A 56,363-nucleotide genomic window follows, 5' to 3' on the forward strand; every position below is an offset into this window, starting at 1 on the left:
GCGTGCAAAAACACCAAATACTGCCCGGCATCGGCCGGCGGGCGGCTGAGAAAGCGTGCGGCGATGGCGTAATCGCCGTAGCTGCCTGGCTTGTCGTAGCCAAGGCTTTTGGCGAACAGTTCGCGCGTGCGCTCCACCGCGTGCTGCTGCTTGTCTATCTCATGGCGCACATTGTAGAACCAGCTGGCGAACGGTTCGCGCGCGCTCTTGCAGTCCGGGCCATGTTTGTCGCCTTTGGCGATGCGCGTGATTAGCGCGGCGCTTTTGATCAGGCCCTGCGCGTCGATCACCACGTCGTAACGGCGTTCTTGCAGCGCGCGTTTGAAGTCGCAGCGCTGTTGCCGAGTGTCGTTGCCGAACCAATTTTTTCGCCAGCGGCGAATGGCCACCGGGATCACGCGATCTACCGCCGGGTGCCAGGTGGGGATTTGGCTGAAGCCTTCTTCCACCACCCAGTCGAAGCGGATATCGGGAATGGCCTGCAGCGCGTCGGTCAGGGCGGGCAGTGTATGCAGCACGTCCCCCATCGAGGAGGTTTTTACAATTAACACCTGCATGATTATTCCTCGCTGGCGACAAGTAACGGCGTCAGCGCGTCCAACACTTGCTGCGGCTGAATATCGATCAAACTTTGGTGGTATCCCTGCTCGGCATCGCCCTTACGCACCTTGTGGTAGCCGCTGATCAGACGAATGACCCGCGCCTTGTCGGAAAGCGGCGGCGTGAAGTCAGGGCTGCTTGGGCCGTACAAGGCTATCAGCGGTTTGTTCAACGCTGCGGCAACGTGCATTAAACCGGAGTCGTTGCTGACCACCGCCCGGCAGGCTGCGATCAGGATAACTGCTTGCTCCAGCTGGGTTTTTCCGGCTAGGTTAAGGCAGAAATCGCGGGCGTCTTCCTGCAGCGCGGCGCGGATCTGTTCGCCGGCCTCATGGTCTTTCGCCGAACCGAACAGCGCGATTTGATAGCCGCTCTCGATCAGCCGTTGTGCCAGCGCCGCGTAGTGATAGTGCGGCCAGCGCTTGGCGGGGCCGAATTCTGCGCCCGGGCAGAAGCCGACGATCGGGCGGCTGTCGGTCAGGTTGAAGGCCGCGGTGGTGTCGGCGATCTCTTCGTCGCTCACCTGCAGCCGCGGCCACAGCAGCGGCTGCGGCAGATCGTCGGCGCGCTGAATGCGCCCTTTGTCATAGGCCAGCGCCACATAGCGTTGCACCATCAGCGGGAAGGCGGCCTTGTCGAGCACGCGGACATCGTTCAGCAGGCCGTAACGCATTTCGCCCCGCCAACCGGTGCGCTGCGGGATATCGGCGAAGAAGGGCACCAGCGCGGATTTGAACGAGTTGGGCAGAACGTAAGCGCGATCGTAACGGTTGGCGCGCAGAGCGCGCCCCAGGCGGCGGCGCTCGCCGAGCCCCAGCGCGCCGTGGCCCAGCGGCATCGCCAGCGCCTGATTGACTTCCGGCATGCGCGCCAGCAACGGGCGGCACCAGGCCGGCGCCATCACATCGATCTCCGCCGACGGGTATTCGGCCTTCAGGGTGCGATAGAGACTTTGCGACATCATCATGTCGCCAACCCAAGAAGGGCCGATAACCAGTATTTTCATACCCAGCGTTAATTCCTTCAGCTTATGCGGTGCGGTTCAACCAGGCCATGTACTCTTTCACGCCTTCGGCGACCGTTTTGAACGGTGCGTCGTAGCCGGCGGCGCGCAGCTTGGTCAGATCGGCCTGGGTGTACGCCTGATAGCGGCCTTTCAGCTTCTCCGGGAACTCGATGTATTCCACAGCGCCTTTCTGGTGGAAGTCCACCACCGCGTCGGCTACCGCCTGGAAGGTTTCCGCTCGGCCGGTGCCGCAGTTGAAGATGCCGGATTTGCCGGTTTCCCAGAACCACAGGTTAACCGCCGCCACGTCGCCGACGTAGATGAAGTCACGCTTGAAGTTTTCGCTGCCGGCGAACAGTTTCGGGTTTTCGCCGCGGTTGATCTGGGTATTCAGGTGGAAGGCGACGCTGGCCATGCTGCCTTTGTGGCCTTCGCGCGGGCCATAAACGTTGAAGTAGCGGAAGCCGCAGATCTGCGAGTCCGCTTCCGGCAGGATCTCGCGCACGTACTGATCGAACAGGAATTTGGAGTAGCCGTACACGTTGAGCGGCGCTTCATACTCACGCTCTTCGATGAACTCTTCGCGGCCGCCGTAAGTGGCGGCGGAGGAGGCATACAAGAACGGGATTTCGCGATCCAGGCAGTAGTGCAGCAGGTCTTTGGAGTACTGATAGTTATTGTCCATCATGTACTTGCCGTCCCACTCGGTGGTCGCGGAGCAGGCGCCTTCGTGGAACACCGCTTCGATATCGCCCAGATCGTCGCCGGCCACGATGCTGGCGATAAAGTCTTCTTTATCGATATAGTCGGCGATGTCCAGATCAACCAGGTTGACGAACTTGGTGCCGTCTTTCAGGTTATCCACCACCAGGATATCGCGATATCCCTTGTCGTTCAGTGCCTTAATGATGTTGCTGCCGATCATGCCGGCGCCGCCTGTGACGATAATCATTGGGTTACCCCTGCTAAGCTGCCTGGCGGGGCACAATGCCCCACGCTCAATGGCGGTTATAATAGCATTTCATGCCGCGGCAAACAGCGGAAGGGCTCCGAATATCCCGCATTGCCATTGAAGTCCGCCGTTTGCCGTGATATCTGCTGCAATTTTAATATTCTCTCCCGCGCATTCTCGTCAGTTTGGTTACAAATCAGTAAAATATGCCGCAAATAGCCCAATCCTGGAGATAACCGAATGTCAGCGTCTTTTTATCAGCAGTTGGAACAACAGCTTGCCGCCACGCGCAGTGAAGGGCTGTTCAAGGAAGAACGCATCATCACCTCCGCGCAACAGGCGGATATCGCCGTCGCCGACGGCAGCCATGTGATCAACTTCTGCGCCAATAACTACCTGGGCCTGGCCAACCACCCGGCGCTGATCGCCGCCGCCAAGTCTGGCATGGACAGCCACGGTTTCGGCATGGCGTCGGTGCGCTTCATCTGCGGCACCCAGGACAGCCACAAGCAGCTGGAACAGAAACTGGCGGCCTTTTTGGGCATGGAAGACGCGATCCTGTACTCCTCTTGCTTCGACGCCAACGGCGGGCTGTTCGAAACCCTGCTCGGCCCGGAAGACGCCATTATCTCCGATGCGCTGAACCACGCGTCGATCATCGACGGCGTGCGCCTGTGCAAGGCCAAGCGCTATCGCTATGCCAATAACGACATGACCGAGCTGGCCGCGCAGCTGAAGCAGGCCAAAGCCGACGGCGCGCGTCACATCCTGATCGCCACCGACGGCGTCTTCTCGATGGACGGCGTGATCGCCAACCTGAAAGGGGTTTGCGATCTGGCGGACGAATACCAGGCGCTGGTGATGGTGGATGACTCTCACGCGGTGGGCTTTGTCGGCGCCAACGGGCGCGGCACCCATGAATACTGTGAAGTGATGGGCCGCGTCGATATCATCACCGGTACGTTAGGCAAAGCGCTGGGCGGCGCGTCCGGCGGCTACACCGCCGCCAAGAAAGAAGTGGTGGAGTGGCTGCGCCAGCGTTCGCGCCCGTACCTGTTCTCCAACTCCCTGGCGCCGGCGATCGTCGCCGCGTCGATCAAAGTGCTGGAACTGCTGGAAGAGGGCGATGCCCTGCGCGATCGCCTGTGGGCCAACGCGCGTCTGTTCCGCGAAAAAATGACCGCCGCCGGCTTCACCCTGGCCGGCGCCGATCACGCCATCATCCCGGTCATGCTGGGTGAGGCGAAGCTGGCGCAGGAATTCGCCAATGCGTTGCTTAAGGAAGGCATCTATGTGACCGGTTTCTTCTATCCGGTGGTGCCGAAAGGCCAGGCGCGCATCCGTACCCAGATGTCCGCCGACCACACCCCGGAGCAAATCGAACGCGCAGTGGCGGCGTTTACACGTATCGGTAAGGATCTTGGCGTTATTGCATAAGGTAAAACCATGAAAGCACTGTCAAAACTGAAAGCGGAAGAAGGGATTTGGATGACCGACGTGCCTCAGCCGGAGCTGGGCCACAACGACATCATGATCAAAATCCGCAAAACCGCGATCTGCGGCACCGATGTGCATATCTACAACTGGGACGAGTGGTCGCAAAAAACCATTCCGGTTCCGATGGTGGTCGGCCATGAATATGTGGGCGAAGTGGTGGCGATCGGTCAGGAAGTCAAAGGCTTCAGCATCGGCGATCGCGTGTCCGGCGAAGGCCACATCACCTGCGGGCACTGCCGCAACTGCCGCGGCGGCCGCACGCACCTGTGCCGCAACACCGTCGGCGTGGGCGTGAACCGTCCGGGCAGCTTCGCGGAATACCTGGTGATCCCGGCGTTCAACGCCTTCAAGATCCCGGATAACATCTCCGACGAGCTGGCTTCGATCTTCGATCCGTTCGGTAACGCGGTGCACACCGCACTGTCGTTCGATCTGGTCGGGGAAGACGTGCTGGTGTCCGGCGCCGGCCCGATCGGCATCATGGCGGCGGCGGTGTGCAAACACGTCGGCGCTCGCCATGTGGTGATCACCGATGTTAACGAATACCGCCTGGAACTGGCGCGCAAGATGGGCGTGACCCGTGCGGTGAACGTCAGCAAGGAAAACCTCAGCGACGTGATGGCCGAGCTGGGCATGACCGAAGGGTTCGACGTCGGTTTGGAAATGTCCGGCGCGCCGCCGGCGTTCCGCACGCTGCTTAATGCGATGAACCACGGCGGGCGTATCGCCATGCTGGGCATTCCGCCTTCGGATATGTCGATCGACTGGAATCAGGTGATTTTCAAAGGGCTGTTTATCAAAGGGATTTACGGCCGTGAAATGTTCGAAACCTGGTACAAGATGGCGGCGCTGATCCAGTCCGGTCTGGATTTGACTCCGATCATCACCCACCGTTTCTCGATCGACGAGTTCCAGCAGGGCTTCGACGCCATGCGCTCCGGCAAGTCGGGCAAAGTGGTGCTGAGCTGGGATTAATCTCGGCAAATGTGAAAAGGGCCGGAATTCCGGCCCTTTTTTATGCTTGCGGTTTGGCTTGCGTCCAGTGTTGCCAGTGACGCTTGATGAAGTTCACCGGCGGCGAGGTGGCAATGCTGTCGGCGATAACGCCCAGCGCGGTGCCGGCGTTGGTTTTTTCCTTCGGCGGTTTGACCTTGCACTGCTTGATGCCGCCGCTGAACGGATTCTTCGGCTGCGGTTTTTGCGGTTTGACCGGCGGCGGGACGTAGCTGCCACCGCCGTTGCCCTGCGGTTCGTTCAGCAGCGCGCTCGGTTTGACCAGCACGATATCGGCGGGCAGCGACGGCAGCATCTGCTGCAGCACTTTCACCGTCGCCGGGCGCGGGTGGCCGATGGCGATGGCGGATCCGTTGCGCCGCGCCAATTCGACCGCGCGGTTGAACTGGCGGCGGATGTCGGCTTCGTTCGCGGTATCGTCGAGGAACACCCTGCGTTTGATCACCTTCACGCCGGTGCCGGCCGCGGCGCGGGTCGCCTGGCTGCTGCCGATGGTCATGCTGTCGAGGAAGTACAGACGGTAGCTTTCGAGCGCCTGCATCACTTTCTGCATGCCCGGCAGGCTGGAGGTCATGGCGCTGCCCATGTGGTTGTTCATGCCGACCGCGTAGGGCACGTTGTTCACTGCGTTGCGGATGATGCGCTGGATCTCGTCGCTGCTCATGGCGGGCTGTAGGGTATCGCGCTCCAGCGGCTGCTTGCTGAGCGGCGCCATCGGCATGTGGATCAAGACTTCGCGGCCCTGGCTGTGGGCGCGGGTGGCCATCAGGCGAGCATGCGGCGCGTTGGGCAAGACTGCGACCGAGATCGCCGTCGGCATTTGCAGCACCGCGTTTTCTTCGTGAGGGCGGTAGCCCACGTCATCGATGACGATGGAGAGTTTTCCTGCCTGCGCAGCGTAAACCTGCAGCAGACAGCCGATTAACAAAGCTGTACGGGTTTTGACATAACGCAAATCTATCTTCCCAACCACGGCAGTGGGTTAACCGCCTGTCCCTGACGACGGATTTCGAAATAGAGCGACGGCGTTCCCTGGCCGCCGCTGGTGCCGACCAGTGCGATCGGCTGGCCGGCGCGCACCTGCGCCCCGACGTTGACCAACGCGCTTTGGTTGTAGCCGTACACGCTCATGTCGCCTTTACCGTGTTCGACCACCACCATCAGGCCATAGCCTTGCAGCCAGTCGGCCAGCAGCACGCGGCCATCGGCGACGGCTTTCACTTCGCTGCCTTCGCGGGCTTCGATCACCATGCCTTTCCAGCGTAGCTCGCCCTGCTGCTGTTCGCCAAAGCCGTGCAGCGTGCGGCCGCGCACCGGCCACATCAGCTGGCCGGCCGGACGGCCGAGGCCGCCGGTTCGCGCCATCAGCGAGCGATCGGCTTCGCTAGGTTTGTAGGTGGTGCCGGTTTTCTTCGCCTGCTGTTCCTTGATGCGCACCTGTTCGCGCACTTTGGCCGCTTCACGCGCTTCGCGTTCGGCGCGCGCACGGGCTTCGCGCTCCGCCCGAGCGATCTTGTCGCGCATGCGGGCTTCGTTTTGGCGCAGTTCCACCAGGCGTTGTTGGTCTTTTTCCAGCGAAGCTTCCAGCGCGGTCAGCGTTTTCTTGCGGGCGCCGCGCGCCTGCTCCAGCTTCTGCTGCTGTGTCTGTTGTTCGCTCAGTAAGGATTTTTGCTGGCCCTGTTTAGCCACCAGCGTGGTTTTTTGCTTCGCCAGCTCGGCGCGGGTCTGTTTCAACTCTTCGATGGTTTTCTGGCGCGCTTCATTCAGATAGCCGAAATAGGCCAGAATACGTTCGCTGCGCTGGCTTTCTTCACCGCTGAGGATCAGCTGCACGGCGCTGTGCTGCCCTTGCCGGAAGGCGGCGTCAAGCTGTTTGGCGAGGAGGTTTTGCTGGGTCGATTGCTGCTTTTGCAGTTTGGCTATCGAGGCGTTCAGGCCGGAAATGTCCTTGCCCAACTGGGTGAGCGTGCCCTGGGTGTCGCGCAACTGGCGGCTGGCTTGGGCGATGGTTTTTTCCTGTTGACGCAGCTGATCCTGCAGCGAGCTGCGTTGCTGTTGCTGCTGCTTCACCGCTTTTTCTTTCTCGGCGATGCTCTGCTGGATGTCTTTCAACTGGGATTTATTGTCTTCCGCCGCCTGGCCGGCGAGCGGCAACAGCAAGACGCCAGCGCAAAATACGCTGGCGCACATGGCGGTGAACGTCCTTGGCGCGGTGCGTTCAGGCAGCGGACGGCTGCCTGCGTTTGCGCTTCGGGTTACCCTTGATAGTGCAAAAAACGCCTTCTCCCTCATGGAGAAGGATTATTCCACGATGAACAGCGGCTTACCAGTCATCTCTTGCGGGATTTCCATTCCCATCAGCGTTAACAGGGTTGGCGCGATGTCCGAAAGCTTGCCGCCTTCGACCGCGCGCGCCGGTTTGCCGACGTAAATCAGCGGCACCGGCAGGCTGGTGTGGGCGGTGTGCGCCTGGCCGGTGGCCGGATCGCGCATCTGCTCGGCGTTGCCGTGATCGGCGGTGATCAGCAGCTGACCGTCGACGTCGCGCACCGCGTCAACCACCTGAGCGATGCAGGCGTCCAGCGTTTCCACCGCTTTGACCGCCGCGTCATACACGCCGGTATGCCCCACCATGTCGCCGTTCGGGTAGTTGCAGATGATGGCGTCGTATTTGCCGCTGCGGATGGCGCTCAGCAGCTTGTCGGTCAGTTCGGCGGCGCTCATCTCCGGCTGCAGATCGTAGGTGGCGACCTGCGGCGAGTTGACCAGCACGCGGTCTTCGCCCTTGAACGGCGCTTCCACGCCGCCGTTATAGAAGAAGGTGACGTGGGCGTATTTTTCGGTTTCCGAGATGCGCAGCTGGGTTTTGTCGTGCTTCATCAGCCATTCGCCGAAGGTGTTGGCCAGCGGCGCCGGCGGATAGGCGCAGGCGGTCGCGATGTCGGCGGCGTATTCGGTCAGCATCACGAAATCGCCGAACTGCACCTGCTTGGCGCGCGGGAAACCGTCGAAATCCGCGTTCACGAAAGCGCGGGTGATCTGGCGCGCGCGATCGGCGCGGAAGTTCATGAAGATCAACGCGTCGCCGTCCTGCATTGCGGCATCGGCCTCACCGGCGGCGCGGATCACGGTCGGTCTGACGAACTCGTCGTTTTCACCGCGCTGATAAGCGGCCTGCAGGCCGGCGACCGCATCGTCGGCCACGGAGTCGCCTTTGGCCGCGGTCAGCAGGTCATAGGCCAGCTGCACGCGATCCCAGCGGTTGTCGCGGTCCATCGCGTAGTAGCGGCCGATCAGCGAGGCGATGCGCCCGACGCCCAACGCGGCGAAGGCGTCGCAGCAGCGTTGCAGCGGGGCTTCGGCGCTGCGCGGCGGCGTGTCGCGCCCGTCGAGGAAGGCATGCAGATAAATGGCTTTGGCGCCGCGCTGAGCGGCCAGTTTAATCATGGCCAGGATGTGCTCGTCATGGCTGTGCACGCCGCCCGGCGACAGCAGGCCCATGATATGCACCGCCTTGCCGGCCGCCACGGCCTTATCCACGGCGGCGGTCAGCACCGGGTTGGCGAAGAAGTCGCCGTCGGCGATCGCTTTGTCCAACCGGGTCAGATCCTGGTACACGATGCGCCCGGCGCCCAGATTGACGTGGCCGACTTCGGAGTTGCCCATTTGCCCATCGGGCAGGCCGACATCCAGCCCGGAGGCGGCGATCAGCGTATGCGGCTGCTCCCGCCACAGACGATCCATCACCGGGGTGCCGGCGTTCAGGATCGCGTTGTCCTGCCGCTCTTCACGGTGGCCGTAACCGTCCAGGATCACCAGGACCATCGGTTTTTTGTTGTTCGACATTGCATTGACCTCTTATGAACTTTTTAAGCTGCGAATAGCCATGCGCCCGCCGCAAGCATGGCTATTCGCCCTCGAAAAACCGGCTGATTTTACATCGCCGCCGGCGAGAAATAGCCCAAAGAGATCAAGGTTGCGGCGAATCGCGCGGGCTTTTATGCTCTGACCTCGGGAATTTCTCAGCGCAGCCCGCAGTTTCTACAATCGCGCTTGCTTATTGGCTGTATTTGCCGCACTCGGCAGGTATACTCTGGAACCTTGACTTATTTATCCCTTAACTGACGGGAGTTGTTACACCCCATGCTGCAAGAAATTATGCCATTCGTAAGCAGACACCCGATTCTGAGCCTGGCTTGGATCGCTCTGCTGGTCGCCGTGATCGTCATGACTTTCAAAAGCCGTTTCTCCAAGGTCAAAGAGATCGCCCGCGGTGAAGCTATCCGCCTGATCAACAAAGAAGAAGCCGTGGTGGTCGACACCCGCAGCCGCGACGATTTCCGCCGTGGTCACCTGGCCAGCGCCATTAACCTGACCGCCAGCGAAATCAAAAGCGGCAGCCTGGGCGAGCTGGAAAAACACAAAGCGCAGCCGATCATCGTCGTATGCGCCAACGGCACCGCCTCCCGCGAGCCGGCGGAGAACCTGAGCAAGGCCGGTTTTGAAAAGGTGACGATGCTGAAAGACGGCATCGCCGGCTGGAGCGGAGAAAACCTGCCGCTGGTGCGCGGTAAGTAACCGTTTAACCTATTTGAGGTGGCAATCCATGGCTAACATTGATATCTACACCAAAGCGACCTGTCCGTTCTGCCATCGCGCCAAGGCGCTGTTGAACAGCAAGGGCGCGGCGTTTAACGAGATCGCCATCGACGGCGATAACGCCAAGCGCGAAGTGATGATCGAGCGCAGCGGGCGCACCACCGTGCCGCAGATTTTCATCGACGGCCGGCATATCGGCGGCTGTGATGATTTATATGAACTCGATGCTCGCGGCGGCCTGGATCCGCTGCTTTAAGCAGCTTGCCGGTTCACCGAGTGTCAATAAGGACGTTTAACCAAGGGTATTACTCACATGTCAGAACAAAACAGCACCGAAATGGCTTTCCAGATCCAACGTATCTATACCAAGGATATCTCCTTCGAAGCGCCGAACGCGCCGCAGGTTTTCCAGCAGGAATGGCAGCCGGAAGTTAAACTTGATCTGGATACCGCGTCCAGCCAGCTGGCTGACGAAGTGTATGAAGTGGTACTGCGCGTAACCGTGACGGCGACCCTGGGCGAAGAGACGGCGTTCCTGTGCGAAGTGCAACAGGCGGGCATCTTCTCGGTAGCAGGCATCGAAGGCACGCAGCTGGCGCATTGCCTGGGTGCATACTGCCCGAACATCCTGTTCCCGTATGCGCGCGAGTGCATCACCAGCCTGGTTTCCCGCGGCACCTTCCCGCAGCTGAACCTGGCACCGGTCAACTTTGACGCGCTGTTCATGAACTATCTGCAGCAGCAGGCGGAAGGCGAAGGTGCCGCACCACATCAGGATGCCTGATGAACACCGTCAATGCTTCAATGACTGTTATCGGTGCCGGCTCGTACGGCACCGCATTGGCCATTACGCTGGCGCGTAACGGCCATTCCGTGGTGCTGTGGGGGCACAACCCCGCGCAAATTCAAACGTTGCAGCACGATCGCTGCAATCAGGCGTTTCTGCCCGACGTTCCCTTCCCCGATACCCTGCTGCTTGAAGCCGATTTGGCGCGTGCGCTGGCCGCCAGCCGCGACGTGCTGGTGGTGGTGCCGAGCCACGTGTTCGGCGACGTGCTGCGCCAGCTGAAGCCGCATCTGCGCCCGGACGCCCGCATCGTGTGGGCCACCAAGGGATTGGAAGCGGAATCCGGTCGGTTGCTGCAGGACGTGGCGCGTGAGGCGCTGGGCGAGACGATCCCGCTGGCGGTGCTCTCCGGGCCGACGTTCGCCAAAGAGCTGGCCGCCGGCCTGCCGACGGCGATCGCGCTGGCGGCGACCGATGCGCAGTTCGCCGACGATCTGCAACAGCTGCTGCACTGCGGCAAGAGCTTCCGCGTCTACAGCAATCCCGACTTCATCGGCGTGCAGCTTGGCGGCGCGGTGAAGAACGTGATCGCCATCGGCGCCGGCATGTCCGACGGCATCGGTTTCGGCGCCAACGCCCGTACCGCGTTGATTACACGCGGGCTGGCGGAAATGAGCCGTCTGGGTTCTGCGCTGGGCGCCGATCCTTCGACGTTCATGGGCATGGCGGGGCTGGGGGATCTGGTGCTAACCTGCACGGACAACCAGTCGCGCAACCGTCGCTTCGGCATTATGCTGGGGCAGGGTAAAGGCGTGCAGGAAGCGCAGGACAGTATCGGTCAGGTGGTCGAGGGCTATCGCAATACCAAAGAGGTGTTGGCGTTGGCGCAGCGGCACGGTGTGGAAATGCCGATCACCGAACAGATTTATCAGGTGCTTTACTGCCACAAGGACGCCCGCGAAGCGGCGCTGAGCCTGCTGGGGCGAGCCCGAAAGGACGAAAAACCCAGCGCGTGACATAAAACGATATGTCGGGGCAGCTGAATGCTGACCCCGCAAATGACCTGGGCCGCTTCGCGCTACCGTGTGAAGCGGCCCGTTTGGCAAGGTAAAGGGGTATGTGATGTCGTCAGAAGAGTTGGAACAGGTCTGGAACAGCATTAAATCAGAAGCGCGAGCACTGGCTGATTGTGAACCGATGCTGGCCAGCTTTTTCCATGCGACGTTGCTCAAGCACGAGAATCTGGGCAGCGCGCTCAGCTATATGCTGGCCAACAAGCTGGCCACGCCGATCATGCCCGCCATCGCGGTGCGCGAGGTGGTGGAAGAGGCCTACAAGTCTGACAACCAGATGATCGTTTCGGCGGCGCGCGATATCCTCGCGGTGCGCCTGCGTGACCCTGCGGTCGATAAATACTCCACGCCGCTGCTTTACCTGAAGGGGTTCCATGCGCTGCAGGCTTACCGCATCGGTCACTGGCTGTGGCAGCAAGGGCGGCAGGCGCTGGCGATCTACCTGCAAAATCAAATTTCCGTCGCCTTCGGCGTGGACATCCACCCGGCGGCGACCATCGGTTGCGGCATCATGCTCGACCACGCCACCGGCATCGTGATCGGTGAAACGGCGGTGGTGGAGAACAACGTCTCTATCCTGCAGTCGGTCACCCTGGGCGGTACCGGTAAAACCAGCGGCGACCGTCATCCGAAAATCCGTGAAGGGGTGATGATTGGCGCAGGCGCCAAAATTCTCGGCAATATCGAAGTGGGCAAGGGCGCCAAGATCGGCGCGGGCTCGGTGGTCTTGCAGGCGATACCGCCGCACACCACCGCCGCCGGCGTGCCGGCGCGCATCGTCGGGCGGCCGGAAAGCGATACGCCGTCGATGGATATGGACCAATACTTCAACGGCACCAATCACGGCTTCGAGTACGGCGACGGCATTTGAACGCCGTTTGCGTATCCATTCAGGGGGAGCTTCGGCTCCCCCTGTGTTTTTCAGGCGGCGGTCAGCCCTGCTTAGGGAAGTTGGTGATATCGGTAACGATGTCGTCGATCGCCGCCTTGACGTCATCCGCCGTGACCGGCGTGCTGTCGTTGTTGACGGTTTTACCGTAGGCCTTGCGTACCACTTCCAGCACCGTTTTACCGGTATCCTGGTCGATCAACTCGCCTTCGATATACAGCGCGGTATTTTGCGTCCGGTGCCCGGTAGCCGCCATAGTGCTGGCAACCACCGCCGCGACAGGCACCACCTCATAGAACTTCATGTCTTCGTTTTCGGCCGAAACGGCGGTGATGGCGAGTTTGGCCACCAGAACGCGCGAGCCCGTCGGGCTTGGCAGAATGGTAAAGCGGTTCTGCAGCGCGGTTTTGATTCGCTGGGTCGCGTAGGCCTTAATCTTGTTCAGCGTGTCCTGGCTGACGCGCGCCGTGGGTTTCTCCGACGGGAAATAGACCACCGGTTGGAAATAGATGCCGCGATAGTTGGATTCCTTGTAGCTTGGATCTACCCAGCGCAGCGTTTTATGACCGCTTGGTGAGGTGGTTTCCTGCAGTTTGCTGTAATCGGACAAGAAGCCCGAATATTGCGACGTTTGGGTGACTTTGGACGAACAGCCCGCCAGCAACAGGCCCGCTGCCAGAACGGCCATGGCAACGCTCAAGCGTTGTTTTTTCATGTGGTTTCCTATGATGAGTGGTGATTACCCTTACAAAACATAGCGCATTATCTGCGCCTCATCGGGCATTTTCGGGGCCGGGCGTGCCCTGCTGCGGCCTTTTTTCAGGATCGTGATGCGCCGCCGGTTTTCGCCGCCAGTGCCGGTGATAAGGCGGCGAGCAAGGCGTCCGCTCTGACCAGCGCCTGGCGTTGCTCAGCTTGCCACCGGGGCAACAAGGGCCAGAGATCCGCCTGATGTTCTGCCTGCAGGCACCAGATCTCCCTATCGTGCCAGTCACCGAGGGCGTTTTGCGCCGCTTTCAGGCTCGCCATCGCGGCGGGAGAGAGGGGAAGGCGCTGCGGATAGGCTTCAGCCGCGTAACGCAGGCGTTTTATCAGCAGCCGCAGGCGATGGCGATCGTAGCCGGTATCGGCCAATGCCCGGCGCAATTGCCGCTGCTGGCGCTGCAGGCGTCTATTCAGGCGGTGTTTGGCGCCGCGCCGCGCGGTGCGGCGAAAGCGGCGCGGCCAGGCGTGCAAAAGCGAGGGAAAGCCGATGAGCTGCGGATGAGCGAGCAGTTGACGGCAGCGGGCCTGAAGTTCGCTCTGGCGCGCGTTGGCCTGCCAATCGAGGCGATGACGCGCCAGCTCGGCGATCAGCACCTCGAGATCGCGCAGCGGCGTCGTGAGCTTGCCTAATTCGGCGGCGGCCCGATCGAGCCGGGTTGCGCCGGGGCAGCCGCGCAACGGACGCAGCAGGCTGCGAATGCGGCGCAGGCAGACGCGCAAGTCATGCAGCGCTTCGCTGTCTTGCGCCTGTTGCAGCCGCAACAGCGCCTCGTTCAGCGCCGGTTCGAGCCGGCGAAACTGGGTGACAATCTCTGCGACGAAAGCCATGTGCCGTGCCTGGAAGGGGTTAACCTTTCCAGTATGGCGCGACGTTGCGAATTACGCCTTGATCAGCGCACCGGCATAGTCCAGCTGCCGCCAGGCTTCATACACCACTACCGATACGGCATTCGACAGGTTCATGCTGCGGCTTTGCGCCTGCATCGGGATGCGGATTTTTTGCTGCGCAGGCAGCGCATCGAGGATGTCGGCAGGCAACCCGCGCGTTTCCGGGCCGAACAGCAGGTAGTCGCCGGCCTGGTAGCTGACGGCGCTGTGCGCCGGCGTGCCCTTGGTGGTGAGGGCAAACAGCCGCTGCGGGTTTTCGGCGGCGAGAAAGGCGGCGTAATCGGCATGACGGCTAACGCGGGTGAACTCATGATAGTCCAGCCCGGCGCGGCGCAGGCGCTTGTCGTCCCACGGGAAACCCAGCGGTTCGATCAGGTGCAGATTAAAGCCGGTATTGGCGCACAGGCGGATGATATTGCCGGTATTGGGTGGAATTTCGGGTTCAAATAAAACGATGTTCAGCATGTTGCAGGCCCCTCGTGAACGAGGGGCGCAGGATAGCAAACTCTTACTGTTCTGTCTTAGACGATAGGCGTTGATGATGCAGCGGCAGCCACAGCACCAGCCGCAGACCGCCAAGCGGGCTGTCTCCGGCCTTCACCCAGCCGCGATGCTGATTGACCGCCGCCTCGACGATAGCCAGGCCAAGGCCGGTGCCGCCGGACTCACGGTCGCGCGCCTCATCGGTGCGGTAGAACGGACGGAAGATCTGCTCGCGGTCTTCGGCGCTGACGCCGGGGCCGTCGTCGTCAACCTGGATGGTCACGCCCTGATTGTCGGCGCTGAACGCCACGGCGATGCGGGTGTGTGAATACCGCAGGGCGTTGCGCACGATGTTTTCCAACGCGCTGTCCAGCGCGCTCGCGTTGCCGAACAGCGTCCACGGGCCGGGCGGCGCAGCGATCTCCAACTGCTTGCCCATCTGTTCGGCTTCGAAACGGGCGTTATCCAGCACGTCGGCCCACAGTTCGTTGGCCTTCAACTGCTCGCGCGCCAGCTCGCCCTTTTGCTGCCCGCGCGACAGCGCCAGCAGATCGTTGATCATCGAATCCAGCCGTTGCGCTTCGGTTTCGATGCGCGCCAGCTCGTGGCCTTCGCCGTGGCGGCGGCGCATCAGCGCGGTGGCCAGCTGCAGGCGAGTCAGCGGCGTGCGCAGCTCGTGCGAGATGTCCGAGATCAACCGTTGCTGGGCGTTCATCATGCGTTCCAGCGCGCTGACCATCTGGTTGAAGCTGGCGCCGGTGGCCAGGAACTCCTGCGGGCCGGCCTCCAGTTCCGGATGCTGCTTCAGGTTGCCGCGCGCCACGTCATCGGCGGCGTTCTTCAGCTTGCGAGCCGGTTTCGCCAGGCTCCAGGCCAGCCACAGCAGCAGCGGGGCGCTGATCAGCATGGTGACGATCAGCAGCAGCAGCGGCCGGTCGAACATCAGGTTGATGAAATCGGATTGCGGGCTGTTGGCGGGACGGATCAGGTACAGCTGGTAGTTGTCTTCGCCGTCGCGCACCGCGAACGGCCCGACCAGCTCGACGCGGCCGTACTTTTTCTTCTTGGGATGATCCGAGTTGTCGGATTGGCCGATGAAGTTGCGGACGATCTGCATTTCGTTGCGCTGCGCGCCGATCACCCGGCCTTCGCTGGTGACCAGCAGCAGGCGCTGGCCCGGCGGCGCCCATTTGTCGATGGCGCGGAACAGGCGGCGCCACCACATCAGATCGTTGGCCGGATCGTTTTGCAACTCGGCCTCGACGTGCTGTTCCAGCATCAACCCCTGCCGCTGCTCGCTGTCGAGCAATGAGGTCATCTGGCGGGAGTCGAGCTTGGGCACCATCAGCACCAGCATTAGCACCAAGGCTAACGTGAACCAGAAAATGGCGAAGATGCGTGCCGTCAAACTGTTGATCATGTTGCAGATACCATCAAATAACCACGCCCGCGCAGGGTTTTGAACCACGGATGCCCGTCTTTGCGATCCGGCAGCTTACGCCGCAGGTTGGAGATATGCATGTCGATGGCGCGATCGAACGGGGTCAGGCGTTTGCCCAGCACTTCCTGGCTCAGCAGTTCGCGTGACACCACCTGGCCGAGGTGCTGCGCCAGCAGATACAGCAGGGTGAACTCGGTGCCGGTCAGATCCAGCACCTGGCCGTCGAAGCTGGCCTCCTGGCGGCCGGGGTTCAGCTGCAGGCCATCGACATCCAGCGTCGGGGCGCCGCTGTCGACCTGCTGCTGCTGTTCGCTCCAGTTGGAACGGCGCAGAATGGCGCGAATGCGCGCGACCAGTTCGCGATCGTTGAAGGGTTTCGGCAGGTAATCATCGGCGCCCAGCTCCAGGCCCAACACGCGGTCCAGTTCGCTGCCGCGCGCGGTCAGCATGATGACCGGCGTCTGGTGATGTTGGCGCAGTTCTTTCAACGTATCGATGCCGTTTTTCTTCGGCATCATGATGTCGAGCAGCAGCAGATCGACGGAGCTGTCCAGCAGCGACAACGCCTGCTCGCCATCGTGCGCGACGACGATATTAAAACCTTCCATTTCAAGCAGTTCTTTTAACAGCGAGGTCAACTCGCGGTCGTCGTCAACTAACAGAATCTTGTTCATTATGATTTACCTCCAGACGCAAAATACGTCATCAACTGTTGCCATTCCATGACTTTACGTAGTTTTACATGCACTGACGCAGGTTTTCAGGTGTGGCGGTACACTGCTCCTCGTTGATTCGCAAAGTGAGAAAGCTTGAGGAGTTGAAATGCGTAAGGTGACCGCATTAGTTATGGCATCACTGCTGGCAATTGGTTCGACCGCTGCCTTCGCTGCCGACACTATACCGGACACAGCTCAACCTCCCGGCAACGACGCGATGACCCGAATACCCGGCCAGCACCATATGTTCGACGGTGTCAGCCTCAGCGAACAGCAGCGCCAGCAAATGCGCGATTTGATGCGCCAGGCCCGGCACGATCTGCCTGGTGTCAATGTAGCTGAAATGGAAGCCATGCATAAACTGGTGACCGCAGAGAAATTTGACGAAGCCGCCGTGTACGCCCAGGCGGAAAAGATGGCCCAACAGCAGGTCAAGCGCCAGGTCGAAATGGCCCGGGTGCGCAACCAAATGTATAACCTGCTGACGCCAGAGCAAAAAAGTGTTTTAGACCAGAAACATCAGCAGCGCATGCAGCAGATGGAGCAGCAAATTTCTGGTTTGCAGCAAGCTTCTGCCCAGAAGTGAAGTACGACTGAGTAGTCCCCTGTTTTTCCTTGCCATAGACACCATCCCTGTCTTCCCCGCCATGATGGCGGGGTTTTTTTTATCCGACATTTCGCTATATTGAGCGCCATACCTTTTGACCGGGATCCCTCAATGGAACAGCGCTATGCACGCCTGGTAAAGTCCGCTGCGTTGGCCGCTACCGCGCTGGCGTCGTCGCTGTTGTTGATCAAAATCGTCGCCTGGTATCACACCGGTTCTGTCAGTCTGCTGGCGGCCCTGGTGGATTCGCTGGTCGATATCGCGGCATCGCTGACCAACCTTCTGGTGGTGCGCTATTCGCTGCAGCCGGCCGATGCCGAGCACACCTTCGGCCACGGCAAAGCGGAGTCGCTGGCGGCGCTGGCGCAAAGCATGTTTATTTCCGGTTCCGCCCTGTTTCTGTTTCTCACCGGCTTCCAGCATCTGTATGCGCCGCAAACGCTGCGCGATCCCGGCGTTGGGGTCGTCGTGACGGTGATCGCGTTGGCCAGCACCCTGATGCTGGTCACCTATCAACGCTGGGTGGTCAGAAAAACGCGCAGCCAGGCCGTGCGCGCAGATATGCTGCATTATCAGTCAGATGTCATGATGAATGGTGCTATTCTTATCGCTCTTGGGCTAAGCTGGTACGGCTTCCAGCGCGCGGATGCGCTGTTTGCGCTGGGCATCGGCGTTTACATCCTGTATAGCGCGCTGCGCATGGGCTACGAAGCGGTGCAGTCGCTGTTGGATCGGGCGTTGCCGGATGACGAGCGCCAGGCGATTATCGCCGTGGTTTCCTCCTGGCCCGGGGTGAAAGGCGCGCACGATCTGCGCACGCGGCAGTCAGGGCCGACGCGTTTTATCCAACTGCATCTTGAGATGGACGACACGCTGCCGCTGCGCGAGGCGCATCGGTTGGCCGATCAGGTGGAACAGGCGTTGCGGCACCGTTTTGCGGGGGCGGACGTCATCATTCACCTGGATCCATGCTCCGTGGTGCCGCCGGGTAGGCAGGGGCATTGGGAGCTATAATCAGATAGAGGCACAGATCGAAGTATTATCATGAATATCTGAGTTAGCTCAGCGTGCCATGCGGTGTTTTAACCGTTATATTGCGTGACTTGAATCAATTCAGCTGGGTGTTTTTGATATAATATCCAGCAATAAGCCATAAAGCTGGTTTTCTGCAGCCGGAGAGGTTTCAAGACGATCGGCGGAGACAGAATTCTTAAGAAATTGCATCTACACAGTTCAGAGGTAGTCATGATCAAGAAAATCGGTGTACTGACGAGCGGCGGTGATTCGCCGGGTATGAACGCTGCAATCCGCGGCGTTGTGCGTTCTGCGCTTTCAGAAGGTCTGGAAGTTTTTGGTATTTACGATGGCTACCTTGGCTTGTACGAAGATCGCATGGAGCAGCTGGACCGTTATAGCGTGTCCGACATGATCAACCGCGGCGGCACCTTCCTCGGCTCGGCCCGCTTCCCGGAATTCAGGGATGAAAACGTGCGCGCCAAGGCGATTGAAAACCTGAAGAATCGCGGCATCGACGCGCTGGTGGTGATCGGCGGCGACGGTTCTTACATGGGCGCCAAACGCCTGACGGAAGAAGGCTTCCCGTGCATCGGTCTGCCGGGCACCATCGATAACGATGTCGCCGGTACCGACTACACCATCGGTTACTTCACCGCGCTGGAAACCGTGGTGGAAGCGATCGACCGCCTGCGCGATACCTCCTCGTCGCACCAGCGTATCTCCATCGTGGAAGTGATGGGCCGTTACTGCGGCGATCTGACGCTGGCGGCGGCGATTGCCGGCGGCTGCGAGTTCATCGTGCTGCCTGAAATCGAATTCAACCGCGAAGATCTGGTGTGCGAAATCAAGGCCGGTATCGCCAAAGGCAAAAAACACGCCATCGTGGCGATCACCGAGCACATCTGCGACATCGATGAGCTGGCGCGCCACATTGAGCAGGAAACCAAGCGTGAAACCCGCGCCACCGTGCTGGGCCACATTCAGCGCGGCGGTTCGCCGGTCGCCTATGACCGCATCCTGGCCTCGCGCATGGGCGCCTACGCCATCGAACTGCTGCTGCAGGGGTACGGCGGCCGCTGCGTCGGTATCCAGAACGAAAAGATGGTGCATCACGACATCATCGACGCGATCGAAAACATGAAGCGTCCGTTCAAGGGCGACTGGCTGGAAACGGCGAAAAAGCTGTACTGATTCGCCGCTCACCGCGCGCTGAAAGCCTCCGCTTGCGGGGGCTTTTTTATGCTCACCGGCGACATATTCCAGAATCATCTAGCCCAAAATTTTTTATTCTTTAATTGCCGGGAAAGTTTCTGGCAGGCTCTGATGCTAAATCAACCGATTGAGGTTGCGTTAATTTTCTGGGAGAGCCTGTCGATGCGTAAATGGGGTGTAGGTCTGACATTGGTGCTGTTGGCGTCCGGCGCCATGGCGAAGGATATTCAGTTGCTGAACGTGTCATACGATCCGACGCGTGAGTTCTATCAGGCTTACAACACGGCGTTCAGCAAGCACTACCAGGCGGAAACCGGCGACAAGGTGACGGTGCGCCAGTCGCACGGCGGTTCCGGCAAACAGGCGACCTCGGTGATCAACGGCATCGAGGCTGACGTGGTGACGCTGGCGCTGGCCTATGACGTCGACGCCATCGCCGAACGTGGGCGCATCGAGAAAGACTGGATCAAACGCCTGCCGGACAACTCGGCGCCTTACACCTCGACCATCGTCTTCCTGGTGCGCAAAGGCAACCCGAAACAGATTCATGACTGGCCTGATTTGATCAAGCCGGGCGTGTCGGTGATCACTCCGAATCCGAAAACTTCCGGCGGCGCCCGCTGGAACTACCTGGCCGCCTGGGGCTACGCGTTGCATCACAATAACAACGATAAGGCCAAGGCGCAGGACTTCGTCAAAAACCTGTACAAGAACGTTGAGGTGCTGGATTCCGGCGCGCGCGGCTCGACCAACACCTTCGTTGAGCGCGGCATCGGCGACGTGCTGATCGCCTGGGAAAACGAAGCGCTGCTGGCGGAGAAAGAGCTGGGCAAAGACAAGTTCGAGATTATTACGCCGAGCGAATCGATTTTGGCCGAACCGACGGTGTCGGTGGTGGATAAGGTGGTCGATAAACGCGGTACCCGCGAGGTGGCGACCGCCTACCTGAAGTATCTGTATTCACCGGAAGGGCAGACTATTGCGGCGCAGAACTATTATCGCCCGCGCGATGCGGCGGTGGCGGCCAAGTTCGCCGGGCAGTTCCCGCAGCTGAAGTTGTTCACCGTGGATGACACTTTCGGCGGCTGGACCGAAGCGCAGAAGGTGCACTTCGCCACCGGCGGCGTATTCGACGAAATCAGCAAACGTTGATGCTGTTTAAGCGGCAATAAAAAACCCCGGCAAGCCGGGGTTTTTTTATGGCAAGCCTAGGGCCGTCAGGCTTTTTTCGCTGCGGCGGCGGCTTTGACGATCACGGCGAAAGCGTCGGCTTTCAGCGAGGCGCCGCCAACCAGCGCGCCGTCGATGTCCGGCTGGGAGAACAGCTCTGCGGCGTTCTTGTCGTTCACCGAACCGCCGTACTGGATGATGATTTCAGCGGCAACCGCGGCATCGTGCTTGGCGATGTGATCGCGGATAAATTTGTGCACGGCCTGCGCCTGCGCAGGGGTGGCGGATTTGCCGGTACCGATGGCCCAGACCGGCTCATAGGCGATCACGGTGCCTTTCATCGCCGGCGCGCCCAGCGTTTTCAGCACGGCGTCGATCTGGCGCGCGCACACTTCTTCAGTTTTGCCCGCGGCGTTTTCCGCTTCGGTTTCACCGATGCACAGCACCGGGATCAGGCCGGCTTCTTTCAGCACGGCGAATTTCTCGGCGATGACTTCGTCGCTTTCTTTGTGGTAGGTGCGACGCTCGGAGTGGCCGATGATGATGTACTGAGCGCCGACGTCTTTCAGCATGTTGGCGGAAACTTCACCGGTGAAGGCGCCGGACAGGTTAACGTCCACGTTCTGCGCGCCCAGCGCGATGCGGCTGCCGGCCAGCGCGTGCTTGGCCTGATCCAGATACATCACCGGCGGGGCGATGGCGACGCCACAGCCGTCAACGCTGCTCAGCTCATTGCGCAGACCGGCGATCAGTTCGTTGACCATGTGAGTGCTGCCGTTAAGCTTCCAGTTACCCATAACTAATGGATGACGCATGTTTTTTCCTCCAACTAGGGAACGCGAGAGTCGAAATGACAACTGCCGGACCGGCAGTTTACCTGCCCAACAGTATAGAGATCATTAAGCGCGAAGGCTTTGCTTTTCGTCATTAAATGCCGCGCCGTTACGGCTCGGAAAGCGCCAGCTTAATCGGTTCAACCGCGAAGGTTACGCCTTTATCGCCGTTGTCCGAGACGACATAGCGAATGGCGCCGACCTGCTGTTGGTAAAAGCGCGATCCTTTGCCTTTTTCCAGCAGGCTGTTCACCTTGTTCTGGCTCTGCTCCACCGTCAACGCCGGTTCGAACTGGCGCATCAGCGCCGCCATGTAGTTGATGGCGATGGCGCGCGCGGCTTTTTCTTCATTGGCCTGTTGCAGCGGCAGGTGAGTGATCTGCAACGTTTTGATTTTGCCGGTGCCTTTCTCCAGCGCGGTGGAGGCATACAGGTTTTCGTTGAGTTTGCTGGCGGCGCGCGTCAGCAGCGGCGAATCGTCTTCGGTGGCCGGAATGGCGCGGAATTCGCCAATCGGCAGCTTCGGGTTGTCGCGATTGTATTTTTCGCGGAATTTGACCACCGTCAGATCGAACGTCGGCGCGCCGGCCAGCAGGTAAGGTGCGGCGGGCGTTGCATCGGCGGGCGGCGGATTGGCCCAGGCGCTGGCGGCGGCCTGCAACAGACAGGCAATGACGAGGGTTTTTCTCAGCATGGCGTATGGCATCAAGGACAAAGATGGCTCCGATTAAAGCGATAACTCGCGGGCCTTGTCAAAGATCCCGCGCCATTATCGGTTCGCTGACGAGAAAGCTGTGCGGCGCACCGCGTTATGCAAGGCGGAAAACTCGGCCCGGCAGCGCCTATGTTACACTGCGGCGCAGAATATGGGCAGGCTTAGAGCGCAGGAATCGATGACGTTACAACAGTGGTGTTTTTCTTTTAAGGGCCGCATCGGGCGGCGCGACTTCTGGATCTGGATGGGGCTGTGGTTGGCGCTGATGGCGGCGGCGTTTACGCTGGCCAATTATCAATTGATCGCCATCCAATCCATCGCCTTCTTTATCGTGGCGCTGCTGTGGCCGACGGCGGCGGTGCTGGTCAAACGTCTGCACGATCGCAACAAGGCCGGCTGGTGGGCGCTGCTGCTGATCCTGGCGTGGATGCTGGCGGCGGGCAACTGGCAAATGCTGGCGCCGATCTGGCAATGGGGCGTCGGGCGTTTTATCCCGACGCTGATTATCGTGATGATGATGATCGATCTGGGCGCCTTCGTCGGCACGCCGGGAGACAATCGGTTCGGCCCGGAAGCCGAACCGGTGAAGTTCCGCTGATCCCCTTTGGGTTACCAGTAGTGTTCGCTGGTGATGTGGCCCGGTTTGCGGCGCAGGTGTTTGCGCATCTGGCGATGGTCTTTCAGCGTTTGCTGGGTGTCCCGCACCATCTGCGGGTTGCCGCACAGCATCACGTGGCTGGTTTCGGCGTCGATGGTCAAGCCGATCGCCGCTTCCAGCCGGCCGTCCTCGATCAGCGCCGGCACGCGGCCGGTCAGTGAACCGGGCGTTTCTTCGCGGCTGACGACGGTCTGGATGCGCAGCTTGCCGTTGTAGCGTTGCTGCAATTGCTGCATCAGCGGCAGGTAGCTCAGATCGCGCGCAAAACGCGCGGCGTGCACCAGCACCAGGTTGTTAAAGCGTTCCAGGCCGACGCCTTGCTGCAGAATCGATAAATAGGGGCCGATGGCGGTGCCGGTCGCCAGCATCCACAGCGTGTCGCAGTCGGGCACCTCATCCAGCACGAAGAAGCCGGCCGCTTCTTTGGTCACCATGACATCCGACCCTGGCCGCAGCTGATTGAGGCGCGGGCTCAGTTTGCCTTCCGGCACCGTCACCAGATAGAACTCCAGGTTGGCGTCATCGGGGGCATTGACGTAGGAGTAAGCGCGTTGCACTCGTTCGCCGTCGATCTCCAGCGCCAGTTTGGCGAATTGCCCGGCGGTGAAAGGATCGATGGGGGCATTGACCACCAGGCTGAACAGCCCGTCGGTCCATTGTTTTACCTGCGTAACCTTGCCGTTTACCCATTCAGCCATACTCTAAAGCTCCCGTGGTCGAATCAAATAAGCACAATGTCGTGAGCCGGAAATGGCGTGCGTGGTGCGCTCTATCCGGTAGTCGTTGCCGAACAGGCGGTGAAACAGCTGCAGCTCGGAATTGCACAGGCTGCTGCAGTTGGAACCGGCCACGCCGATCGGACAGTGGTTTTCCACCAACAGCGCACCGTGCGGATGATCGAGCAATTCGGCCATGTAACCGTCATGTTGCCGCAGACGCACCAATCGGGCTAACCGCTCTTGGTGGCTGCGCTCGGCGGACAGCTCTTCGGCATAGCGCAGATAAAGCTGCTCTTCGCGCGCGCTCAGCAACGGTTCCACGCCGGCGCCGCCAAACAGCCGCAGCGCGGATGCCCGCAGCCGCTCCTGATCGGCGGCCGCAAAAGCGTGCCCTCGCGCTGTCAGCGACCAGTAGCGCGTCGGGCGGCCGACCTTGCTGCGCGCTTCTTCGTAACAAACCAACTCACGTTTTTCCAGGGATTGCAGATGTTGTCGGATGCCCATCGGCGTGATGTCCAGACGCTCCGCCAGCATTTTGGCCGAGTGCGGGCCGAGAGCCTTTAACTGCAATAAAATCAGCTCAGGTGTTTTCATGAACCAAATCCCTATGGTGTTATTTTATTTCAAGTTGATGAAAATAATTATCGATTAAATGCTAAAGCGCGGCTACTGCAAGGGCGCTATTTTTAACTCCAAAGCGTTAGACGTACAGTTTAATTTACGAGCCTGGTCGGGTTTGCTGCCAGTGTGACCTGGATCAATATCTGCCTGAAACTCGCTAAAAAAATCAGATTTGATTAGTTTATGCCGCCATAGAGGGCTGCTCGCCGTTCTGGCTGCTGCAACGGCCATACCGGGACGCTGTGACGAGTTGAAACGTTAACGAAGATAATGAGAAAACTAGAGAATTTTCACCTGCTGGTGATGCTTATCCTGTTGGTCGCCGTCGGCCAGATGGCGCAAACCATTTATGTTCCCGTGATTGCTGATATCGCCCACGATCTGTCGGTTCGCACCGGCGCTGTGCAACGGGTGATGGCGGCGTATCTGCTGACCTACGGTTTCTCCCAGCTGATTTACGGGCCGATATCGGATCGTATCGGGCGTCGCCCGGTGATCCTGACCGGCATGATGATCTTCCTGGCCGGTGCGCTGGGCGCACTGCTGTCCACCAATCTGACGATGCTGGTTGCCGCCAGCGCGATTCAGGGCATGGGCACCGGCGTGGCGGGCGTGATGGCGCGCACCATGCCGCGCGATCTGTATGCCGGCACCGCACTGCGCTACGCCAACAGCCTGTTGAACATGGGGATTTTGGTCAGCCCGCTGCTGGCGCCGGTGATCGGCGGCGCATTGGCGATGGTGTTCGGCTGGCGCGCCTGCTACGCCTTCCTGCTGGGGCTGTGCGCCTGCGTCGCCTTCGCCATGTTCCGCTGGCTGCCGGAAACCCGTCCGGTGCAAACGGAAAAACGTCGCATGCTGGCCAGTTTCCGCCAGCTGCTGGGTGACAGCACCTTCAGTTGCTATCTGGTGATGCTGATCGGCGCGCTGGCGGGGATTGCGGTATTCGAGGCCAGCTGCGGCGTGTTGATGGGCGGCGTGTTGGGACTGAGTGGGCTGACCGTCAGCATCCTGTTCATTCTGCCGATCCCGGCGGCGTTTTTCGGCGCCTGGTACGCCGGGCGCGACGGCAAGACCTTCCACACGCTGATGTGGCATTCGGTGATTAGCTGCCTGCTGGCGGGGGCGATGATGTGGATCCCGGGCTGGTTCGGCGTGATGAACATCTGGACGCTGATCGTGCCGGCCGCATTGTTCTTCTTCGGCGCCGGCATGCTGTTCCCGCTGGCGACCACCGGGGCGATGGAGCCGTTCCCTTACCTGGCCGGCGCGGCGGGCGCATTGGTGGGCGGCATGCAGAACATGGGGTCCGGTCTGGCGACCTGGCTTTCCGCCATGCTGCCGCAAACCGGGCAGTTCAGCCTCGGCTTGCTGATGTTCGCGATGGCGCTGCTGATCCTGCTGTGCTGGTGGCCGCTGTCCAATCGCATGCAGCATCAAGGACATACCGCATAACGACAGGGCGCCATTCGGCGCCCTCATACCGTTGACAAAGGGAAGAAAAAGCGTGGTTTTTCTCCCCTTTGTGGTTATTAGCCGAAAATCAATAAATTGATTTTCCTTGTTTTTTATTCACTGTTCTCTGCCGACCCGGCAAGGGCATGAGGTTTGCCATCAATCATCAGGGCGCCATTCGGCGCCCTGTTTCGTTACAGCAGAAACTCGTGCAGCGCCGGGTCTTTGCGATCCAGATAGTGGGTCGAACGGATACGGCGGATGGTGCGCGACTTGCCGCGGATCAGCAACGTTTCGGTGGTGGCCATGTTGCCCTGGCGGCTGATGCCCTCCAGCAAATCGCCCTTGGTGATGCCGGTGGCGGAGAAGATCACGTTGTCGTTGCGCGCCATCTGATCCAGACGCAGCGCCTGGCCGGCTTCGATACCCATCTCCCGGCAGCGGGCCAACTCTTGTTCGCCGATGCGGCGGTTTTCGGCGCTGTCGCCTTTCACCTCATGACGCGGCAGCAAACGCGCCTGCATGTCGCCGTCCAGCGCGCGGATCACCGCGGCTGAGATCACACCTTCCGGCGCGCCGCCGATGCCGTACATCACATCGACCTCGCTTTCGGGCATGCAGGTGAGAATGGAGGCCGCCACGTCGCCGTCAGGAATGGCGAATACTCGCACGCCCAACTGTTGCATCTGCGCGATGACGCCGTCGTGGCGCGGTTTGGCCAATACGATCACCGTCAGCTGCGACAGCGGTTTGCCCAGTCGTTCGGCGACGTTCTGCAGGTTCTCCGCCAGCGGCCGGTTGAGATCGATGGCGCCGCGCGCCGCCGGGCCGACCACCAGCTTCTCCATGTACATGTCCGGCGCGTGCAGGAAAGTGCCGCGATCGCCCACCGCCAATACCGCCAGCGCGTTGGACTGGCCCATGGCGGTCATGCGGGTGCCTTCGATCGGATCGACCGCGATGTCGACCGCGTCGCCTTGGCCGGTACCGACCTGCTCGCCGATATACAACATCGGCGCTTCGTCGATCTCGCCTTCGCCGATCACAATGCGCCCATCGATATCCACTTTGTTGAGCATGATGCGCATGGCGTGGACCGCCGCGCCATCGGCGGCGTTCTTGTCGCCGCGCCCCAGCCATTTGTAGCCCGCCAGCGCGGCGGCTTCGGTAACGCGGGAGAATTCGATGGCTAATTCACGTTTCATGGCAAACCTGTCTGTGAGAAAGGGAAGAAAATATCGACAAAGTCTATCACAGCGCGGTGGCGGCAGGGCGGGGCAAAAAAAAAGCGCCGCCCGCAGGCAGCGCTTGTTGGCGAAACGGCAACTTCGGGATTACTCGTGATCTTCCCATGCCTGAGCGCGAGCCACCGCTTTTTTCCAGCCGCTGTAGCGGTAGTTGCGTTCGGTGGTTTCGATGCTTGGGCGGAATTCACGCTCAACCACCGCTTTGCTCTTCACTTCATCCAGATCGTTCCAGTAGCCGATGGCCAGGCCCGCCAGGAACGCCGCGCCCAGCGCCGTCGATTCACGCACTTCAGGGCGCTCTACGCGGGTGCCGAGAATATCGGACTGGAACTGCATCAGGAAGTTGTTGGCGACTGCGCCGCCGTCCACGCGCAGCGATTGCAGGCGGGTGTTGGCGTCGGCCTGCATGGCGTCCAGCACGTCACGGGTCTGGAAGGCGATGGATTCCAGCGTGGCGCGGATGATGTGGTTGCTGTTGGCGCCGCGGGTCAGGCCGAAAATGGCGCCGCGAGCATACGGATCCCAGTAAGGCGCACCCAGGCCGGTGAAGGCCGGCACCACATAGACGCCGTTGCTGTCTTTCACCTTGGTGGCGAAGTATTCGGAGTCGGCGGCGTCGCTGATCAGTTTCAGCTCGTCGCGCAGCCACTGGATAGACGCGCCGCCGATGAACACCGCGCCTTCCAGCGCATAGTTCACTTCACCGCGCGGGCCGCAGGCGATGGTGGTCAGCAGACCGTTTTTCGACCGTACCGCTTCTTTGCCGGTGTTCATCAGCAGGAAGCAGCCGGTGCCGTAGGTGTTCTTCGCCATGCCCGGTTGAACGCACAGCTGGCCGTACAGCGCCGCCTGCTGGTCACCGGCGATACCGGCGATAGGAATACGCGTGCCGCCCTTACCGCCGATGTTGGTCTGGCCGTATACCTCGGAGGACGGACGGACTTTCGGCAGCATGGCGCGCGGAATGTCCAGCACTTCCAGCATGCGTTCGTCCCAGTCCAGTTCGTGGATGTTGAACATCATGGTGCGTGAGGCGTTGGTGTAATCGGTGACGTGTACGCGCCCCTGGGTCATTTTCCACACCAGCCAGGTATCCACGGTGCCGAACAGCAGTTCGCCGCGCTTGGCGCGCTCGCGGGCGCCTTCGACGTTGTCCAGGATCCACTTCACCTTGGTGCCGGAGAAGTACGGGTCAACCACCAGGCCGGTGTTGTGACGGATGTACTCTTCCAGGCCGTCGCGCTTGAGCTTCTCGCAGATGTCGGCGGTGCGGCGGCACTGCCAAACGATGGCGTTGTAAATCGGCTTGCCGGTCTCTTTTTCCCAGACGATGGTGGTTTCGCGCTGGTTGGTGATGCCGATGCCGGCGATCTGATCGGAATTGATGTCGGCTTTCGCCAGCACTTCTACCAGCGTCGAACTTTGCGACGCCCAGATCTCCATCGGGTCGTGCTCAACCCAGCCGGCCTTTGGATAGATCTGCGGGAATTCGCGCTGCGATACCGCAACGATGTTGGCGTCGTGATCGAGCACGACGGCGCGTGAGCTGGTGGTCCCTTGGTCGAGTGCGACAATGTATTTTTTTTCTACAGTCATGGTAATTATCCTGCTGTTGTTAACCGTTTAAAACTGCACCCATCATGCTTTACGCTGCTGGGTCTTGGCGTCGGGCTCTTCTTCCGTCACGCAGACGTCGCACGGCAGGTGGCGGCCAATCAGCGCGCGGTAACCGAAAGCGCCCAAGCCACAGCCGACGATAGGGGCGAAGATCGGCACCAGGAAGTATGGGATGTCGCGTGCGCCGGTGAAGGCGACTTTGCCCCAGCCGGCCAGGTAGGCGAACAGTTTCGGCCCGAAGTCACGCGCCGGGTTCAACGCAAAGCCGGTCAATGGTCCCATGGAGGCGCCGATCACGGCAATCAGAATACCGATCAGCAGCGGCGCCAGCGGGCCGCGCGGGATGCCGTTGCCGTCGTCGGTCAGCGCCAGGATCAGGCACATCAGGATTGCCGCGATCACCATTTCTACCAGGAAGGCCTGGCCGACGGAGATATGCGCGTTAGGGTAAGTCGAGAAGATGCCGGCCAGTTCGAGGCTTTCGTTGCTGCCGCGCACCATGTGGTGGGCCGCTTCGAAGTCGAAGAACAGGTTGTAGTACAGCCCGTAGACCAAGGCCGCTGCGCAGAAGGCGCCGGCGACCTGCGCAATGATGTAAGGCACCACTTTGCGCCCGTCGAAGCAGGCGAACAGCCACAGGGCGAGGGTGACCGCCGGGTTGAGATGCGCGCCGGAAATCGCGGCGGTCAGATAGATGGCCATGGCGACGCCCAGGCCCCAAATGATGCTGATTTCCCACTGGCCGAAGCTGGCGCCCGCCAGTTTCAGCGCGGCAACGCAGCCTACGCCAAAGAAGATCAGCAGCGCCGTGCCGAGGAACTCGGCGATGCACTGGCCTTTTAATGTCGGACTGGTGGTTTGGCTCATAATGTTGTTGTCCTGCAAAACGGCGGTTGTTGGTTTATAGGCTCAGTTGGGTAGAGATCCGGCCTATGGGCACAGTTTTTTTCATCTCGTCCAATTATTGAATAAGGACGTGATGTAAATTTATCGTTAACGAACATAAACGAGAAATAGCGAAATCAAAATGTGTGTGGCGCGTCATAAAATTGAGCGATTTCGCGTCGTTTAGTGTTCTTTCTGAGCCATAAAAGTGTGATCTGACCAGTGGTTTGCTGAGGGTTGTTAACAACTCGCGGCGGCGGCGATGGGGATTTTCAGTTTTTGCTGATGGCGGGGGCAGGAAAATTGCAACAGACTGCGCGATGATCCGGTATGTTGCTAGACAGGCGGAGACTGGCTACTTACAATCGTTTTTAACGAATCGAGACCGGCGCGCCTTTCGTAACGGCGCGCGTCACTGAGCGCGATGCAATATTCGCAGTAGCTGCAGCCGATGTTGCGGCCGCTACTTATAGATGTACGCCTTGCTATCATGAGGGGACTGAAGCATGTCATTTGAAGTATTTGAGAAACTGGAAGCAAAAGTACAGCAGGCGATTGATACCATCACCTTGTTGCAGATGGAAATTGAAGAGCTGAAAGACAAAAACAACTCTCTGTCGCAGGAAGTTCAGGCTGCCTCCGGCAACCACGAAGCGTTGGTGCGCGAAAACCAACAGCTGAAAGAAGAACAGCACGTATGGCAAGATCGCCTGCGCGCGCTGCTGGGCAAAATGGAAGAGGTCTGATCCTCACGCCATGCAGCAACGAAAAGGGCGCCTCAGGCGCCCTTTTTCATGACCGGAAATCACTCGATGTCGAGCGGGTCCTCGGAGAGGATGATGCCGGTGTTGTCGGCATACAGGTGGTCGCCGGAGAAGAAGGTGACGCCACCGAAGTTGACGCGGATATCGCTTTCGCCCACGCCTTCGCTCACGGCACCCGCCGGGATCGCCGCCATCGCCTGAATGCCGATGTCGAGTTCTTCCAGATCGTCCACCTGGCGCACCGCGCCGTACACCACGATGCCTTCCCATTCGTTCTGGGCGGCCAAGCGCGCCAGTTCGGCGTTGATCAGCGCCCGGCGTACCGAACCGCCGCCGTCGACCAACAGCACGCGGCCGCGGCCGTTTTCTTCAAGCAGATCGAACAACAGGCCGTTATCCTCAAAGCATTTCACCGTGGTGATCTGCCCGCCAAATGAAGTACGCCCGCCAAAATTGGAGAACAGAGGTTCAACAACGTTTACCTCTTCATGATAGATGTCGCAAAGTTCGGAAGTATCGTATTTCATAGGATTTTACGTCTGTTTGCCGCTGGAATGTTCAGTATATCCCTTTATTCGCCCTGTTGGCAAAATCATCAGTTTTTAACTGAGCGCCACGCCGATGGCGAACAGCAGGTTGGCCAGCAACGCCGCTTTGACCATGTGTTCCAGCATCGGCCGCATGCCGACCGGCGTCGGATCGCGCAGCACGCGCAGGCCGTGGCGCATCAGCAGCGGGATCGCCAACACGAACAGCCAACCCCACGGGCTGTGCAGGTTGAACAGCGTAAACAGCGCGAAACACAGCACTGCGCCGCCGAGCAGCAGGGCATGGTAAATGCGCGCCTTGTGCGGGCCGAGACGCACCGCCAGCGTGTTCTTGCCGTTTTCGCGATCGCTCTCGATATCGCGCAGATTGTTGATGTTGAGCACCGCCGTCGCCAGCAGGCCGCAGGCGGTGGCAGGCAGCATCACCACGCTGTCGAAGGTGTGCGTTTGCAGATAGTAGGTGCCGGCCACGCTCAGCCAGCCGAAGAACACCAGTACCGAGATGTCGCCCAACCCCAAATATCCGTAGGGCTTGTTGCCGACGGTATAGGTGATGGCTGCCACGATAGACAACCCGCCCAGCACCAGAAAGCCCACCACGTCGCTGGGTTGCTCGCAGGCGACGGCGATCAGCGAACAGCCGGCGAGGGCGATCAGCACCACCGTCACCACCAGTGCCCGTTTCATCTGCGCCTGGGTGATCATGCCTTTCTGCATGCCGCGCAACGGCCCGATGCGATCTTCTTTGTCGCTGCCTTTGACCGCATCGCCGTAGTCGTTCGCCAGGTTGGAGAGGATCTGCAGCAGGCCGGCGGTCAACAGCGCCAGCAGCGCCACTTCAGGTTTCAGGCTGCCGTGCCAGGCGGCGATTGCCGAGCCGACCACAATGGAGGCAAAGGCCAGCGGCAGGGTGCGGGGGCGTAGACTTTCCAGCCAGGCGGAGATCGGGGTGGTGGGGGTTGATGAGCTCATGTTTCGCTTCTGTGTCCGTTAGAAATAATTGTGGGAGGCAATGCCTCCCACACAGATGACTGACAAGACAATGATTGAGCGATTATAGGATAAAACGACTCAAATCTTCATCCGCCACCAGTTCATCCAGATGACTGCGCACGTAATCCGCATCAATTGTAATGGATTGGCCATTAATTTCACTCGCATCGTAGGAAATATCTTCCATCAGACGCTCCAGCACGGTGTGCAGACGACGCGCGCCGATGTTCTCGGTGCTTTCGTTGACCTGCCACGCGGCTTCGGCGATGCGGCGGATGCCGTCGGCGCTGAACTCGATATTGACGCCTTCGGTGCCCATCAGCGCTTTGTACTGTTCGGTCAGCGACGCGCTCGGCTCGGTCAGGATGCGCTCGAAATCTTCGGTGGTCAGCGCCTGCAGCTCAACGCGGATCGGCAGACGGCCCTGCAGTTCCGGGATCAGATCCGACGGATTGGCGGTCTGGAACGCGCCGGAGGCGATGAACAGGATGTGGTCGGTCTTCACCATACCGTGCTTGGTGGACACGGTGCAGCCTTCCACCAGCGGCAGCAGATCGCGCTGCACGCCTTCGCGGGAAACGTCCGGGCCGGAGCTTTGGCCGCCGCGCTTACAGATTTTGTCGATCTCATCGATAAACACGATGCCGTGCTGCTCAACCGCTTCGATCGCCTGCTCTTTCAGTTCTTCCGGGTTTACCAGCTTGGCGGCTTCTTCTTCCACCAGCAGCTTGAAGGCTTCTTTGATCTTCAGCTTGCGCGGTTTTTGCTTTTGGCCGCCGAGGTTCTGGAACATCGACTGCAGCTGGTTGGTCATCTCTTCCATGCCCGGAGGCGCCATGATTTCCACGCCCATCGGCGCGGCGGCCAGATCGATTTCGATCTCTTTGTCATCCAGTTGGCCTTCGCGCAGTTTCTTGCGGAATGCCTGGCGGGCGGCGGACGGTTCCTGATTTTCTTCCGGTTGGCCCCAGTTGTTCTTGGCCGGCGGGATCAGCACGTCGAGAATGCGCTCTTCGGCCAACTCTTCGGCGCGGGTGCGGTTTTTCTCGATCGACTGCATGCGCACCATTTTGATGGCGGCATCGGTCAGATCGCGGATGATGGAGTCCACTTCTTTGCCCACATAGCCCACTTCGGTGAACTTGGTGGCTTCAACCTTGATGAACGGCGCGTTGGCCAGCTTCGCCAGACGACGGGCGATTTCGGTTTTACCGACGCCGGTCGGGCCGATCATCAGAATGTTTTTCGGGGTCACTTCGTGACGCAGCATCTCGTTGAGCTGCATCCGGCGCCAGCGGTTGCGCAGGGCAATGGCGACAGCGCGTTTGGCCTTGTTTTGGCCAATGATATAGCTGTCCAGTTCGCTGACGATCTCGCGCGGGGTCATTTCAGACATGGTATTCGATCCTTACGCTTTGGAAGGCAATTCTTCAATGGTGTGGAAATGGTTGGTGTAAATACAGATGTCGCCGGCGATGTTGAGGGATTTCTCAACGATGTCGCGGGCGCTCAGCTCGGTATTTTCCAACATGGCGCGGGCGGCGGCCTGGGCGTACGGGCCGCCGGAGCCGATGGCGATCAGATCGTTTTCCGGCTGCACCACATCGCCGTTGCCGGTGATGATCAGCGAGGCGGTTTCATCGGCGACCGCCAGCAGCGCTTCGAGCTTGCGCAGCATGCGGTCGGTGCGCCAGTCTTTCGCCAGTTCGACGGCGGCTTTCACCAGGTGGCCCTGATGCATTTCCAGTTTGCGTTCAAACAGTTCAAACAGCGTGAAGGCGTCAGCGGTGCCACCGGCGAAACCGGCGATCACTTTGTCGTTATACAGGCGACGCACTTTCTTGACGTTACCCTTCATCACCGTATTACCCAGGGTTGCCTGGCCATCACCACCGATGACGACCTGGCCGTTGCGGCGTACGCTTACAATTGTTGTCACGAGCAGACCCTCGTTAAAGACGGAAAAAAGTCCCCGCAGCGCCTGCTTTCGCAGACGCTACGAGGCATATTGAGAGTATAGATGGGGGGGGATTGACGCTTTTCAACCCCCAACGGAGAGGGGAATGCAACTCGACATGCCGACGCCCTTCAGGCGTGAAAGGGTTTTATCCGCTGCGGCGCGGCTGCTGTAGGGGCCGAGCACGACGCGATTCCAGCCGCCGCCGGCGGTGATGCGGCTCTCGATGCCTTCGAACGCCAGGCGCGCGCGCACGGATTCAGCCTGATCGGTGGCGCGGAACGAACCGCATTGCACCATCCACTTCTGTTTCGATTCCGGCTTGGTGTCCTGCTTGGCCGTTTCCTGTTTCACTTCCGGTTTCGGCTCCGGCTTCGGTTGCGGCTTCGGCTCAGGCTGTTTCGCCTGCACCGGCGGTGGGGTGACCGGCTTCGGCTGCTGGTGCTGCTGCACCGGCGCGGTGGCGGCCCCGTTGTTGAATGGGTTGCGCGGCGCCTGGGTAACCTGCTGCTGCTGTTGCTGTACCGGCTGCTGCTGCATTTGCTGTTGTTGCATCTGCTGCTGCTGGCGGTTACTGCGCGCGTTGACCTGGCCCGGATCGTTATACGGCACTTCGTTCAGCTGCGTCGGGCGCTGCTGCATGTCGGCCTGCATTTGTTCCAGCAACTGCCGCTGTTCGGCGGTCAACTGAGTTTTGGAATTGAGCTCGCCGCCGGCCGTCGGTTCGGTCGGGGTTTGCACGCCGATCTGCCGGTTTTCCAGCTCTTTGATGTAGCGCCAGCGCTCTTCCGGCTTCGGCGGCAGGCCGTTGCCGGGGCGCGTGGTGTGCGCAGGCAACAACGGCGCGTCTTCCGGCTTGTTGTGGGTAATGAAATAGAGGCCACCGACAAAGATAACCAGCAACGCGGCGGCTAACGCCAGCACGGTTTTGGAAACCTTCGGAGAACTGCGTTTTTTACGGCTGGGGGTTTTACGCTTAGCTCCTGCTGCGCGCCCACGGCTTACATAGTCTTTTTGTGCCACTATTATTCCGCTGTGTCCTGATGAGAGGATAAGTCCGTCATGTTACTGAACCCTAAAATATTTGACTAGCGTTTCGGGGCAGCGGTGCTGCCTCTGATAATCAATTCACTGTCCAATAGCCGGGAGCCGCTGGCCACCGTCTGGCCGTTCAACTGCTCCAACAGCAATAACATCGCCTGTTGGCCTATCTGGAAACGCGGCTGCGCCACCGTGGTCAGCGGCGGATCGCAATACTGCGCCAGCTTGAGGTCGTCAAAGCCGACGATCGACAGATCCTGCGGTACCCGCAGCCCCATTTTCTTCGCCTGGGACAGCACGCCGATCGCCATGACGTCGCTGTGGCAGAACACCGCCGTCGGCGGTTTCGGCTGAGCCATCAGCGCCGTCAGCGCTTGCGCGCCGGCTTCGTAGGTAAAATCACCCCGGGTAATATAGCTGCTTTCGACGGTAATGCCATTACGACGTAGCGCTTGAACGTAACCCTGCAGCCGATAATGGCTCAGCGGCATCTGTTCCGGCCCGGCGACGCAAGCGATCTGCCGGTGGCCCAATTGGTGCAAATAATGCACGGCTTCAAAGGCGGCGGTCAGGTTATCGATGTGCACCGTCGGCAGTTCCAGCTCGGGGGCAAACTCGTTGGCCATCACCATCGGCGGCAGGTTGCGCTGCTCTTCCTTGCTGGCGTCAAACGGCAGGTTGGAGCCCAGCAGCAGCATGCCGTCGATCTGTTTGGTGATGATCAGATTGACGAAGGTGCGCTCTTGCTGATTTTGCTGCGCGCAGTCGCCGATCAGCACCAGATAACCTTGTTGGGCCGCGGTCTGTTCGATCCCCTGGATCACATCGGCGAAAAACGGATCGCAGATGTCGGGCACGATCACCAGGATGGTGCGGGATTCGTTGCGTTTGATATTGCGTGACAGAGCATGAGGAGAATAACCCACGGCCAGCACGGCCTGTTCCACTTTCTGGCGCGTTGGCGTTGACACCTTTTCCGGGTTCATCAGCGCACGCGATACGGTAGCCGTTGAAACGCCCGCCATTTCGGCGACGTCTTTCATGGTCGCCATGGATAACTCTTTCTTGTGTTCCAACGCCTTTCTCCTTGCGTCAGCCCCATGCCGACGCCACTACTGCTGTTTGCTCACAATGTCCGGCATGCGGTGGCGGGATTGTTGTCATTGAGCGCCACTCGCGTTCGGGCACTCCGTCGCGCTGCGATGTGGCGACAAAATTTGCCCTCGCAGACATTCTAAACAGAATACGCCCCGCCTTTGTTACCTAATTTGCATAAAAAATGTGACCTGAGAAGGTTTTTTAGCGTTCGCTCGCAATTTCAAGGGTAAACGTTTGCACTGCGGCAGCTAAATCGGACTTTTCCGGGATCAGCTGTCGATCGGATCGACATCCAGCGTCCATTTCACCTTGCGCGTTTGCGGCAGGGTGCCGATCAGCGGCAGCGAGCTTTTCATCAGCTGTTGCAGGACGCGCCGCGTCGGGTGCTGCAGCAGCAGCTGCCAGCGGAAACGGCCGCCGCGTTTTGATTGCAGCGCCGGCACCGGGCCCATCACCCACAGCGAATCGTCCTTAAGCGGGCTGGCTTCCAGCAGGTTGCGCAACTGCTGCAGGAACAGCGGGGCCTGTTGGTTATCGTGATCTTCGGCGCGCACGATGATGTGGCTGGTGTAGGGCGGCAGAAACACGCTGTTGCGCTCCGCCAGCGTCTGTTTGGCGAAGGCGTCGTAACCCTGTTGCAGCAGCACCTGCAGCAGCGGGTGCTCCGGATGGTGGGTTTGCAGCAACACTTCACCCTGTTTGCCCGCTCGGCCCGCCCGGCCGGAGACCTGGGTATACAGCTGAGCGAAACGCTCGGCGGAGCGGAAGTCGGCGGAGAACAACGCGCCGTCCACGTCCAGCAACGCCACCAGCGTGACGTCGGGAAAATGGTGGCCTTTGGCGAGCATCTGCGTGCCGATCAGAATGCGCGCTTCGCCGCGATGAATATCCGCCAGGTGTTGCTCCAGCGCCCCTTTGCGGCTGGTGGTGTCGCGATCGATGCGGGTGATCGGCGTGTCGGGGAACAGCGGCGCCAGCTCCTGTTCCAGCTGTTCGGTGCCGACGCCGACCGAGACCAGGTGAGTGGAGCCGCACTGCGGGCACTGGTGCGGCACCGGTCGCTGGCTGTCGCAGTGGTGGCAGCGCAGCTGGCGCTGATGCTGGTGGAAGGTGTAGTAGTGATCGCAGCGCTGGCACTCGGCGATCCAACCGCACTCGTGGCACAGCAGCGCCGGGGCGTAACCGCGGCGGTTGAGGAACAGCATCACCTGGTTGCCGGCTTTTAAATGGTGCTGCATGCTTTTCAAAAGCGGTTGCGACAGGCCGACCTTCAGCGGCAGCCCTTTCAGATCGATCAGGTGCTGCGCTGCCGGTTTGGCGTTGCCCGCGCGCTGGGTGAGCTTCAACTGGCGATATTTGCCCAGTTGCACGTTGTGCAGCGTTTCCAGTGCCGGCGTGGCGGAGCCCATCACCATCGGGATGTCTTCTTCCCGGGCGCGGAACACCGCCAGATCGCGGGCATGGTAGCGCCAGCCTTCCTGCTGTTTATAAGAACTATCGTGCTCTTCGTCGATGATGATTACGCCCAACTGCCGGAACGGCGTGAACAGCGCCGAGCGGGTGCCGATGACGATGGCGGCTTCGCCGCTGCGCGCGCGCAGCCAAACCGCCAGCCGTTCGCTGTCGTTCAGCCCGGAGTGCAGCACGTCCACCGGCGCGTTGAAGCGCTCGCGAAAGCGGGCGATGGTTTGCGGCGTCAGGCCGATTTCCGGCACCAGCACCAGCGCCTGCCGGCCTTTGGCCAACACGTTCTCCAGCACGCTGAGATACACCTCGGTCTTGCCGGAGCCGGTGACCCCGGCCAGCAGCCAGGCGGCAAACTGCTCATCCTCGCTTCTGATCGCCCCGACGGCGGTGGCCTGTTCGGTATTCAGCCGCAGCCGCTCGCCCAGCACCGCGAAGTTGGGGCGCCAGTCCTGCGTGGCCGCGACCTGAGCGCGCAGGTCGATCAGTCCTTTGGCGCGCAGCGCCTGCAGAGCGCTTTCCGTCAGCTCAAGCTGGCTGACCTGATGGCGATAGACCGGGCGTTGCAGCAGCGCCGCCAGCGCCTGCTGCTGTTTCGGCGCGCGTTTCAGGCTTTCGGGCGGGGTGGCGCGCCCCTCTTCGGTGGCGAACCACTGCCACAGCGGCGCGGCCTCGGCCGGTTTGCCTTGGCGCAGCAGGATCGGCAGCGCATGGAACAGCACTTCACCGATGGGATAGTGATAGTAATCGCTGGCCCAGCGCAGGATGCGCCACAGGCTGGGAGAGAACAGCGACTCGGTGTCGATCACGCTGTCGATCGGCTTGAGCTTGTCCAGCGGCAGTTCGCTGGTGTCGCTGCAGCCGGTGACGATGCCGATTGCATGCTGCCTGCCCCAGGGCACGCCCACGCGCGCGCCGGCCACCGGCTGCATGCCGGGCGGCAGCAGATAGTCGAAGGTGCGGGCGAGGGGGACCGGCAAAGCAACGTGTACGACGGGCATGATCTCATCCAAATTGAAAAAAAGTGGGCATCAGTTTACACGGCGCATCGGCAAATGTACGGTTCCGATTGCGCGCCCCGACTAATGCTGTATAATTTGCCGCCTTTGGTATAATTCGATACCAAAATTCTATTATCAACCACGTGTGGTGTCTGGCGAAACAGGGCTGGATAGCGACACGGCCTTAACTGAGGTTTCCCATGAAACAAGGTATCCACCCAAAATACGAAGAAGTTACTGCTAACTGCTCTTGCGGTAACGTGATGAAGATCCGCTCCACCGTGGGCCACGATCTGAACCTGGACGTTTGTGGCGCATGCCACCCGTTCTACACTGGCAAGCAGCGTGACGTTGCTACCGGTGGCCGCGTTGACCGCTTCAACAAGCGTTTCAGCGTACCAGGCGCTAAGAAATAAGATTTCTTATCGACCGATGAAAAAGGCGCCCTGGGCGCCTTTTTTCTTTTCTGCCGCCGGCGTTCGCCGGGCGGTTCTCAATATTCCCAGGTATCGGGATCGACACCCAGTTCGCGCATCAACGCTTTTGCGGCTTCCGGGATTTCATCGCTGCGCTCTTTGCGCAGGTCTTCATCGTTCGGCAGCGGCTGGCCGGTAAAGGCATGCAGAAACGCTTCGCACAGCAGTTCGCTGTTGGTGGCGTGGCGCAGGTTGTTCACCTGGCGACGGGTCCGTTCGTCGGTGAGGATTTTCAGGACCTTCAGCGGAATGGATACCGTGATCTTTTTGACTTGCTCGCTTTTTTTACCGTGTTCAGCGTAAGGGCTGACATACTCGCCGTTCCACTCAGCCATGGGACACCTTAACTTTGTCAGAAAAATTACAAAATTCTAAAAACCGGCCAATTATGCCCGATCTTCACTGTTCTCACTAAATAAATGTCAATTTTACGCGACCAGGGTCACTGAATGCCCCGCTTCGGCCAGGCATTGCCGCTTAACATCTTATCGTCATGTCATATCGGCATAATTTTAGCGGGTATTGTGTCATTGCTCAATCTATACGCAAAGAAGTTTAGATGTCCAGATGTATTGACGTCTATCAATCCTGCGATTACTCTTTAGGCCTCATCCACCGAACCGAGAGCCGAGCGAGCCCATGACGCGTAAACCAGCCACGATTGCCGTACGCAGCGGCCTGAACGACGACGAACAGTACGGCTGCGTTGTCCCGCCGATTCATCTTTCCAGCACCTATAACTTTACCGACTTCAACCAACCCCGAGCCCATGACTACTCGCGACGCGGCAACCCGACGCGCGACGTAGTGCAGCGCGCGTTGGCGGAGCTGGAAGGCGGCGCCGGCGCGGTGATGACCGGCAGCGGGATGTCGGCGATCCATCTGGTGACCACCGTGTTGTTGAAGCCCGGCGATCTGCTGGTGGCGCCGCACGACTGCTACGGCGGCAGCTATCGGCTGTTCGACAGCCTGAGCAAGCGCGGCGCCTATCGCGTGCTGTTCGTCGATCAGGGTAATGAAGAAGCCCTGCAGCAGGCGCTGGCGCAAAAGCCGAAGCTGGTGCTGATAGAAAGCCCCAGCAATCCGCTGCTGCGGGTGGTGGACATCGCGGCGATCTGCGCTGCCGCGCATGCGGCGGGCGCGTTGACGGTGGTGGACAACACCTTCCTCAGCCCGGCCCTGCAACAGCCGATCGAACTCGGTGCCGATCTGGTGGTCCATTCTTGCACCAAATACCTGAACGGGCATTCGGACGTGGTGGCCGGGGCGGTGATTGCCAAAGATCCCGAGCTGGCGGTCGAGCTGGCTTGGTGGGCGAACAACATTGGCGTGACCGGCGGCGCGTTCGACAGTTATCTGTTGCTGCGCGGCATGCGCACGCTGTCGCCGCGCATCAAGGCGGCGCAACAAAATGCTGAAGCGATTGTTGACTATTTACAGCAGCAACCGCTGGTGAAAAAGCTGTATCATCCCTCCCTGCCGGAGAATCCGGGGCATGAGATCGCCCGCCGTCAGCAGCGCGGTTTCGGCGCGATGCTGAGTTTTGAACTGGACGGCGATGAAGCGGTGCTGCGCCGTTTTCTCTCTGCCCTTGAGCTGTTTACTCTGGCAGAATCGTTGGGCGGCGTAGAAAGCCTGATCTCGCATGCAGCGACCATGACTCACGCCGGCATGGCGGCGGAGGCGCGGGCAGCGGCCGGCATCTCCGAGAGCCTGCTGCGCATTTCCGTGGGTATTGAAGACAGTGAAGATTTGATTGCCGATCTGGAACGCGCTTTCCAGGCGGCGGCAACGAGGTAAGCATGAATGCAATTGCTGTAGCAGGGCCGGTGAGCGGGCGTCAACTGCACAAGTTTGGCGGCAGCAGTCTGGCGGATGTGAAGTGTTATCTGCGTGTGGCCGGGATTATGGCGGAATACAGCCAGCCGGGCGACATGATGGTGGTATCGGCCGCCGGCAGTACCACCAACCAGTTGATCAACTGGCTGAAGCTCAGCCAGAGCGATCGCCTGTCTGCGCACCAGGTGCAGCAGACGTTGCGTCGCTATCACAGCGATCTTATCAGCGGCCTGTTGCCGCCGGAAAGCGCCGAGCCGCTGATCGCCGAGTTCATTCAGGATCTGGAACGTCTGGCGGCGCTGCTGGACGGCAACGTCGACGACGTGTGCTATGCCGAAGTGGTCGGGCACGGCGAGATCTGGTCGGCGCGCCTGATGGCGGCGGTGCTCAACCACCTGGATATGCAGGCGGCCTGGCTGGACGCGCGTGATTTCCTGCGCGCCGAGCGCGCCGCGCAGCCGCAGGTGGATGAAGGCCGTTCTTACCCATTGCTGCAGCAATTGTTGGCCCAACATCCGGGCAAACGCCTGGTGGTGACCGGGTTCATTTCGCGCAATGACGCCGGGGAAACCGTGCTGTTGGGGCGTAACGGCAGCGACTACTCCGCCACTCAGGTCGGCGCGTTGGCCGGCGCTGCTCGCGTCACCATCTGGAGCGACGTGGCCGGGGTATACAGCGCCGATCCGCGCAAGGTGAAAGACGCCTGCCTGCTGCCGCTGCTGCGTCTGGACGAAGCCAGCGAGCTGGCGCGTCTGGCGGCGCCGGTGTTGCACACCCGTACTCTGCAGCCGGTCTCCGGCAGCGATATCGATCTTCAGCTGCGCTGCAGCTATCAGCCGGAGCAGGGCTCGACGCGCATCGAGCGCGTATTGGCGTCCGGCACCGGCGCCAAGATTGTCACCAGCCACGATGACGTGTGCCTGATTGAACTGCACGTCGCCGCTCAGCATGACTTCAAACTGGCGCAGAAAGAGTTGGATCTGGTGCTCAAGCGCGCGCAGATCAAACCGCTGGCGGTGGGCATCCACCCTGACCGCAATCGGGTGCAGCTGTGCTACACCTCCGAGGTGGTCAACAGCGCGCTGGCGACGCTGCAGGCCGCGGCGCTGCCAGGCGAGCTGCGCCTGCGCGAAGGGTTGGCGCTGGTGGCGATGGTCGGCGCCGGGGTATGCAAGAATCCGCTGCACAGCCACCGTTTCTATCAGCAGCTGAAAGATCAGCCGGTCGAGTTTATCTGGCAGGCGGAAGATGGCATCAGCCTGGTGGCGGTATTGCGCCAGGGGCCGACCGCGCTGCTGATCCAGGGGCTGCACCAAAGCCTGTTCCGCGCCGAGAAGCGCATCGGCCTGGTGTTGTTCGGCAAGGGTAACATCGGCTCCCGCTGGCTGGAGCTGTTCGCCCGCGAGCAGACCCATATTTCCGCGCGCAGCGGCTTCGAATTCATCCTGGCGGGGGTGGTGGACAGCCGCCGCAGCCTGCTGAACTACGACGGGCTGGATGCCAGCCGCGCGCTGGCGTTCTTTGAGGATGAGGCGCAGGAACTGGACGAAGAATCGCTGTTCCTGTGGATGCGCGCGCACCCGTTCGACGATCTGGTGGTGCTTGACGTGACCGCCAGCGAAGAGCTGGCCGGGCAGTATCTGGATTTCGCCAGCCACGGTTTCCACGTGATCAGCGCCAACAAGTTGGCGGGGGCCTCGTGCAGCGACAGCTATCGCCAAATTCGCGACGCCTTCGCCAAAACCGGCCGCCACTGGCTGTACAACGCCACCGTCGGCGCCGGCCTGCCGGTCAACCACACGGTGCGCGATCTGCGCGACAGCGGCGACAGCATTCTGGCGATCAGCGGCATCTTCTCCGGCACGCTCTCCTGGCTGTTCTTGCAGTATGACGGCACGGTGCCGTTTACCGAGCTGGTGGATCAGGCTTGGCAGCAGGGGCTCACCGAACCGGATCCGCGGGTCGATCTCTCCGGCCAGGACGTGATGCGCAAGCTGGTGATCCTGGCGCGTGAGGCGGGCTATGACATCGAACCGAACCAGGTGCGGGTCGAGTCACTGGTGCCGGCGGGCTGCGAACTGGGCTCCATCGATCAGTTCTTCGAGAACGGCGAGGCGCTGAATCAGCAGATGCAACAGCGCTTTGAGGCCGCCAGCGAAATGGGCCTGGTGCTGCGTCACGTGGCGCGTTTCGACGCCAACGGCAAGGCGCGGGTCGGCGTGGAGGCGGTGCGCCCTGAGCATCCTCTGGCCTCGCTGCTGCCGTGCGACAACGTGTTCGCCATCGAGAGCCGCTGGTATCGCGATAATCCGCTGGTGATCCGCGGGCCGGGCGCCGGCCGCGATGTGACCGCCGGCGCGATCCAGTCAGACCTTAACCGATTGGCGCAGCTGCTTTAATCCTCTGCGGGCGCGGGTTCACCGCGCCCCTTTGCTTTTCCTGCCATACTTATCCCTGCCGCTGTCATGAAATTTCCTCTTTGAGCGGGTGAGGATTAATCATCTTATTCCCCTCATTTTCCTGTTGACTCTTTAGCCAACATGCGGCATTTTCTATCTAGACGTCTAAACGTATAGACGCTCATCAAGATGAAATAAAAACAGTGATCGAGAAGAGGTGAGCAGGGTATGAGTTTTTTCCACGCAAACCAGCGGGAAGCGCTGAATCAGAGTCTGGCGGAGTTGAACGGCCAGATTAACGTATCATTCGAGTTCTTCCCGCCACGCACCAGCGAGATGGAAGAGACCCTGTGGCAGTCGATCGATCGTCTGAGCATCCTCAAACCTAAATTCGTTTCCGTCACCTACGGCGCCAACTCCGGCGAGCGCGATCGCACCCACAGCATCATCAAGGGGATCAAGGAGCGCACCGGCCTGGAGGCTGCGCCGCACCTGACCTGCATCGACGCCAGCCCGGCGCAGTTGCGCGACATCGCGACCGACTACTGGAACAGCGGCATCCGCCATATCGTGGCGCTGCGCGGCGATCTGCCGCCGGGCGGCGGCAAGCCGGACATGTACGCGACCGATCTGGTGGCGTTGCTGAAAGACGTGGGTGACTTCGACATTTCCGTCGCCGCCTACCCGGAAGTGCACCCGGAGGCGAAAAGCGCCCAGGCCGATTTGATTAACCTGAAACGCAAGATCGATGCCGGCGCCAGTCGCGCCATTACCCAGTTCTTCTTCGACGTTGAGAGCTATCTGCGCTTTCGCGACCGCTGCGTTGCCGCCGGCATCGACGTGGAAATCGTGCCGGGCATTCTGCCGGTGTCCAACTTCAAGCAGCTGCAGCGCTTCGCCACCATGACCAACGTGCGGGTGCCAAGCTGGATGACCAGCATGTTTGAAGGGCTGGACGACGATGCGGAGACCCGCAAAATGGTCGGCGCCAATATCGCCATGGACATGGTGAAGATCCTCAGCCGCGAAGGGGTGAAAGATTTCCACTTCTATACGCTGAACCGTGCAGAGATGAGCTACGCGATCTGCCACACGCTGGGCGTGCGCCCGGTGGCCGCCGCCTGACAGGCTTGCTCCATTGAAAAGGGCGCCGCTTTACCGCGGCGCCCTTTTTTTGTGGGGGAACGGCATAAAAAAACGGCCCCGATAAACGGGGCCGCGATGAGGCTCACTAGCCGGTGTTGCGCATCCCGGCGGCGACGCCGGCGATGGTGACCATCAACGCCTGCTCGACGCGGGCGTCCGGTTGCTCCTGCTGACGAGAACGGTGCAGCAATTCGGCCTGCAAGACGTTCAACGGGTCGGTGTAAACGTTGCGCAGCGCGATGGATTCGGCGATCCACGGCAGGTCTTCCATCAGGTGCGCATCGTTGGCGATGGTCAGCACCACCTTGATGTCGCTTTCCAGCTGATCGCGCAGCTGTTGGCCCAGCGGCCACAGCGATTTATCCACCAGGCGCTGATCGTAGTATTCCGCCAGCCACAGGTCGGCCTTGGCGAACACCATTTCCAGCATGGCGATACGGGTGGAGAAGAATGGCCAGTCGCGGCACATCGCCTCCAGCTCCGCCTGTTTGCCGGCTTTCACCGCTTCCTGCAATCCGGCGCCGGCGCCGAGCCAGGCCGGCAGCATCAGGCGGTTCTGCGTCCAGGCGAAAATCCACGGAATGGCGCGCAGGCTCTCCACGCCGCCGTTCGGCTTGCGCTTGGCCGGGCGTGAGCCCAGCGGCAGTTTGCCCAGCTCCAGCTCCGGCGTGGCCGCGCGGAAGTAAGGCACGAAGTCCGGGTTTTCACGCACGTAGCCGCGATACATCCGGCAGGAGGTCTCGGACAGGTCGTCCATCAGCGCCCGCCATTCTTTCTTCGGTTCCGGCGGCGGCAGCAGGTTGGCCTCGAGGATCGCACCGGCATACAGCGCCAGGCTGCTGATGGTGACTTCCGGCAGGCCGAACTTGAAGCGGATCATCTCGCCCTGTTCGGTGACGCGCAGGCCGCCCTTCAGGCTGCCCGGCGGCTGCGACAGCAGCGCCGCATGCGCCGGAGCGCCGCCGCGGCCGATGGAACCGCCGCGGCCGTGGAACAGCGTCAGCGCCACGCCGGCCTTTTCACAGGTTTTGATCAGCGCGTCCTGCGCGCGGTACTGCGCCCAGGAAGCGGCCATCACGCCGGCGTCTTTCGCCGAGTCGGAATAGCCGATCATCACCATCTGTTTGCCCTGGATGAAGCCGCGATACCAGTCGATGTTCAGCAACTGGGTCATCACGTCGTCGGCGTTGTTCAGGTCGTCGAGGGTTTCGAACAGCGGGGCGACCGGCAGCGCGAACGGGCAGCCGGCCTCTTTCAGCAGCAGGTGCACCGCCAGCACGTCGGAAGGCGTGCGCGCCATCGAAATCACGTAGGCGGCGATCGAGCCCTGCGGCGCTTCGGCGATCACCCGGCAGGTTTCCAGCACTTCCTGCGTGTCAGCGCTCGGTTGCCATTTCAGCGGCACCAGCGGGCGTTTGGAGTTCAGCTCGCGGATCAGGAACGCCTGTTTATCGGCTTCCGACCAGCTTTCATAGTCGCCCAGCCCCAGGTAGCGGGTCAGCTCGGCGATGGCTTCGGTATGGCGGGTGCTCTCCTGACGCACGTCGATGCGCACCAGCGGCACGCCGAAGCAGCGCACGCGGCGCAGGGTATCCAGCAGTTGACCGTTGGCGATGATGCCCATGCCGCAGGCCTGCAGCGACTGGTAGCAGGCATACAGCGGCTCCCACAGCTGCTCGTTGTTCACCAGCAGGTCGTGCGGTTTCAGCACGCGCTCGCCCTTCAGGCGGCCTTCAAGATAAGCCTGGGAACTCATCAGCTGGCTGCGCAGCTGCTTCATGATTTCGCGGTACGGCTCCTGCACCTCATCGCCGCCGGCGCGGGCGCGCAGCTCCGGGGTGCATTCGGTCATCGACAGCTCAGAGACCAGCACCTGGATATCGCGGGTGAACAGGTCGCAGGCTTTCCAGCGGCTGAGCAGCAGCACATGGCGGGTAATTTCGGCGGTCACGTTCGGGTTGCCGTCGCGATCGCCGCCCATCCAGGAGGTAAAGCGCACCGGCACCGCTTCCACCGGCAGGCTGTAATCGATGGAGTTTTCCAGCTGTTCGTTGAATTCGCGCAGGAACGCCGGCACGCCTTCCCACAGGCTGTTTTCCACCACCGCAAAGCCCCATTTGGCTTCGTCGATCGGGGAAGGGCGGTGTTTGCGAATTTCATCGGTGTGCCACGACTGGGCCACCAGCTGACGCAGGCGGCGCATGATCTTGTTGCGCTCGTAGTCGGCCAGATCGTTGTGATCGAGCTGGCTGAGGCAGGTGTTGACCTCCACCAGCTTGTGGATCAGGGTGCGGCGGGTGATCTCCGTCGGGTGCGCCGTCAGCACCAGCTCGATGGAGAGTTGCGATACCGCGTGCTGCAGCTCTTTGTCGCTGAGCTTTTTGTCTTTGAGACGGCTGAACAGTTGAGCCAGCGCTTCCGGGTTGCTGGCGGCCTCGCCGTTGGGCGAAATGCTGTGGTACTGCTCGGCGACGTTGGTCAGGTTGAGGAACTGGCTGAAGGCGCGCGCCACCGGCAGCAGCTCGTCGTTGGACAAGTTCTGCAGGGTGGAGAGCAGCTCCTGGCGATGCGCTTCGTTGCCGGCGCGTGAGGATTTGGAAAGCTTACGGATGGTCTCAACGCGATCGAGAATATGCTCACCCAGCGCTTCTTTGATGGTATCGCCGAGCAATTTGCCGAGCATACTGACATTACTGCGCATTGCCGAATATTGTTCGTTCATATAACCCCTGACCCAGTTCTGTATGATTTTTATCTTGTAAATAAATTTCACGCGTCAGGCGCAGACCGCCTGCCTGATCACATCGCGTTCCTGTCCAATCGTCAATTGACACTATTTTTAGCAAAAAAACATCAAAATCGGCGCATTTTCTGAAATTTAATTACGGCGCGTCGGTTATCAGCACGGCTTATTTCGCCGTTTTCTACTTATTTTGAGTTAGGGGGAAGCATAAAGCATTTCCCCTGCTAAATGTCGGGTTTATTGCCGGCAAAAGTGATTGACCAGTTGGCCCAGCAGTTTGCGCGTCGGTTCGATAAACGCGGTGTCGATGTACTCGTCCGGCTGGTGGGCCTGATCGATGGAACCGGGGCCGAGCACCAGGGTCGGGCAGACCTGCTGCACGAACGGCGCTTCGGTGCAGTAGTTGACCACCTGCGTGCGGGTGCCCAGCAGCTCCTCGATCACCGCCACCATGCGGTGGTCGGTCGGGCACTCGTAGCCCGGCACCGACGCATGCAGCTCTTCGATGGTCAGGCGGCCCGGCCAGCGTTGGCTCACCGGCTCCAGCGCCTGATGCATCAGTTCGTTGATGTTGTCGAGCGTCATGCCGGGCAGCGGGCGGATGTCCAGGTGCAGCTCGCAGCAGGCGCAGATGCGGTTGGCCGCGTCGCCGCCGCTGATATGGCCGAAGTTCATGGTGGGATAAGGCACGGCGAACGCCGGGTTGTTGTAGCGCTCCTGCAGGGTTTTGCGCAGCTCCATCAGGCGGCCGATGGATTCGTGCATCAGATCGATGGCGTTGACGCCGCGCGCCGGATCGCTGGAGTGGCCGGACTGGCCGACGATGCGAATGGCGTTGGCCATGTGGCCCTTGTGCGCGCGCACCGGCTGCAGCGAGGTCGGTTCGCCGATGATGGCGAAATCCGGCCGAATGGCGGTGGAGGCGGCGAAATAACGTGCGCCGGCCATCGTCGTTTCTTCATCTGCGGTCGCCAGAATGTACAGCGGCTTGGTCAGTTTGCTCGCGTCGATGTCGCGCACCGCATCCAGAATAAAGGCGAAGAAGCCTTTCATGTCGGCGGTGCCCAGCCCGTAGAGCTTGTTGTCGTGCTCGGTCAGGGTGAAGGGATCGCGCGTCCAGCGGCCTTCGTCGTAAGGCACCGTATCGGTGTGGCCGGCCAGCAGCAGGCCGCCGCTGCCTTCGCCGATGCTGGCCAGCAGGTTGAATTTGTGGCGCGATTCCGGCACTGGCTGTACGTCGACGCGAAAGCCCAGGTCGGCAAACCATCCGGCCAGCAAGTTGATTAACGCCTCATTGCTCTGATCGAGGCCGGCATCGGTGGCGCTGATCGACGGAGTGGCGATCAACGCCCGGTACAGCTCAATAAATGGAGGTAATTTCATCTTCACTGTTGACAGCCTTTGGTTAGGATAGTATCAATATTCATGCATTTATTTTGAATAAAAATACAGTAAGCCGAAGCGTAAGGGAACCCGATACCCGGATGTTTATAAAAGCATCAACGCCTGGCTCCGTGGGTGAACGGCGCAACAACGCTGGCGAGCCCTGTTACCTGGGTCGCAAGCGACCGCACGTCAGTTTAGAAGGTGAAAGGCCACATGTTGAATACGCTGATCGTTGGTGCCAGCGGTTACGCCGGAGCGGAGCTCACGGCTTACCTGAATCGCCACCCACACATGAACATAACCGCTTTAGCGGTTTCAGCGCAAAGTGCAGATGCAGGAAAGTTGCTTTCCGATCTCCATCCCCAGTTGAAAGGCATCGTCGATCTGCCGCTGCAGCCGTTGACCGACGTCGCCAAGGCGGCGCAGGGCATCGACGTGGTGTTCCTCGCCACCGCTCATGAAGTCAGCCACGATATCGCACCGGCCTTCCTGGCGGCAGGCTGCGTGGTGTTCGATCTGTCCGGCGCCTTCCGCGTGCAGGATGCCGGTTTCTATAGCCAGTACTACGGTTTCGAACATCAGCATGGCGCCCTGCTGGAGCAGGCGGTATACGGTCTGGCGGAGTGGCAGAGCGACAAGATCAAACAGGCGCAGCTGATCGCCGTGCCGGGTTGTTACCCGACGGCGGCGCAGCTGGCGCTGAAACCGTTAATCGAAAAACAGTTGCTGAATCTGGATCAGTGGCCGGTGATCAACGCCACCAGCGGCGTCAGCGGCGCCGGGCGCAAGGCCAGCATGACCACCAGTTTCTGCGAAGTGAGCCTGCAGCCGTACGGCATTTTCACTCACCGGCACCAGCCGGAGATCGCCGCGCACCTGGGCGTGCCGGTTATCTTTACGCCGCACCTGGGCAACTTCCCGCGCGGCATCCTTGAAACCATCACCTGCCGCCTGAAAGCCGGCGTGACCGCGCAGGACGTGGCCGCCGCCTATCACGCCGCCTATGATGACAAGCCGCTGGTGCGGTTGTACGACCAGGGCGTGCCGGCGCTGAAAGCGGTGGTGGGGCTGCCGTTCTGCGACATCGGCTTTGCGGTGCAGGGCGAGCATCTGATCGCCGTGGCGGCGGAAGACAACCTGCTGAAAGGCGCGGCGGCGCAGGCGGTGCAATGCCTGAATATCCGTTTCGGCTTCCCGGAAACCCAATCACTCCTTTAAACCAGCGTGAGTAAACAGCAATGAACCCGTTAATTATCAAGTTAGGTGGCGTGTTATTAGACAGTGAAGAAGCGCTGGAGCGTCTGTTTACCGCGTTGGACAGCTATCGGCAGCAGCACCAGCGCCCGTTGGTGATCGTCCACGGCGGCGGCTGCGTGGTGGACGAACTGATGAAGCAGCTCGCTTTGCCGGTGGTGAAAAAGAACGGCCTGCGGGTCACGCCGGCCGATCAGATCGACATCATCACCGGCGCGCTGGCCGGCACCGCCAACAAAACGCTGCTGGCGTGGGCGATTAAACACCAAATCAACGCCGTCGGCCTGAGCCTGGCGGATGGCGGCAGCGCGGTCGTGACCCCGCTCGATCCGGCATTGGGCCACGTCGGCAACGCGCAGCCCGGCTCGCCCGCGCTGCTCAATACCCTGCTGGGCGCCGGCTACCTGCCGGTTATCAGCTCCATCGGCATCACCGCCGAAGGGGAGTTAATGAACGTGAACGCCGATCAGGCGGCGACGGCGCTGGCGGCGACGCTGGGGGCGGATCTGATCCTGCTGTCGGACGTCAGCGGCATCCTCGACGGCAAGGGGCAACGCATTGCGGAAATGACGGCGCAAAAAGCGGAACAACTGATCGCGCAAGGCATCATCACCGATGGTATGGTGGTGAAGGTGAATGCGGCGCTCGACGCCGCCCGCACCCTCGGCCGCCCGGTGGATATCGCCAGCTGGCGCCATGCCGATCAGCTTCCTGCTTTGTTTAACGGCGTGTCGATTGGCACCCGGATCCTCGCTTAATTTTAGAATTAGAAAGGAATAGATCATGCAAAACCAAGGCATCAAAAAAATCGTTCTGGCGTACTCCGGCGGCCTGGATACCTCGGCCATCATTCCATGGCTGAAAGAGAACTACGGCGGCTGTGAAGTGGTGGCGTTCGTGGCGGACATCGGCCAGGAGCGCAGCGATCTGGAAGGCGTGGAGCAAAAAGCCCTGCAGTCCGGTGCCTCTGAATGCCACGTGGTCGATCTGCGTGAAGAATTTATCCGCGATTACGTTTATCCGGTGCTGCAGACCGGTGCCCTGTACGAAGGCAGCTACCTGCTGGGCACCTCGATGGCGCGGCCGATCATCGCCAAGGCGCAGGTCGAGCTGGCGTTGAAAGTGGGCGCCGACGCGCTGTGCCACGGCGCAACCGGCAAAGGCAACGATCAGGTGCGTTTCGAAACCACCTACACCGCGCTGGCGCCGCAGTTGAAAGTGGTGGCGCCGTGGCGTGAGTGGAACCTGCGTTCCCGTGAAGCGCTGCTGGATTACCTGAAAGAGCGCAACATCCCGACCACCGCGTCGCTGGAGAAGATTTACAGCCGCGATGAGAACGCCTGGCACATTTCCACCGAAGGCGGCGTGCTGGAAAGCCCGTGGAATGCGCCGAACAAGGATTGCTGGGTATGGACCGTCGATCCGCAGGAAGCGCCGGACCAGCCTGAGCAGGTGACCGTTACCGTCGAGAAAGGCCGCGTCGTGGCGGTTAACGGTAAAGCGCTGTCGCCGTACCAGTGCCTGGAAACCCTGAACGCGCTGGGCGCCAAGCACGGCGTCGGCCGTATCGACATCGTGGAAAACCGTCTGGTGGGCATCAAATCCCGCGGCTGCTATGAGACCCCGGGGGGCACCATCATGGTGGCGGCGCTGCGCGCCATCGAGCAGCTGGTGCTGGATCGCGACAGCTTCAAATGGCGCGAGCAGCTGGGCCTGGAGATGTCTTATGTGGTGTACGACGGCCGTTGGTTCGCGCCGCTGCGCCGTTCGCTGCAGGCCTCTGCCGAAGCGCTGGCTGAAGAGGTGAACGGCGAAGTGGTGCTGCAGCTGTACAAAGGCCAGGTGACGGCGACCCAGAAAAAATCCGCCAACAGCCTGTACTCCGAAGAGTTCGCCACCTTCGGCGAAGACGAAGTTTACGATCACAGCCACGCGGGCGGCTTTATCCGCCTGTTCTCTCTGTCTTCACGCATTCGCGCGTTGAACGAGAAAAAGAATAAATAATCGATTGGCGTGACTCTGCAAGGGCGCAGCATGCTGCGCCCTTTCGCATAAAAATTCAGGAGTAAAGGTATGGCACTTTGGGGCGGACGGTTCACTCAGGCGGCGGATCAGCGGTTCAAACAACTCAATGATTCGCTGCGGTTCGATTATCGCCTGGCGGAGCAGGATATCGTGGGCTCGGTGGCCTGGTCGAAGGCGCTGGTGACCGTTAACGTGTTGACCGCAGCGGAGCAACAGCAGCTGGAGCAGGCGCTGAATGCGCTACTGAAGGAAGTCCAGGCCGATCCTTTGGCGATCGTCCAAAGCGATGCGGAAGACATCCACAGCTGGGTGGAGCAGAAGCTGATCGAGAAGGTCGGCGACTTGGGCAAGAAGCTGCACACCGGCCGCAGCCGCAACGATCAGGTCGCGACCGATCTGAAGCTGTGGTGCAAACAGCAGATCGGCGATCTGCATCAGGCGATCGTCCAACTGCAGCAGGCGCTGGTGGAGACTGCTGAAGCCAACCAGGATGCGGTGATGCCGGGGTATACCCACCTGCAACGCGCGCAGCCGGTGACTTTCGCGCACTGGTGCCTGGCCTATGTCGAGATGCTGGCGCGCGATGAGAGCCGTCTGCAGGATACCCTGAAACGGCTGGACGTCAGCCCGCTGGGCAGCGGCGCGCTGGCCGGCACCGCTTATCCTATCGATCGCGAGCAGCTGGCCGGCTGGCTGGGCTTTGCCTCGGCGACCCGCAACAGCCTGGACAGCGTCTCCGATCGCGATCACGTGCTGGAGCTGCTGTCCAACGCCGCCATCAGCATGGTTCACCTGTCGCGCTTCGCCGAAGATCTGATCTTCTTCAACAGCGGCGAAGCGGCGTTTGTCGAGCTGTCTGACCGCGTGACCTCCGGCTCTTCGCTGATGCCGCAGAAGAAAAACCCGGATGCGCTGGAGCTGATCCGCGGCAAGTGCGGCCGTGTGCAGGGCGCGCTGACCGGCATGATGATGACGCTGAAAGGCCTGCCGCTGGCGTACAACAAAGACATGCAGGAAGACAAAGAAGGGTTGTTCGACGCGCTCGACACCTGGATGGACTGCCTGCAGATGGCGGCGCTGGTGCTGGACGGCATTCAGGTGAAGCGTCCGCGCTGCCGGGAAGCGGCGGAGCAGGGTTATGCCAACGCCACCGAGCTGGCGGACTACCTGGTCGCCAAAGGCGTGCCGTTCCGCGAAGCGCACCATATCGTCGGTGAGGCGGTGGTAGAAGCGATTCGCCAAGGCAAACCGCTGGAAGCGCTGCCGCTGGGGGATTTGCAGCAGTTCAGCGCGACGATCGGCGACGATGTCTACCCGATCCTGGCGTTGCAATCCTGCCTGGACAAGCGTGCGGCCAAAGGCGGCGTCGCGCCGCAGCAGGTCGCGGCGGCAATCGCCGCAGCGAAACAGCGTTTGGCTTGACGACGACAAGGGCGGCCCTGCGCCGCCCTTGAACCTTTACCCCGCCAGGCGTGCGCACAGATAACGGTTCAGGCTCACGCCTTCCTCCATCGCGCCGATCGCCAGCCGGCGATGCTGTTCCGGCGTCATGCGCAACACCAGTTTTCCGCTGAAGTTCTTTTCCGCCAGCGCCTGCGGCGGCGTTTCGCCTTGCGCCAGCATATCGGCGATCGTTTCGCTCACCACTTTCTCGATACCCTCCAATGCGCCGGTACGCGTGGCGGCCAGCCAGGACAGCGAGGGGAATTCGGCGCACAGCCCGACATATTCACGATCTTCCGCTGACCAGGTGATGCGATAGGTATAGTGTTCATGCCTTTCCATGTTCTTCCTCCATTTTGGCTCCTTTCTTCGTTTTGGTATCGCTATTGGTATCGCTTCAATGTCGACGCATAAAAAATGAGCGCAGAAGGGCCGTGAGGCAAGAGGGAAGTGCTACGCAAAAAAACCGGGCCTGAAGGCCCGGTGGGGATGAACGGAGAATAAGAGGTTATTCGCCCGGGCAGCGCTGGCAGCGCTCGATTTCGGTCGCGCCGAGTTTGAGCTTCGCCTGCAGGTCGCGCAGCGCGGTGCGCAAGCCTTCTTCGAGCACCGGATGATAGAACGGCATGTCCAGCATCTGATCGACGGTCATCTGCTGCTGGTGCGCCCAGGCCAGCAGGTGCGCGATGTGTTCGGCGTCCGGGCCGATCATTTCCGCGCCGAGGAAACGGCCGGTGCCTTGCTCGCCGTAGACGTGCAGAATGCCTTTGTTGCGCAGCATCACCCGCGAGCGGCCCTGATTCTCAAACGAGACGTTGCCCACTTCAAAGCAGCCGCAGGCGCTGAACTTCTCGCTCAGCTCGCGGAAGGTTGAGCCGACCATCGCGATCTGCGGATCGGAGAACACCACCGAAATCGCGCTGCGGCGCAGACCCGGATTGATCTCCGGGAAGCTGCCGGCGTTGGCGCCGGCGATGCGCGCCTGATCGCTGGCCTCGTGCAGCAGCGGCAGTTGGTTGCTGGCGTCGCCGGCGATGAAAATATGCGGCACGCTGGTTTGCATCGTCAGGCGGTCGGCCAGCGGCACGCCTCGGGCGTCGAGCTGCAAGCCGGTATTTTCGAGGCCCAACCGATCGACGTTGGGGCGGCGGCCGGTGGCGGCCAGCACGTAGTCCACCAGGATCTCCTGCGGTTGGCCCTGCAGATCCTGATAGCGGATAAATACGCGGTCGCCTTCGCGCTGCATCATCTCTACCTTCACGTCGGCGTCGAGGTAGAACTCTTCCCCCAGCGCTTTGGCGGCGTAATCGCGCACGGCGCTGTCGGTCAGCGGCCCGACGGCGCCACCGATGCCGAATACCTTGGTGTCGACGCCGAGGCGGTGCAGCGCTTGCCCCAGCTCCAGCCCGATGACGCCGGGGCCGAATACCGCTACGGATTGCGGCAAGTCATCCCAGTTGAACACGTCGTCGTTGACGATCAGGCGATCGCCCAGTTCGTTCCACGGCGCCGGCCAGCTGGGGCGGGAACCGGTGGCGATCACGATGCGCTGCGCCACGATGCGCGTATGGTCATCGACCTGCAGCGTGTTGTCGTCGATAAAGCGGGCATAGCCCTGAATTTTGTCGGCGGCCGGGATCTCGTCCACGCCTTCCAGCACGAAGCCGACGAAACGGTCGCGTTCGCGTTTGACGCGCGCCATCACCTCGCGTCCGTCGATACGCGTTTTGCCGGTTGGGTGCACGCCAAAGCCAGGCGCGCGCTCGATTTGATGCACCGCTTCGGCGGCGGCGATCAATAATTTGGATGGCATGCAGCCGACGCGCGCACAGGTGGTGCCGTAAGGCCCGCCTTCAATCATCACCACGCTGGGGGTAGACAGTTTGGCCGCGCGGTAGGCGCCGAGCCCTGCGGTGCCGCCGCCGATGACCGCGACATCAACGTTCAACAGTTTCATATCCGCTCCTGAAAGGTAAAAAAAGGGCGGGCCGTAGCCCGCCAAAGTTCACGTTGGCTTTGTTATTACTTATTAAGCTGACAGGAAGGTTTCCAGATCGTCGCTGCCGCCGATGTGACGACCGCCGATGAATACTTGCGGCACCGTGGCGCGGCCGCTGACGGCGCGCAGGCTGACGGTGGTGGCGTCTTTGCCCAGCACGATCTCTTCATACTGAATGCCACGCTCTTGCAGCATCTGCTTGGCTTTGGCGCAGAATGGGCAGCCCGGTTTGGTGAACAGAGAGACCGATTCCTGCACTTTGAATTCCGGCGCCAGGTATTTCAGCATGGTGTCGGCATCGGACACTTCAAACGGGTCGCCCGGCTTGTTCGGCTCGACAAACATTTTCTCGACCACACCGTTGCGCACCAGCATTGAGTAGCGCCATGAGCGAGGGCCAAAGCCCAGATCCGCTTTCTCGACCAGCATGTTCATGCCTTTGGTGAATTCACCGTTGCCGTCCGGCACGAAGGTGATGTTTTCCGCATGTTGGTCGGCTTTCCAGGCGTTCATCACGAAGGTGTCGTTCACCGAGACGCACAGAATGCTGTCGACGCCGTGTTGTTTGAATACGCTGGACAGCTCGTTGTAACGCGGCAGATGGCTTGAAGAGCAGGTCGGCGTAAACGCGCCCGGCAGCGAGAACACGATAACGGTTTTGTTTTTGAACAGGTCATCAGTGGTCACATCAATCCATTGGTCGCCCTGACGGGTGTGGAAAGTAACCTGAGGAACTTTCTTGCCTTCTTGACTGGTAAACATTGATTAACCCCTTAATTAGGAAAAGTAATTTTTAGCATTTAGCGCGATATCGCTTCGTTGGGACACATTATTGTCGCTGGGGCTTGATAGATCTAATCGCTCATTGCTATCTTATCTATCGCCATGAGCTATCATGGAATGGAGGGAAACAATGAATATTCGTGATTTAGAGTATCTGGTCGCCTTGGCTGAGCACCGGCACTTCCGCCGTGCGGCCGATTCATGCCATGTGAGCCAGCCCACGCTGAGCGGGCAGATCCGCAAGCTGGAAGACGAGTTGGGCGTCATGCTGCTCGAGCGCACCAGCCGCAAGGTGCTGTTCACCCAGGCGGGTCTGTTGCTGGTGGAGCAGGCGCGTACCGTGCTGCGCGAAGTGAAAGTGTTGAAGGAGATGGCCAGCCAGCAGGGCGAAGCCATGTCCGGGCCGCTGCACATCGGCCTGATCCCGACCGTGGGGCCTTATCTGCTGCCGCAGATCATACCGACACTGCACAAAACTTTCCCGAAACTGGAAATGTACCTGCACGAAGCGCAAACCCACCAACTGCTGGCGCAACTC

Annotated in this window: 54 protein-coding genes (2 of these 54 running past the window's edge); 23 read left to right on the top strand and 31 right to left on the bottom strand. The window is 60.6% G+C overall.

The window, feature by feature from the left end:
* The 3 genes in view from rfaC to rfaD are tightly spaced (at most 22 nt apart) and all read right to left on the bottom strand, a layout consistent with a single transcriptional unit that may run on beyond the window.
* Window positions 1-557 carry the 5' portion of a lipopolysaccharide heptosyltransferase RfaC gene (gene rfaC, locus ACP39K_RS22190; protein WP_089185129.1) on the bottom strand. Its footprint begins 409 nt before the window's first position, so only the first 557 of its 966 coding nucleotides appear in the window; the start codon lies at window positions 555-557; the stop codon falls past the left edge of the window.
* Window positions 558-559: 2 nt separating this feature from the next.
* On the bottom strand, window positions 560-1,606 hold the full coding sequence (gene rfaF, locus ACP39K_RS22195) for an ADP-heptose--LPS heptosyltransferase RfaF (protein WP_016929695.1): 1,047 nt from the start codon (window positions 1,604-1,606) through the stop codon (window positions 560-562).
* Between the two features lie 22 nt (window positions 1,607-1,628).
* Window positions 1,629-2,558 carry an ADP-glyceromanno-heptose 6-epimerase gene (rfaD, locus tag ACP39K_RS22200; protein WP_016929696.1) on the bottom strand — a complete coding sequence of 310 codons (930 nt, stop codon included), beginning with the start codon at window positions 2,556-2,558 and terminating at the stop codon, window positions 1,629-1,631.
* A 240-nt stretch (window positions 2,559-2,798) separates the two neighbouring features.
* Here rfaD and kbl point away from each other — a divergent pair, with 240 nt between their 5' ends.
* Both kbl and tdh read left to right on the top strand, forming a co-directional pair.
* Window positions 2,799-3,995 carry a glycine C-acetyltransferase gene (kbl, locus tag ACP39K_RS22205; protein ID WP_004931154.1) on the top strand — a complete coding sequence of 399 codons (1,197 nt, stop codon included), beginning with the start codon at window positions 2,799-2,801 and terminating at the stop codon, window positions 3,993-3,995.
* 9 nt (window positions 3,996-4,004) lie between these two features.
* On the top strand, window positions 4,005-5,030 hold the full coding sequence (gene tdh, locus ACP39K_RS22210; RefSeq protein WP_016929697.1) for an L-threonine 3-dehydrogenase: 1,026 nt from the start codon (window positions 4,005-4,007) through the stop codon (window positions 5,028-5,030).
* Between the two features lie 40 nt (window positions 5,031-5,070).
* On the opposite strand, the gene ACP39K_RS22215 is transcribed toward tdh, so the two are convergent.
* The 3 genes from ACP39K_RS22215 to gpmM are packed head-to-tail and all read right to left on the bottom strand — an operon-like array spanning window position 5,071 to window position 8,915.
* The gene (locus ACP39K_RS22215; RefSeq protein ID WP_016929698.1) at window positions 5,071-6,024 is read right to left on the bottom strand and encodes a divergent polysaccharide deacetylase family protein; all 954 of its coding nucleotides are present in this window, start codon (window positions 6,022-6,024) and stop codon (window positions 5,071-5,073) included.
* Between the two features lie 2 nt (window positions 6,025-6,026).
* Complete coding sequence (gene envC, locus ACP39K_RS22220; protein WP_028128084.1) at window positions 6,027-7,361, bottom strand: murein hydrolase activator EnvC; 1,335 nt, start codon at window positions 7,359-7,361, stop codon at window positions 6,027-6,029.
* Between the two features lie 9 nt (window positions 7,362-7,370).
* Window positions 7,371-8,915 carry a 2,3-bisphosphoglycerate-independent phosphoglycerate mutase gene (gene gpmM, locus ACP39K_RS22225; protein ID WP_115116374.1) on the bottom strand — a complete coding sequence of 515 codons (1,545 nt, stop codon included), beginning with the start codon at window positions 8,913-8,915 and terminating at the stop codon, window positions 7,371-7,373.
* Window positions 8,916-9,212: 297 nt separating this feature from the next.
* Here gpmM and ACP39K_RS22230 point away from each other — a divergent pair, with 297 nt between their 5' ends.
* The 5 genes from ACP39K_RS22230 to cysE all read left to right on the top strand — a co-directional run bounded on the left by ACP39K_RS22230 (window position 9,213) and on the right by cysE (window position 12,399).
* On the top strand, window positions 9,213-9,647 hold the full coding sequence (locus ACP39K_RS22230; RefSeq protein ID WP_016929700.1) for a rhodanese-like domain-containing protein: 435 nt from the start codon (window positions 9,213-9,215) through the stop codon (window positions 9,645-9,647).
* 28 nt (window positions 9,648-9,675) lie between these two features.
* Window positions 9,676-9,924, top strand: coding sequence for a glutaredoxin 3 (gene grxC / locus ACP39K_RS22235; protein WP_004931142.1), 249 nt, complete (start codon window positions 9,676-9,678; stop codon window positions 9,922-9,924).
* A gap of 57 nt (window positions 9,925-9,981) precedes the next feature.
* Complete coding sequence (secB, locus tag ACP39K_RS22240) at window positions 9,982-10,452, top strand: protein-export chaperone SecB (protein ID WP_004931139.1); 471 nt, start codon at window positions 9,982-9,984, stop codon at window positions 10,450-10,452.
* Complete coding sequence (gpsA, locus tag ACP39K_RS22245) at window positions 10,452-11,471, top strand: NAD(P)H-dependent glycerol-3-phosphate dehydrogenase (RefSeq protein WP_243810716.1); 1,020 nt, start codon at window positions 10,452-10,454, stop codon at window positions 11,469-11,471. The genes secB and gpsA overlap by 1 nt, the downstream gene beginning before the upstream one ends.
* 106 nt (window positions 11,472-11,577) lie before the next feature.
* Complete coding sequence (gene cysE, locus ACP39K_RS22250) at window positions 11,578-12,399, top strand: serine O-acetyltransferase (RefSeq protein ID WP_004931135.1); 822 nt, start codon at window positions 11,578-11,580, stop codon at window positions 12,397-12,399.
* 61 nt (window positions 12,400-12,460) lie between these two features.
* Here cysE and ACP39K_RS22255 read toward each other — a convergent pair whose 3' ends face one another.
* From ACP39K_RS22255 to cpxR, 5 genes are all read right to left on the bottom strand, one after another.
* Window positions 12,461-13,132, bottom strand: coding sequence for a DUF3313 domain-containing protein (locus ACP39K_RS22255; protein WP_033639138.1), 672 nt, complete (start codon window positions 13,130-13,132; stop codon window positions 12,461-12,463).
* A 104-nt stretch (window positions 13,133-13,236) separates the two neighbouring features.
* Window positions 13,237-14,010: a CHAD domain-containing protein gene (locus tag ACP39K_RS22260; protein ID WP_342153288.1), complete on the bottom strand. Its 774-nt coding sequence runs from the start codon at window positions 14,008-14,010 to the stop codon at window positions 13,237-13,239.
* Window positions 14,011-14,061: 51 nt separating this feature from the next.
* Window positions 14,062-14,535: a tRNA (uridine(34)/cytosine(34)/5-carboxymethylaminomethyluridine(34)-2'-O)-methyltransferase TrmL gene (gene trmL, locus ACP39K_RS22265; protein WP_004931130.1), complete on the bottom strand. Its 474-nt coding sequence runs from the start codon at window positions 14,533-14,535 to the stop codon at window positions 14,062-14,064.
* Between the two features lie 43 nt (window positions 14,536-14,578).
* Window positions 14,579-15,973, bottom strand: coding sequence for an envelope stress sensor histidine kinase CpxA (gene cpxA / locus ACP39K_RS22270; RefSeq protein ID WP_497008839.1), 1,395 nt, complete (start codon window positions 15,971-15,973; stop codon window positions 14,579-14,581).
* Window positions 15,970-16,668 (bottom strand): envelope stress response regulator transcription factor CpxR, encoded by a 699-nt coding sequence (gene cpxR, locus ACP39K_RS22275; RefSeq protein WP_004931124.1) that lies wholly within the window; start codon window positions 16,666-16,668, stop codon window positions 15,970-15,972. The genes cpxA and cpxR overlap by 4 nt, the downstream gene beginning before the upstream one ends.
* Window positions 16,669-16,816: 148 nt before the next feature.
* Between cpxR and cpxP the strand changes: the two genes are divergently transcribed.
* The 4 genes from cpxP to ACP39K_RS22295 all read left to right on the top strand — a co-directional run bounded on the left by cpxP (window position 16,817) and on the right by ACP39K_RS22295 (window position 20,698).
* Complete coding sequence (gene cpxP, locus ACP39K_RS22280) at window positions 16,817-17,296, top strand: cell-envelope stress modulator CpxP (RefSeq protein WP_004931122.1); 480 nt, start codon at window positions 16,817-16,819, stop codon at window positions 17,294-17,296.
* A 132-nt stretch (window positions 17,297-17,428) separates the two neighbouring features.
* Window positions 17,429-18,331: a CDF family cation-efflux transporter FieF gene (gene fieF, locus ACP39K_RS22285; protein WP_060445393.1), complete on the top strand. Its 903-nt coding sequence runs from the start codon at window positions 17,429-17,431 to the stop codon at window positions 18,329-18,331.
* 231 nt (window positions 18,332-18,562) lie between these two features.
* Window positions 18,563-19,525, top strand: a complete 963-nt coding sequence (gene pfkA / locus ACP39K_RS22290; protein ID WP_004931116.1) for a 6-phosphofructokinase — start codon at window positions 18,563-18,565, stop codon at window positions 19,523-19,525.
* Window positions 19,526-19,708: 183 nt separating this feature from the next.
* A complete protein-coding gene (locus ACP39K_RS22295; RefSeq protein ID WP_028128085.1) occupies window positions 19,709-20,698 on the top strand; it encodes a sulfate ABC transporter substrate-binding protein in 990 nt (329 codons plus the stop codon).
* A gap of 65 nt (window positions 20,699-20,763) precedes the next feature.
* On the opposite strand, the gene tpiA is transcribed toward ACP39K_RS22295, so the two are convergent.
* Window positions 20,764-21,531, bottom strand: a complete 768-nt coding sequence (gene tpiA / locus ACP39K_RS22300; protein WP_004931113.1) for a triose-phosphate isomerase — start codon at window positions 21,529-21,531, stop codon at window positions 20,764-20,766.
* A 127-nt stretch (window positions 21,532-21,658) separates the two neighbouring features.
* On the bottom strand, window positions 21,659-22,243 hold the full coding sequence (locus ACP39K_RS22305; RefSeq protein WP_016929709.1) for a DUF1454 family protein: 585 nt from the start codon (window positions 22,241-22,243) through the stop codon (window positions 21,659-21,661).
* Window positions 22,244-22,442: 199 nt separating this feature from the next.
* On the opposite strand from ACP39K_RS22305, the gene ACP39K_RS22310 reads away from it, so the two are divergent.
* Window positions 22,443-22,862 carry a DUF805 domain-containing protein gene (locus tag ACP39K_RS22310; RefSeq protein WP_033639143.1) on the top strand — a complete coding sequence of 140 codons (420 nt, stop codon included), beginning with the start codon at window positions 22,443-22,445 and terminating at the stop codon, window positions 22,860-22,862.
* A gap of 11 nt (window positions 22,863-22,873) precedes the next feature.
* Here the strand turns inward: ACP39K_RS22310 and fpr are convergent, their stop codons facing one another.
* Both fpr and ACP39K_RS22320 read right to left on the bottom strand, forming a co-directional pair.
* A complete protein-coding gene (gene fpr, locus ACP39K_RS22315) occupies window positions 22,874-23,620 on the bottom strand; it encodes a ferredoxin--NADP(+) reductase (RefSeq protein WP_004931107.1) in 747 nt (248 codons plus the stop codon).
* A 3-nt stretch (window positions 23,621-23,623) separates the two neighbouring features.
* Window positions 23,624-24,235, bottom strand: a complete 612-nt coding sequence (locus ACP39K_RS22320; protein WP_016929711.1) for a helix-turn-helix transcriptional regulator — start codon at window positions 24,233-24,235, stop codon at window positions 23,624-23,626.
* A gap of 297 nt (window positions 24,236-24,532) precedes the next feature.
* Here ACP39K_RS22320 and emrD point away from each other — a divergent pair, with 297 nt between their 5' ends.
* Window positions 24,533-25,717 carry a multidrug efflux MFS transporter EmrD gene (emrD, locus tag ACP39K_RS22325; RefSeq protein ID WP_033639144.1) on the top strand — a complete coding sequence of 395 codons (1,185 nt, stop codon included), beginning with the start codon at window positions 24,533-24,535 and terminating at the stop codon, window positions 25,715-25,717.
* Between the two features lie 194 nt (window positions 25,718-25,911).
* Here the strand turns inward: emrD and glpX are convergent, their stop codons facing one another.
* The 3 genes from glpX to ACP39K_RS22340 form a co-directional block, all read right to left on the bottom strand.
* A complete protein-coding gene (gene glpX / locus ACP39K_RS22330; protein WP_016929713.1) occupies window positions 25,912-26,922 on the bottom strand; it encodes a class II fructose-bisphosphatase in 1,011 nt (336 codons plus the stop codon).
* 129 nt (window positions 26,923-27,051) lie between these two features.
* Complete coding sequence (gene glpK / locus ACP39K_RS22335) at window positions 27,052-28,560, bottom strand: glycerol kinase GlpK (protein ID WP_004931097.1); 1,509 nt, start codon at window positions 28,558-28,560, stop codon at window positions 27,052-27,054.
* 42 nt (window positions 28,561-28,602) lie between these two features.
* Window positions 28,603-29,448, bottom strand: coding sequence for an MIP/aquaporin family protein (locus ACP39K_RS22340; protein WP_015379417.1), 846 nt, complete (start codon window positions 29,446-29,448; stop codon window positions 28,603-28,605).
* A 524-nt stretch (window positions 29,449-29,972) separates the two neighbouring features.
* Between ACP39K_RS22340 and zapB the strand changes: the two genes are divergently transcribed.
* On the top strand, window positions 29,973-30,212 hold the full coding sequence (gene zapB, locus ACP39K_RS22345) for a septal ring assembly protein ZapB (protein WP_004931092.1): 240 nt from the start codon (window positions 29,973-29,975) through the stop codon (window positions 30,210-30,212).
* A gap of 59 nt (window positions 30,213-30,271) precedes the next feature.
* Here zapB and rraA read toward each other — a convergent pair whose 3' ends face one another.
* The 7 genes from rraA to priA all read right to left on the bottom strand — a co-directional run bounded on the left by rraA (window position 30,272) and on the right by priA (window position 38,332).
* Window positions 30,272-30,757, bottom strand: coding sequence for a ribonuclease E activity regulator RraA (gene rraA / locus ACP39K_RS22350; RefSeq protein WP_004931090.1), 486 nt, complete (start codon window positions 30,755-30,757; stop codon window positions 30,272-30,274).
* A 75-nt stretch (window positions 30,758-30,832) separates the two neighbouring features.
* Entirely contained in the window at window positions 30,833-31,750 is a 918-nt protein-coding gene (locus ACP39K_RS22355) for a 1,4-dihydroxy-2-naphthoate polyprenyltransferase (protein ID WP_033639146.1), read from the bottom strand.
* 82 nt (window positions 31,751-31,832) lie between these two features.
* The gene (gene hslU, locus ACP39K_RS22360; RefSeq protein ID WP_497008840.1) at window positions 31,833-33,167 is read right to left on the bottom strand and encodes an ATP-dependent protease ATPase subunit HslU; all 1,335 of its coding nucleotides are present in this window, start codon (window positions 33,165-33,167) and stop codon (window positions 31,833-31,835) included.
* A gap of 12 nt (window positions 33,168-33,179) precedes the next feature.
* The gene (hslV, locus tag ACP39K_RS22365) at window positions 33,180-33,710 is read right to left on the bottom strand and encodes an ATP-dependent protease subunit HslV (RefSeq protein WP_004931085.1); all 531 of its coding nucleotides are present in this window, start codon (window positions 33,708-33,710) and stop codon (window positions 33,180-33,182) included.
* 102 nt (window positions 33,711-33,812) lie between these two features.
* A complete protein-coding gene (gene ftsN, locus ACP39K_RS22370) occupies window positions 33,813-34,751 on the bottom strand; it encodes a cell division protein FtsN (RefSeq protein WP_033639147.1) in 939 nt (312 codons plus the stop codon).
* Window positions 34,752-34,816: 65 nt separating this feature from the next.
* On the bottom strand, window positions 34,817-35,845 hold the full coding sequence (cytR, locus tag ACP39K_RS22375) for a DNA-binding transcriptional regulator CytR (RefSeq protein ID WP_004931082.1): 1,029 nt from the start codon (window positions 35,843-35,845) through the stop codon (window positions 34,817-34,819).
* A gap of 291 nt (window positions 35,846-36,136) precedes the next feature.
* Entirely contained in the window at window positions 36,137-38,332 is a 2,196-nt protein-coding gene (gene priA, locus ACP39K_RS22380) for a primosomal protein N' (protein WP_004931080.1), read from the bottom strand.
* Between the two features lie 200 nt (window positions 38,333-38,532).
* Between priA and rpmE the strand changes: the two genes are divergently transcribed.
* Window positions 38,533-38,748 carry a 50S ribosomal protein L31 gene (gene rpmE / locus ACP39K_RS22385; protein WP_004931078.1) on the top strand — a complete coding sequence of 72 codons (216 nt, stop codon included), beginning with the start codon at window positions 38,533-38,535 and terminating at the stop codon, window positions 38,746-38,748.
* Window positions 38,749-38,825: 77 nt separating this feature from the next.
* Here rpmE and metJ read toward each other — a convergent pair whose 3' ends face one another.
* Entirely contained in the window at window positions 38,826-39,143 is a 318-nt protein-coding gene (metJ, locus tag ACP39K_RS22390) for a met regulon transcriptional regulator MetJ (RefSeq protein WP_004931076.1), read from the bottom strand.
* Window positions 39,144-39,447: 304 nt separating this feature from the next.
* On the opposite strand from metJ, the gene metB reads away from it, so the two are divergent.
* From metB to metF, 3 genes are all read left to right on the top strand, one after another.
* Window positions 39,448-40,608, top strand: coding sequence for a cystathionine gamma-synthase (gene metB / locus ACP39K_RS22395; RefSeq protein WP_015379413.1), 1,161 nt, complete (start codon window positions 39,448-39,450; stop codon window positions 40,606-40,608).
* 2 nt (window positions 40,609-40,610) lie between these two features.
* Window positions 40,611-43,046: a bifunctional aspartate kinase/homoserine dehydrogenase II gene (locus tag ACP39K_RS22400; protein WP_497008841.1), complete on the top strand. Its 2,436-nt coding sequence runs from the start codon at window positions 40,611-40,613 to the stop codon at window positions 43,044-43,046.
* A 228-nt stretch (window positions 43,047-43,274) separates the two neighbouring features.
* Entirely contained in the window at window positions 43,275-44,171 is an 897-nt protein-coding gene (metF, locus tag ACP39K_RS22405; protein WP_004931071.1) for a methylenetetrahydrofolate reductase, read from the top strand.
* Between the two features lie 106 nt (window positions 44,172-44,277).
* On the opposite strand, the gene ppc is transcribed toward metF, so the two are convergent.
* Window positions 44,278-46,914 carry a phosphoenolpyruvate carboxylase gene (gene ppc, locus ACP39K_RS22410; RefSeq protein WP_004931070.1) on the bottom strand — a complete coding sequence of 879 codons (2,637 nt, stop codon included), beginning with the start codon at window positions 46,912-46,914 and terminating at the stop codon, window positions 44,278-44,280.
* 258 nt (window positions 46,915-47,172) lie between these two features.
* Window positions 47,173-48,318 carry an acetylornithine deacetylase gene (argE, locus tag ACP39K_RS22415; protein ID WP_015379410.1) on the bottom strand — a complete coding sequence of 382 codons (1,146 nt, stop codon included), beginning with the start codon at window positions 48,316-48,318 and terminating at the stop codon, window positions 47,173-47,175.
* Window positions 48,319-48,534: 216 nt separating this feature from the next.
* Between argE and argC the strand changes: the two genes are divergently transcribed.
* The 4 genes from argC (at window position 48,535) to argH (ending at window position 53,022) form a co-directional block, all read left to right on the top strand.
* A complete protein-coding gene (gene argC, locus ACP39K_RS22420; protein WP_015379409.1) occupies window positions 48,535-49,539 on the top strand; it encodes an N-acetyl-gamma-glutamyl-phosphate reductase in 1,005 nt (334 codons plus the stop codon).
* A gap of 20 nt (window positions 49,540-49,559) precedes the next feature.
* Entirely contained in the window at window positions 49,560-50,333 is a 774-nt protein-coding gene (gene argB / locus ACP39K_RS22425; RefSeq protein ID WP_251683324.1) for an acetylglutamate kinase, read from the top strand.
* A 25-nt stretch (window positions 50,334-50,358) separates the two neighbouring features.
* Complete coding sequence (locus tag ACP39K_RS22430; RefSeq protein WP_004931061.1) at window positions 50,359-51,579, top strand: argininosuccinate synthase; 1,221 nt, start codon at window positions 50,359-50,361, stop codon at window positions 51,577-51,579.
* Window positions 51,580-51,648: 69 nt separating this feature from the next.
* Complete coding sequence (gene argH / locus ACP39K_RS22435; RefSeq protein ID WP_048795916.1) at window positions 51,649-53,022, top strand: argininosuccinate lyase; 1,374 nt, start codon at window positions 51,649-51,651, stop codon at window positions 53,020-53,022.
* 36 nt (window positions 53,023-53,058) lie between these two features.
* On the opposite strand, the gene ACP39K_RS22440 is transcribed toward argH, so the two are convergent.
* The 3 genes from ACP39K_RS22440 to ACP39K_RS22450 all read right to left on the bottom strand — a co-directional run bounded on the left by ACP39K_RS22440 (window position 53,059) and on the right by ACP39K_RS22450 (window position 55,804).
* On the bottom strand, window positions 53,059-53,385 hold the full coding sequence (locus ACP39K_RS22440) for a type II toxin-antitoxin system HicB family antitoxin (protein WP_016929725.1): 327 nt from the start codon (window positions 53,383-53,385) through the stop codon (window positions 53,059-53,061).
* A gap of 166 nt (window positions 53,386-53,551) precedes the next feature.
* Window positions 53,552-55,000: a dihydrolipoyl dehydrogenase gene (locus ACP39K_RS22445; RefSeq protein WP_497008842.1), complete on the bottom strand. Its 1,449-nt coding sequence runs from the start codon at window positions 54,998-55,000 to the stop codon at window positions 53,552-53,554.
* Window positions 55,001-55,072: 72 nt separating this feature from the next.
* Window positions 55,073-55,804, bottom strand: a complete 732-nt coding sequence (locus ACP39K_RS22450; protein WP_015379403.1) for a glutathione peroxidase — start codon at window positions 55,802-55,804, stop codon at window positions 55,073-55,075.
* A gap of 151 nt (window positions 55,805-55,955) precedes the next feature.
* Here ACP39K_RS22450 and oxyR point away from each other — a divergent pair, with 151 nt between their 5' ends.
* Window positions 55,956-56,363 carry the 5' end (the start) of a DNA-binding transcriptional regulator OxyR gene (gene oxyR / locus ACP39K_RS22455; protein WP_015379402.1) on the top strand. Its footprint extends 510 nt past the window's final position, so 408 of the gene's 918 nt are visible here — the first part of the coding sequence; it begins with the start codon at window positions 55,956-55,958; its stop codon lies off the right edge, out of view.

Source organism: Serratia sp. EC4 (assembly GCF_059652115.1).

Coding starts and splice junctions, on each gene's coding strand:
- rfaF (WP_016929695.1), bottom strand. CDS start 1,606: ATGAAAATACTGGTTATCGGCCCTTCTTGGGTTGGCGACATGATGATG.
- rfaD (WP_016929696.1), bottom strand. CDS start 2,558: ATGATTATCGTCACAGGCGGCGCCGGCATGATCGGCAGCAACATCATT.
- kbl (WP_004931154.1), top strand. CDS start 2,799: ATGTCAGCGTCTTTTTATCAGCAGTTGGAACAACAGCTTGCCGCCACG.
- tdh (WP_016929697.1), top strand. CDS start 4,005: ATGAAAGCACTGTCAAAACTGAAAGCGGAAGAAGGGATTTGGATGACC.
- envC (WP_028128084.1), bottom strand. CDS start 7,361: ATGAGGGAGAAGGCGTTTTTTGCACTATCAAGGGTAACCCGAAGCGCA.
- gpmM (WP_115116374.1), bottom strand. CDS start 8,915: ATGTCGAACAACAAAAAACCGATGGTCCTGGTGATCCTGGACGGTTAC.
- ACP39K_RS22230 (WP_016929700.1), top strand. CDS start 9,213: ATGCTGCAAGAAATTATGCCATTCGTAAGCAGACACCCGATTCTGAGC.
- grxC (WP_004931142.1), top strand. CDS start 9,676: ATGGCTAACATTGATATCTACACCAAAGCGACCTGTCCGTTCTGCCAT.
- secB (WP_004931139.1), top strand. CDS start 9,982: ATGTCAGAACAAAACAGCACCGAAATGGCTTTCCAGATCCAACGTATC.
- gpsA (WP_243810716.1), top strand. CDS start 10,452: ATGAACACCGTCAATGCTTCAATGACTGTTATCGGTGCCGGCTCGTAC.
- cysE (WP_004931135.1), top strand. CDS start 11,578: ATGTCGTCAGAAGAGTTGGAACAGGTCTGGAACAGCATTAAATCAGAA.
- ACP39K_RS22255 (WP_033639138.1), bottom strand. CDS start 13,132: ATGAAAAAACAACGCTTGAGCGTTGCCATGGCCGTTCTGGCAGCGGGC.
- ACP39K_RS22260 (WP_342153288.1), bottom strand. CDS start 14,010: ATGGCTTTCGTCGCAGAGATTGTCACCCAGTTTCGCCGGCTCGAACCG.
- trmL (WP_004931130.1), bottom strand. CDS start 14,535: ATGCTGAACATCGTTTTATTTGAACCCGAAATTCCACCCAATACCGGC.
- cpxA (WP_497008839.1), bottom strand. CDS start 15,973: ATGATCAACAGTTTGACGGCACGCATCTTCGCCATTTTCTGGTTCACG.
- cpxR (WP_004931124.1), bottom strand. CDS start 16,668: ATGAACAAGATTCTGTTAGTTGACGACGACCGCGAGTTGACCTCGCTG.
- cpxP (WP_004931122.1), top strand. CDS start 16,817: ATGCGTAAGGTGACCGCATTAGTTATGGCATCACTGCTGGCAATTGGT.
- fieF (WP_060445393.1), top strand. CDS start 17,429: ATGGAACAGCGCTATGCACGCCTGGTAAAGTCCGCTGCGTTGGCCGCT.
- pfkA (WP_004931116.1), top strand. CDS start 18,563: ATGATCAAGAAAATCGGTGTACTGACGAGCGGCGGTGATTCGCCGGGT.
- ACP39K_RS22295 (WP_028128085.1), top strand. CDS start 19,709: ATGCGTAAATGGGGTGTAGGTCTGACATTGGTGCTGTTGGCGTCCGGC.
- tpiA (WP_004931113.1), bottom strand. CDS start 21,531: ATGCGTCATCCATTAGTTATGGGTAACTGGAAGCTTAACGGCAGCACT.
- ACP39K_RS22305 (WP_016929709.1), bottom strand. CDS start 22,243: ATGCTGAGAAAAACCCTCGTCATTGCCTGTCTGTTGCAGGCCGCCGCC.
- ACP39K_RS22310 (WP_033639143.1), top strand. CDS start 22,443: ATGACGTTACAACAGTGGTGTTTTTCTTTTAAGGGCCGCATCGGGCGG.
- fpr (WP_004931107.1), bottom strand. CDS start 23,620: ATGGCTGAATGGGTAAACGGCAAGGTTACGCAGGTAAAACAATGGACC.
- ACP39K_RS22320 (WP_016929711.1), bottom strand. CDS start 24,235: ATGAAAACACCTGAGCTGATTTTATTGCAGTTAAAGGCTCTCGGCCCG.
- emrD (WP_033639144.1), top strand. CDS start 24,533: ATGAGAAAACTAGAGAATTTTCACCTGCTGGTGATGCTTATCCTGTTG.
- glpX (WP_016929713.1), bottom strand. CDS start 26,922: ATGAAACGTGAATTAGCCATCGAATTCTCCCGCGTTACCGAAGCCGCC.
- glpK (WP_004931097.1), bottom strand. CDS start 28,560: ATGACTGTAGAAAAAAAATACATTGTCGCACTCGACCAAGGGACCACC.
- ACP39K_RS22340 (WP_015379417.1), bottom strand. CDS start 29,448: ATGAGCCAAACCACCAGTCCGACATTAAAAGGCCAGTGCATCGCCGAG.
- zapB (WP_004931092.1), top strand. CDS start 29,973: ATGTCATTTGAAGTATTTGAGAAACTGGAAGCAAAAGTACAGCAGGCG.
- rraA (WP_004931090.1), bottom strand. CDS start 30,757: ATGAAATACGATACTTCCGAACTTTGCGACATCTATCATGAAGAGGTA.
- ACP39K_RS22355 (WP_033639146.1), bottom strand. CDS start 31,750: ATGAGCTCATCAACCCCCACCACCCCGATCTCCGCCTGGCTGGAAAGT.
- hslU (WP_497008840.1), bottom strand. CDS start 33,167: ATGTCTGAAATGACCCCGCGCGAGATCGTCAGCGAACTGGACAGCTAT.
- priA (WP_004931080.1), bottom strand. CDS start 38,332: ATGCCCGTCGTACACGTTGCTTTGCCGGTCCCCCTCGCCCGCACCTTC.
- rpmE (WP_004931078.1), top strand. CDS start 38,533: ATGAAACAAGGTATCCACCCAAAATACGAAGAAGTTACTGCTAACTGC.
- metJ (WP_004931076.1), bottom strand. CDS start 39,143: ATGGCTGAGTGGAACGGCGAGTATGTCAGCCCTTACGCTGAACACGGT.
- metB (WP_015379413.1), top strand. CDS start 39,448: ATGACGCGTAAACCAGCCACGATTGCCGTACGCAGCGGCCTGAACGAC.
- ACP39K_RS22400 (WP_497008841.1), top strand. CDS start 40,611: ATGAATGCAATTGCTGTAGCAGGGCCGGTGAGCGGGCGTCAACTGCAC.
- metF (WP_004931071.1), top strand. CDS start 43,275: ATGAGTTTTTTCCACGCAAACCAGCGGGAAGCGCTGAATCAGAGTCTG.
- ppc (WP_004931070.1), bottom strand. CDS start 46,914: ATGAACGAACAATATTCGGCAATGCGCAGTAATGTCAGTATGCTCGGC.
- argE (WP_015379410.1), bottom strand. CDS start 48,318: ATGAAATTACCTCCATTTATTGAGCTGTACCGGGCGTTGATCGCCACT.
- argC (WP_015379409.1), top strand. CDS start 48,535: ATGTTGAATACGCTGATCGTTGGTGCCAGCGGTTACGCCGGAGCGGAG.
- argB (WP_251683324.1), top strand. CDS start 49,560: ATGAACCCGTTAATTATCAAGTTAGGTGGCGTGTTATTAGACAGTGAA.
- ACP39K_RS22430 (WP_004931061.1), top strand. CDS start 50,359: ATGCAAAACCAAGGCATCAAAAAAATCGTTCTGGCGTACTCCGGCGGC.
- argH (WP_048795916.1), top strand. CDS start 51,649: ATGGCACTTTGGGGCGGACGGTTCACTCAGGCGGCGGATCAGCGGTTC.
- ACP39K_RS22440 (WP_016929725.1), bottom strand. CDS start 53,385: ATGGAAAGGCATGAACACTATACCTATCGCATCACCTGGTCAGCGGAA.
- ACP39K_RS22445 (WP_497008842.1), bottom strand. CDS start 55,000: ATGAAACTGTTGAACGTTGATGTCGCGGTCATCGGCGGCGGCACCGCA.
- ACP39K_RS22450 (WP_015379403.1), bottom strand. CDS start 55,804: ATGTTTACCAGTCAAGAAGGCAAGAAAGTTCCTCAGGTTACTTTCCAC.